Annotated in this window: 49 protein-coding genes (2 of these 49 running past the window's edge); 34 read left to right on the top strand and 15 right to left on the bottom strand. The window is 67.1% G+C overall.

The genetic code is table 11. The features are described from left to right. Positions 1-633, top strand: the 3' end of a protein-coding gene (locus ETR14_RS07030; RefSeq protein WP_129383996.1) for an autotransporter outer membrane beta-barrel domain-containing protein. The gene continues 6,339 nt to the left of window position 1, outside the view; the window shows 633 of its 6,972 coding nt (coding positions 6,340-6,972); its start codon lies off the left edge, out of view; it ends in the stop codon at positions 631-633. Positions 634-1,156: 523 nt separating this feature from the next. Here ETR14_RS07030 and ETR14_RS07025 read toward each other — a convergent pair. Together ETR14_RS07025 and ETR14_RS07020 are read right to left on the bottom strand one after the other, a co-directional pair. After that, positions 1,157-1,969 (bottom strand): SDR family NAD(P)-dependent oxidoreductase, encoded by an 813-nt coding sequence (locus ETR14_RS07025; RefSeq protein ID WP_129383995.1) that lies wholly within the window; start codon positions 1,967-1,969, stop codon positions 1,157-1,159. Then, on the bottom strand, positions 1,941-2,777 hold the full coding sequence (locus ETR14_RS07020; protein WP_129383994.1) for an IclR family transcriptional regulator: 837 nt from the start codon (positions 2,775-2,777) through the stop codon (positions 1,941-1,943). Before ETR14_RS07020 ends, ETR14_RS07025 begins: the two co-directional genes overlap by 29 nt. Before the next feature lie 192 nt (positions 2,778-2,969). Between ETR14_RS07020 and rhmD the strand changes: the two genes are divergently transcribed. The 5 genes from rhmD (at position 2,970) to ETR14_RS06995 (ending at position 8,137) form a co-directional block, all read left to right on the top strand. Continuing rightward, positions 2,970-4,154 (top strand): L-rhamnonate dehydratase, encoded by a 1,185-nt coding sequence (gene rhmD / locus ETR14_RS07015; protein ID WP_129383993.1) that lies wholly within the window; start codon positions 2,970-2,972, stop codon positions 4,152-4,154. A gap of 9 nt (positions 4,155-4,163) precedes the next feature. Then, a complete protein-coding gene (locus tag ETR14_RS07010) occupies positions 4,164-5,033 on the top strand; it encodes a fumarylacetoacetate hydrolase family protein (RefSeq protein ID WP_129383992.1) in 870 nt (289 codons plus the stop codon). A 3-nt stretch (positions 5,034-5,036) separates the two neighbouring features. After that, complete coding sequence (locus ETR14_RS07005; protein ID WP_129383991.1) at positions 5,037-5,786, top strand: SDR family NAD(P)-dependent oxidoreductase; 750 nt, start codon at positions 5,037-5,039, stop codon at positions 5,784-5,786. 172 nt (positions 5,787-5,958) lie between these two features. Continuing rightward, a complete protein-coding gene (locus tag ETR14_RS07000; protein WP_129383990.1) occupies positions 5,959-6,855 on the top strand; it encodes an amidohydrolase in 897 nt (298 codons plus the stop codon). 34 nt (positions 6,856-6,889) lie between these two features. Beyond that, positions 6,890-8,137, top strand: coding sequence for an MFS transporter (locus ETR14_RS06995; RefSeq protein WP_129383989.1), 1,248 nt, complete (start codon positions 6,890-6,892; stop codon positions 8,135-8,137). A 195-nt stretch (positions 8,138-8,332) separates the two neighbouring features. On the opposite strand, the gene ETR14_RS06990 is transcribed toward ETR14_RS06995, so the two are convergent. The 5 genes from ETR14_RS06990 to ETR14_RS06970 form a co-directional block, all read right to left on the bottom strand. Continuing rightward, the gene (locus tag ETR14_RS06990; RefSeq protein ID WP_243455804.1) at positions 8,333-11,329 is read right to left on the bottom strand and encodes a beta-galactosidase; all 2,997 of its coding nucleotides are present in this window, start codon (positions 11,327-11,329) and stop codon (positions 8,333-8,335) included. Positions 11,330-11,707: 378 nt separating this feature from the next. After that, complete coding sequence (locus tag ETR14_RS06985) at positions 11,708-13,141, bottom strand: glycoside hydrolase family 28 protein (protein WP_129383987.1); 1,434 nt, start codon at positions 13,139-13,141, stop codon at positions 11,708-11,710. Beyond that, a complete protein-coding gene (locus ETR14_RS06980) occupies positions 13,138-13,932 on the bottom strand; it encodes a rhamnogalacturonan acetylesterase (protein ID WP_243455803.1) in 795 nt (264 codons plus the stop codon). The genes ETR14_RS06985 and ETR14_RS06980 overlap by 4 nt, the downstream gene beginning before the upstream one ends. Then, the gene (locus tag ETR14_RS06975; protein ID WP_129383985.1) at positions 13,929-15,239 is read right to left on the bottom strand and encodes an oligogalacturonate lyase family protein; all 1,311 of its coding nucleotides are present in this window, start codon (positions 15,237-15,239) and stop codon (positions 13,929-13,931) included. The genes ETR14_RS06980 and ETR14_RS06975 overlap by 4 nt, the downstream gene beginning before the upstream one ends. A gap of 12 nt (positions 15,240-15,251) precedes the next feature. Next, positions 15,252-18,224 carry a TonB-dependent receptor gene (locus ETR14_RS06970; protein WP_165356351.1) on the bottom strand — a complete coding sequence of 991 codons (2,973 nt, stop codon included), beginning with the start codon at positions 18,222-18,224 and terminating at the stop codon, positions 15,252-15,254. A gap of 196 nt (positions 18,225-18,420) precedes the next feature. On the opposite strand from ETR14_RS06970, the gene ETR14_RS06965 reads away from it, so the two are divergent. Then, on the top strand, positions 18,421-19,128 hold the full coding sequence (locus ETR14_RS06965) for a DUF6250 domain-containing protein (protein WP_129383983.1): 708 nt from the start codon (positions 18,421-18,423) through the stop codon (positions 19,126-19,128). A gap of 260 nt (positions 19,129-19,388) precedes the next feature. Here the strand turns inward: ETR14_RS06965 and ETR14_RS06960 are convergent, their stop codons facing one another. Beyond that, positions 19,389-19,637, bottom strand: coding sequence for a GIY-YIG nuclease family protein (locus ETR14_RS06960; RefSeq protein WP_243455802.1), 249 nt, complete (start codon positions 19,635-19,637; stop codon positions 19,389-19,391). Between the two features lie 300 nt (positions 19,638-19,937). Beyond that, complete coding sequence (locus tag ETR14_RS06955; RefSeq protein WP_165356350.1) at positions 19,938-23,135, bottom strand: TonB-dependent receptor; 3,198 nt, start codon at positions 23,133-23,135, stop codon at positions 19,938-19,940. Positions 23,136-23,387: 252 nt separating this feature from the next. Between ETR14_RS06955 and ETR14_RS06950 the strand changes: the two genes are divergently transcribed. Next, positions 23,388-25,334: a rhamnogalacturonan lyase gene (locus tag ETR14_RS06950; protein WP_129383981.1), complete on the top strand. Its 1,947-nt coding sequence runs from the start codon at positions 23,388-23,390 to the stop codon at positions 25,332-25,334. 13 nt (positions 25,335-25,347) lie between these two features. Here the strand turns inward: ETR14_RS06950 and ETR14_RS06945 are convergent, their stop codons facing one another. Further along, complete coding sequence (locus tag ETR14_RS06945) at positions 25,348-26,214, bottom strand: DMT family transporter (protein ID WP_129383980.1); 867 nt, start codon at positions 26,212-26,214, stop codon at positions 25,348-25,350. Between the two features lie 76 nt (positions 26,215-26,290). Here ETR14_RS06945 and ETR14_RS06940 point away from each other — a divergent pair, with 76 nt between their 5' ends. The 12 genes from ETR14_RS06940 to ETR14_RS06885 all read left to right on the top strand — a co-directional run bounded on the left by ETR14_RS06940 (position 26,291) and on the right by ETR14_RS06885 (position 37,892). Continuing rightward, positions 26,291-26,989 carry a FadR/GntR family transcriptional regulator gene (locus ETR14_RS06940; protein WP_129383979.1) on the top strand — a complete coding sequence of 233 codons (699 nt, stop codon included), beginning with the start codon at positions 26,291-26,293 and terminating at the stop codon, positions 26,987-26,989. Between the two features lie 13 nt (positions 26,990-27,002). After that, on the top strand, positions 27,003-28,157 hold the full coding sequence (lldD, locus tag ETR14_RS06935) for an FMN-dependent L-lactate dehydrogenase LldD (RefSeq protein WP_129383978.1): 1,155 nt from the start codon (positions 27,003-27,005) through the stop codon (positions 28,155-28,157). Continuing rightward, entirely contained in the window at positions 28,154-29,356 is a 1,203-nt protein-coding gene (locus tag ETR14_RS06930) for a rhamnogalacturonan acetylesterase (RefSeq protein WP_129383977.1), read from the top strand. Before lldD ends, ETR14_RS06930 begins: the two co-directional genes overlap by 4 nt. Before the next feature lies 1 nt (position 29,357). After that, positions 29,358-30,314 (top strand): alpha/beta hydrolase, encoded by a 957-nt coding sequence (locus tag ETR14_RS06925; RefSeq protein WP_165356349.1) that lies wholly within the window; start codon positions 29,358-29,360, stop codon positions 30,312-30,314. A 227-nt stretch (positions 30,315-30,541) separates the two neighbouring features. Further along, positions 30,542-30,856 (top strand): L-rhamnose mutarotase, encoded by a 315-nt coding sequence (locus tag ETR14_RS06920; RefSeq protein WP_129383975.1) that lies wholly within the window; start codon positions 30,542-30,544, stop codon positions 30,854-30,856. Between the two features lie 12 nt (positions 30,857-30,868). Further along, a complete protein-coding gene (locus tag ETR14_RS06915) occupies positions 30,869-31,981 on the top strand; it encodes a glycoside hydrolase family 105 protein (RefSeq protein ID WP_243455801.1) in 1,113 nt (370 codons plus the stop codon). A 63-nt stretch (positions 31,982-32,044) separates the two neighbouring features. Next, positions 32,045-33,565, top strand: coding sequence for an MFS transporter (locus ETR14_RS06910; RefSeq protein ID WP_129383974.1), 1,521 nt, complete (start codon positions 32,045-32,047; stop codon positions 33,563-33,565). A gap of 43 nt (positions 33,566-33,608) precedes the next feature. After that, a complete protein-coding gene (gene rpiA / locus ETR14_RS06905) occupies positions 33,609-34,313 on the top strand; it encodes a ribose-5-phosphate isomerase RpiA (RefSeq protein WP_129383973.1) in 705 nt (234 codons plus the stop codon). A gap of 76 nt (positions 34,314-34,389) precedes the next feature. Continuing rightward, positions 34,390-35,367 (top strand): phosphogluconate dehydrogenase (NAD(+)-dependent, decarboxylating), encoded by a 978-nt coding sequence (gnd, locus tag ETR14_RS06900; RefSeq protein WP_129383972.1) that lies wholly within the window; start codon positions 34,390-34,392, stop codon positions 35,365-35,367. Between the two features lie 22 nt (positions 35,368-35,389). Next, positions 35,390-36,211, top strand: a complete 822-nt coding sequence (locus ETR14_RS06895; protein WP_243455800.1) for a Cof-type HAD-IIB family hydrolase — start codon at positions 35,390-35,392, stop codon at positions 36,209-36,211. A 104-nt stretch (positions 36,212-36,315) separates the two neighbouring features. Continuing rightward, positions 36,316-37,413: a C2 family cysteine protease gene (locus ETR14_RS06890; protein ID WP_129383970.1), complete on the top strand. Its 1,098-nt coding sequence runs from the start codon at positions 36,316-36,318 to the stop codon at positions 37,411-37,413. Between the two features lie 32 nt (positions 37,414-37,445). Continuing rightward, entirely contained in the window at positions 37,446-37,892 is a 447-nt protein-coding gene (locus ETR14_RS06885; RefSeq protein WP_129383969.1) for a hypothetical protein, read from the top strand. A 255-nt stretch (positions 37,893-38,147) separates the two neighbouring features. On the opposite strand, the gene ETR14_RS06880 is transcribed toward ETR14_RS06885, so the two are convergent. Next, a complete protein-coding gene (locus tag ETR14_RS06880; RefSeq protein WP_129383968.1) occupies positions 38,148-38,420 on the bottom strand; it encodes a hypothetical protein in 273 nt (90 codons plus the stop codon). A 367-nt stretch (positions 38,421-38,787) separates the two neighbouring features. Here ETR14_RS06880 and ETR14_RS06875 point away from each other — a divergent pair, with 367 nt between their 5' ends. The 6 genes from ETR14_RS06875 to ETR14_RS06850 all read left to right on the top strand — a co-directional run bounded on the left by ETR14_RS06875 (position 38,788) and on the right by ETR14_RS06850 (position 43,819). Continuing rightward, the gene (locus ETR14_RS06875; protein ID WP_206185990.1) at positions 38,788-39,705 is read left to right on the top strand and encodes an SMP-30/gluconolactonase/LRE family protein; all 918 of its coding nucleotides are present in this window, start codon (positions 38,788-38,790) and stop codon (positions 39,703-39,705) included. A 223-nt stretch (positions 39,706-39,928) separates the two neighbouring features. Next, entirely contained in the window at positions 39,929-41,869 is a 1,941-nt protein-coding gene (locus ETR14_RS06870; protein WP_129383967.1) for a TonB-dependent receptor domain-containing protein, read from the top strand. An 81-nt stretch (positions 41,870-41,950) separates the two neighbouring features. Next, complete coding sequence (locus ETR14_RS06865) at positions 41,951-42,703, top strand: LytTR family DNA-binding domain-containing protein (RefSeq protein ID WP_129383966.1); 753 nt, start codon at positions 41,951-41,953, stop codon at positions 42,701-42,703. 133 nt (positions 42,704-42,836) lie between these two features. Then, positions 42,837-43,076, top strand: coding sequence for a hypothetical protein (locus ETR14_RS06860; protein WP_129383965.1), 240 nt, complete (start codon positions 42,837-42,839; stop codon positions 43,074-43,076). Positions 43,077-43,110: 34 nt separating this feature from the next. Then, positions 43,111-43,344 carry a hypothetical protein gene (locus tag ETR14_RS06855; RefSeq protein ID WP_129383964.1) on the top strand — a complete coding sequence of 78 codons (234 nt, stop codon included), beginning with the start codon at positions 43,111-43,113 and terminating at the stop codon, positions 43,342-43,344. A 130-nt stretch (positions 43,345-43,474) separates the two neighbouring features. Beyond that, a complete protein-coding gene (locus ETR14_RS06850) occupies positions 43,475-43,819 on the top strand; it encodes a RidA family protein (protein WP_129383963.1) in 345 nt (114 codons plus the stop codon). A gap of 67 nt (positions 43,820-43,886) precedes the next feature. On the opposite strand, the gene ETR14_RS06845 is transcribed toward ETR14_RS06850, so the two are convergent. The 3 genes from ETR14_RS06845 to ETR14_RS06835 form a co-directional block, all read right to left on the bottom strand. Beyond that, a complete protein-coding gene (locus tag ETR14_RS06845; protein WP_129383962.1) occupies positions 43,887-44,654 on the bottom strand; it encodes a hypothetical protein in 768 nt (255 codons plus the stop codon). Between the two features lie 95 nt (positions 44,655-44,749). Further along, positions 44,750-47,596, bottom strand: coding sequence for a twin-arginine translocation signal domain-containing protein (locus ETR14_RS06840; protein WP_129383961.1), 2,847 nt, complete (start codon positions 47,594-47,596; stop codon positions 44,750-44,752). Positions 47,597-48,248: 652 nt separating this feature from the next. Beyond that, positions 48,249-48,779 carry a cupin domain-containing protein gene (locus ETR14_RS06835; RefSeq protein ID WP_129383960.1) on the bottom strand — a complete coding sequence of 177 codons (531 nt, stop codon included), beginning with the start codon at positions 48,777-48,779 and terminating at the stop codon, positions 48,249-48,251. Positions 48,780-49,738: 959 nt separating this feature from the next. Here ETR14_RS06835 and ETR14_RS06830 point away from each other — a divergent pair. The 8 genes from ETR14_RS06830 (at position 49,739) to virB11 (ending at position 57,506) form a co-directional block, all read left to right on the top strand. After that, on the top strand, positions 49,739-50,029 hold the full coding sequence (locus tag ETR14_RS06830; protein ID WP_243455903.1) for a TrbC/VirB2 family protein: 291 nt from the start codon (positions 49,739-49,741) through the stop codon (positions 50,027-50,029). 94 nt (positions 50,030-50,123) lie between these two features. Then, complete coding sequence (locus tag ETR14_RS06825) at positions 50,124-50,408, top strand: type IV secretion system protein VirB3 (protein WP_129383959.1); 285 nt, start codon at positions 50,124-50,126, stop codon at positions 50,406-50,408. Then, entirely contained in the window at positions 50,387-52,759 is a 2,373-nt protein-coding gene (locus ETR14_RS06820) for a VirB4 family type IV secretion/conjugal transfer ATPase (protein ID WP_129383958.1), read from the top strand. Before ETR14_RS06825 ends, ETR14_RS06820 begins: the two co-directional genes overlap by 22 nt. Next, entirely contained in the window at positions 52,759-54,048 is a 1,290-nt protein-coding gene (locus ETR14_RS06815; RefSeq protein WP_129383957.1) for a type IV secretion system protein, read from the top strand. Before ETR14_RS06820 ends, ETR14_RS06815 begins: the two co-directional genes overlap by 1 nt. Continuing rightward, positions 54,045-54,896 (top strand): virB8 family protein, encoded by an 852-nt coding sequence (locus tag ETR14_RS06810; protein WP_129383956.1) that lies wholly within the window; start codon positions 54,045-54,047, stop codon positions 54,894-54,896. The genes ETR14_RS06815 and ETR14_RS06810 overlap by 4 nt, the downstream gene beginning before the upstream one ends. Continuing rightward, positions 54,893-55,396, top strand: coding sequence for a TrbG/VirB9 family P-type conjugative transfer protein (locus ETR14_RS06805; RefSeq protein ID WP_243455799.1), 504 nt, complete (start codon positions 54,893-54,895; stop codon positions 55,394-55,396). The genes ETR14_RS06810 and ETR14_RS06805 overlap by 4 nt, the downstream gene beginning before the upstream one ends. Beyond that, positions 55,396-56,502 carry a TrbI/VirB10 family protein gene (locus ETR14_RS29080; RefSeq protein ID WP_243455798.1) on the top strand — a complete coding sequence of 369 codons (1,107 nt, stop codon included), beginning with the start codon at positions 55,396-55,398 and terminating at the stop codon, positions 56,500-56,502. The genes ETR14_RS06805 and ETR14_RS29080 overlap by 1 nt, the downstream gene beginning before the upstream one ends. Next, positions 56,499-57,506: a P-type DNA transfer ATPase VirB11 gene (gene virB11 / locus ETR14_RS06795; RefSeq protein ID WP_129383955.1), complete on the top strand. Its 1,008-nt coding sequence runs from the start codon at positions 56,499-56,501 to the stop codon at positions 57,504-57,506. The genes ETR14_RS29080 and virB11 overlap by 4 nt, the downstream gene beginning before the upstream one ends. 45 nt (positions 57,507-57,551) lie before the next feature. On the opposite strand, the gene ETR14_RS28175 is transcribed toward virB11, so the two are convergent. After that, positions 57,552-57,671 carry the 3' portion of a hypothetical protein gene (locus ETR14_RS28175; RefSeq protein WP_165356348.1) on the bottom strand. 39 nt of this gene lie beyond the right edge of the window, so only the last 120 of its 159 coding nucleotides appear in the window; the start codon falls outside the window, past its right edge; it ends in the stop codon at positions 57,552-57,554.

Below are 57,671 nucleotides of genomic sequence, written 5' to 3'. Positions count from 1 at the left end.
AAGGCCAATGGCGAGACCTACATGGTCGGTGCCTATGGCAGCCAGGCATTTGGCGGCCTGCGGATCGGCGCGCAGGCGGTGTTCGGGTGGACCAAGTGGGATGCCGACCGTGATCTGGCCTTGTTCGGCCGCACCGCGTCGAGCAGCTTCGACAGCAAGGAGATCCGCCTGACCGGCCGGGTCGATTACGATCTCGCGGTGGGCACCAACCTGATCGCGACTCCGTTCGCCAAGCTCGAGCTGCGCAACTACGATTTCGACGGCTTCGAGGAGGATGGGGCCGAGGGCATCGGTCTTGCCGTTGCCAACAGGTCGAAGAGCGTGCTCAGCCCCGAGCTCGGTCTGCGTCTTGCCGGCGATTGGGATCTCTCCAAGGCGACTGTCCGCCCCTATGCGCAGGTGTCCTACACCTTCCAGGGTAATGTCGGCGGCTATCGCGACGTCGCGTTCCAGGGCTCGCCGAGCAATCGCTTCCGCCTGGAAGGCGTCGATCCCGAAGGCTTCTTCAACATCGGCGCGGGTCTCAACGCCGCCCTCGGTGGCTCTTCGGCAGCCTTCATCCAGGGCAGCTACGCCACCGGCAAAAGCCAGAGCGAGGCGGCGATCAAGGCGGGTCTGACGATCGGCTTCTAAGCCGCGGCCCAATCCTGCACTCTTAAGGGGAGAGCTTCGGCTCTCCCCTTTTTTGTGCGAGCGGCAGCGTCGGAATTCTCGGCTCGCATTGCGGCCCATTCCCTCGCCCAGCATCGTTGGGGCTGAGAAGATTGGGAGGTGCACCCTCGCCTCAGCGATCGGCGCGATCCCGCCTACCTCTGCCGCCACCCGTTCCGGCTGAGCCAGTCGAAGCCGTCTTCGTCCTTGCTCCCGGAAGCGGAGGGAAGGGCTTCGACAGGCTCAGCCCGAACGGAGTTGGGCGAAGAAAATGCGCCCGCCTCCAGGACCAGGTGGGGCGCACCTGGGTTGTTCCTGTTCTTGTGAAATGATGCCGTTCGCGCCGAGGAGATCCGGGAGCCGGTGGTTGCGCGGGATCACGCCGACAGATGGGCGAGGGGCCCAATGCTTACCCCCACAGCCCACTCGGGCCGAGCCCGCCGAGCCCTTCCTTTCTCGCACGCAAGGAGGAGCAACTCAGTCTGCGCGGCTGTCTTGCAACGCCTTATTGCAGGTTTACGAACGCTCCGCCGTCCACCAGCAAGGACGCGCCGGTCACGTATTTCGCGAGATCCGAGGCCAGGAACACGATCGGCCCCTCGAGATCGTCCGGCTGCCCCAACCGCCTCAGCGGCACCCGGCTCTCCATATATTTGCGCTTCTCCGCGTCGGCGAGATCGTCCTTGTTGATGTCGGTCAGGATCGTGCCCGGCAGCACCGAATTGCAGCGTATGCCGTGCCGGCCGAGCGCGATCGCGGTGGATTGCATCAGCGAATGGAGGCCCGCCTTGGTCGGCGTGTAATGGGTCTGGTACTCGCCGCCGACCAGCGCCGAGATCGAGCTCACCGCGATGATCGCGCCGCCATGGCCCTGCGCCACCATCTGGTTGGCAGCCGCCTGCACCATGAAATAGGCGCCGTGCAGGTTGACCCGCATCGTCCGCTCGAACGTCTCCACCGGCATGTCGAGAAAGGCGTGAAATGGGCAGATGCCGGCATTGTTGACGAACACGTCGACCTTGCCGAATGCGGCGACCGCGCGCGCGACGAAGTCCTTGGCGGTCTCCGGATCGGCGACGTCGCCCTGCACGGAAAGGCCGCGCTGCCCCAGCGCCTCGATCTCCTTCACCGCCGATTCGGCGCCCGCGGTGTCGCGCGAGAAGTTGATCGCGACATCGGCGCCGTGGCGGGCGGCGCCGATCGCGGCGGCGCGGCCGATCCCGGCCGAGGCGCCGGTGACGAGAACGGTCTTGCCTTCGAGCAGCTTGGTCAACGCATCGTCTCCTGAACTATGATCTGCGCCGCGGGCGCTTCGCATCGGGGTTCCAGCCGAGCTCGCGGCTGATCGAATCGGCCGTGGAGACGACGTCGCCGGTCAGCTGCTCCATGCGGCCGTCGTCCATATATTGGGCGGCGCTCGACACGCTGATGGCGCCCAAAATGCGGCCGCTGGCGTCGCGGATCGGTGCGGCGACGCAGCGTATCTGGTCCTCATTTTCTTCGAGATCGTAGGCGCGGCCGGCGTCGACATAGCCGGCCATCCGCTTCAGCCAGATGTCGTAGTCGGCGGTGACGTTGGAGCTCTTCTGGTCCTGCTCGAACAGGTCGCGCCAGCGCGCCGGCGGCTCGTCGAGCAGCAAGGCCTTGCCGAGGCCGGTGGAGGTGAGCGGGTGGCGATCGCCGACCCGGCTCGAGATGACGATCCGCCGGCGGCCGGGAATCTTGTCGAGATAGAGCGCACGGTCGCCGTCGAGGATGCCGAGATGAACGGTATCCTCCGAATCCTGCGCTAGCGCCTCCAGCTTGGGACGTGCGATCTGAACGAGGTCCGCCTGCTGCTGCGCCTGGAAACCGAGCTCGAGCAGTTTCGGGCCGAGCTGATAGCCGCGGCCGGGCGCCAGCGTCAGATATCGCCGCTCGATCAAGGCATTGGCGAGACGATGTGTTGTGCTGCGGGTGAGGCCGAGGCGGCTCGCCAGCTCGCCGAGCGAGGCCGGGCCTTCTGCGACGCCTTCAAGCACGTCGAGGCCGCGCAGCAGCGTCTGGCTGCCGGAGGGTGCGCGCGGCGCGTCAGCGGAATTTTCCTGGCCGGCATCGCTGCCGTCGATTGACGTGGTCTGTCTCATCACGTAACACTCTATCCCATATTGTGGAAAAACCAAGCCGAAAATGCGAGTCCGGAAAGCCTGTCCCGAACGAAGGAGCCTGACGCCGAACGGGGGCTGACGTCGCCTCCCATGCGGTCTTATCATCCATTCGCCTGACACGCTTCCCAATATGTGGGATTTTCATATGAGTTTGAGGGAGAGACCGCCAGCATGAACTTGCCGAAAATCGCGCATGTGCGGGCATATGTCGTTCGCGGCGGCGGCGCCGATTATCACGATCAGGGCGAAGGCCACTGGATCGACGACCATATCGCAACGCCGATGAGCCGCTATCCCGACTATCGCCAGAGCCGTCAGAGCTTTGGGATCAACGTGCTCGGCACTTTGGTCGTGGAGATCGAGGCGACCGACGGCACGATCGGCTTCGCGGTGACGACGGGCGGCGAACCGGCCTGCTACATTGTCGAGAAGCATCTCGCCCGCTTCCTCGAAGGTGCGAGCCCGACCGACTACGAGAAGATCTGGGACCAGATGTACTTCTCGACTCAATATTATGGCCGCAAGGGCCTGGTCGTGAACGCGCTTTCCGGCGTAGACCTTGCGCTGTGGGATCTGCTCGGGAAGCTGCGCGGCGAACCGGTCTACCACATGCTCGGCGGCGCGGTGCGCGACGAGCTGCAATTCTACGCCACCGGCGCCCGGCCCGATCTCGCCAAGCAGATGGGCTTCATCGGCGGCAAGATGCCGCTCCACCATGGCCCGGCCGAAGGCGAGGAGGGGCTGCACAGGAACATCGCCGAGCTGGCCGAGATGCGCAGCCGGGTCGGCCCCGATTTCTGGCTGATGCTTGATTGCTGGATGGCGCTCGATCTCAATTACGCGACCAGGCTCGCCCATCGCGCCCGCGAACATGGCCTGAAATGGATCGAGGAGGCTTTGAGCCCCGACGATTATTGGGGCTATGCCGAATTGAAGCGCAACGCGCCGCCGGGCATGCTCGTCACCACCGGCGAACATGAGGCGACTCGCTGGGGCTTCCGCATGCTGCTCGAGATGGATTGCTGCGACATCATCCAGCCCGATGTCGGCTGGTGCGGCGGCATCACCGAGATGATCAAGATTTCGGCGCTCGCCGATGCGCGCGGCAAGCTCGTCGTGCCGCACGGATCGTCGGTCTATTCCTACCATTTCGTGATCACCCGCCATAACAGCCCGTTCGCCGAGTTCCTGATGATGGCCCCCAAGGCGGACGCGGTGGTGCCGATGTTCCACCCGCAATTGCTCGGCGAGCCGATCCCGGAAAAGGGGCGGATGCGCGCCTCCGCGCTCGACAAACCGGGCTTCGGAGTCGAGCTCAACCGCGATATCGCCCTTCACCGACCCTACACCCACTGAGGACATTCCATGAAGCTGCTGCGCTACGGCCCGAAAGGGCAGGAGAAACCCGGCCTGCTCGATGCCGACGGCAACATCCGCGATCTTTCCGAGCACATTGCCGACATCACCCCGCGCGAGGTGACTGTCGATGCGATCGCGCGGCTGAAGTCGATCGATCCCGCCTCGCTGCCGCTGGTTGAGGGCGAACAGCGCTACGGCGTGCCGGTCAACGGCATCGGCAAGTTCATCGCCATCGGCCTCAATTATGCCGACCATGCCCGTGAGGCCGGCCTCGAGCCGCCGCCCGAGCCGATCTTCTTCACCAAGGCGATTTCGTGCCTCACCGGCCCCAATGACGAGGTGATGATTCCGCGCGGCTCGGAGAAGACCGACTGGGAGGTCGAGCTCGGCATCATCATCGGCAAGACCTGCCGCTACGTCGAGCAGGCCGACGCGCTCGATCACGTTGCCGGCTACGTGCTCGTCAACGACGTGTCCGAGCGCGCATTCCAGAAGGAACTCGGCTCGCAATGGGACAAGGGCAAGGGCTGCGACACGTTCGGCCCGACCGGCCCGTGGCTGGTTACGCCCGACGAGGTCGGCGACGTGCAGCAGCTCGACATGTTCCTCGACGTCAACGGCAAGCGCATGCAGACCGGCAACACGTCGACGATGATCTTCCCGGTCGCGGAATGCATTTCCTATGTCAGCCGCTTCATTACCCTGCACCCGGGGGACCTGCTGATCACCGGCACGCCGCCGGGCGTCGGCGAGGGCCAGAAGCCGGAGAAGATCTTCCTCAAGGCCGGCGACGAGATGCGCCTCGGCGTGTCGAAGCTCGGCGAGCAGCGGCAGCAGGTCGTCGCCTGGCGCAAGCTCGACGACGCGGCGGCCTGAGCGATGGCCGCCTATGAAGGCCGCTTCGCGGGCCGCAGCGCGATCGTCACCGGCGGCGCCTCCGGCCTCGGCCTCGAGACCGCGCGCCGGATCGTCGCCGAGGGCGGGCGGGTCGCGCTCTGGGATCTGAACGGCGACGCGCTCGCCGCCGCCAAAGCGGAGACCGGCGCGCACCATGTCGTCGCGCTCGATGTCTCCGACGCCGCCGCGGTCGCCGCGGCGGCGAAGGAGAGCAACGACGTCCTCGGCCGCATCGACATTCTCGTCGCCAGCGCGGGGATCACCGGCGCCACCGTGCCGGTGCACGAATTCCCGATCGACAGCTTCCAGCGCGTCGTCGAGATCAACCTGTACGGCATCTTCTACTGCTGCCGCGAGATCGTGCCCTACATGCTCGCCAACGAATACGGCCGCATCGTCAACATCGCCTCGGTCGCCGGCAAGGAAGGCAATCCGAACGCCTCGGCCTATTCGGCGTCGAAGGCGGGCGTGATCGGCTTCACCAAATCGCTCGGCAAGGAACTCGCCACGAAAGGCGTGATCGCCAATGCGCTCACCCCGGCGACCTTCGAAAGCCCGATCCTCGACCAACTGCCGCAGAGCCAGGTCGATTACATGCGCTCGAAGATCCCGATGGGCCGCCTCGGCGAAGTCCACGAAAGCGCCGCCATGGTCTGCTTCATGGCAAGCGAGGAGTGCAGCTTCACGACGGCGTCCGTGTTCGACACGTCGGGCGGGCGGACGACGTATTGAGGCTTCCATCCTCCCCGTGAGCGAAGCTCATGGGGAGGGGGACCATGCGAAGCATGGTGGAGGGGCCAACGGCGCCGGAATGCCCCTCCACCGCCTGCGGCGGTCCCCCTCCCCATCGCTTCGCGACAGGGAGGATGAGAGAAGAAGCATGTGAGCTAGGAGAGGAGGAAAGATGCGCGACATTCCGTTCGTCGATGCCCATGTCCATCTCTGGGATCTGGAGCGCATTTCCTATCCCTGGCTGACCCCGCCTTTCGCAGACGACGGTCCCAACGGCAGCGTCGCGCCGATCGCGAAGACCTATCTGCTCGACGATTATCTCGCCGATGCGGAGGGCTGGACGATCGCAGGCATGGTCCATGTCGATGCCGGCGCTGCAGCCAGCGGCGCTCTCGACGAGACCGAATGGCTGCAGAACATGGCCGACGAACGCGGGCTGCCGAGCGGCATCGTCGCCTTCGCCTCGCTCGACGATCCCGATGTCGAACGCCTGCTCGCCGCTCATGCCGAGCATCGCAACGTTCGCGGCATCCGCCACATCGTCAACTGGCATGCCGATCCCCGCCGAACCTATTGCGCCCGCGACGTCACCGCCGATCCGATCTGGCAGCGCGGCTTCGATCGGCTCGGCAAATACGGCCTGTCCTTCGATCTCCAATGCTATCCGGGACAGTTCGCCAATGTCGCCCAGGCGATCGTGCGCAATCCGGAGGTGCCGGTGATCCTCAACCATTGCGGCATGCCGGTGGACGGGCTCGATCAGTGGCGCGCGGAGATCGAGCGGCTCACCGCTCTGCCAAACGTCGCGGTGAAGATGTCGGGCTTCGGCTTCATCGAGCGCGCCTGGAAGCCGGAAGCCATGCTTCCGTTCGCGCGCGAGCTGATCGACCGGTTCGGTCCCGACCGGGTGCTGTTCGCCAGCGATTTCCCGACCGACAAATTGTTCTGCGATTTCGCGCAGATCCTGGAGACTTTCACCGAAATCGCGTCCGGCTTCGGCGACGACGAGCGGCGTGCGATGTTCGGGCGCAACGCCGATCGGATTTACCGCCTCGGTCTCGGCGTGTGACGAGCAGACAAGACGAAACACAAAGGGAGGGGCGATGAGCACGACCACGCGCGAGGATTGGCGCAACACGATTCTGGCGGGCCTTGCCAATTATATCGATGCCGGCTCGATCGTCGCCGGATCGGTCGCTTTGGCCTTCTGGAAGAACATCTACGGCCTGTCCGACACCTTCATCGGCCTGATCGGCGCGTTCAGCGCCAACGCCATCTCGGCCGGAGTCGGCGCGCTGATCGGCGGTATCCTGTGCGACCGCTTCGGCCGCAAGAAGATCTATCAATATGACATGCTGTTCTACGCGTTCGGCATGCTGTTCCTGGTCTTCGCCAACGCGCCGTGGATGATCGTGCTCGGCTTCGTGCTGGTCGGCCTCGCCGTCGGCGCCGACATTCCCGCCTCCTGGTCGCTGATCGCCGAGCAGGCGCCGGACGACAAGAGGGGCGCCCATTCGGGCGTGGCGCAGATGCTCTGGTATCTTGGGCCGGTCGCAGTGCTGACCGCCGCCTATTTCCTGGAGCCGTTCGGGATCGACGGAGTCCGCTTCCTGTTCGGGCATCTGTTCGTGCTCGCGATCGCGCTCACCTTCCTGCGCTCGAAGATGAAGGAATCGCGGCGCTGGGAGGAGGCCAAGGCGGCAGGCCTCGAGGCGCCGGCCGCGCGCCGCGCCGAGTGGCGGGCTCTGTTCCGGGCGCCCTATCTCGGCTCGATGCTGTTCCTCGCCGCCATGTACGGCTTCTGGAATCTGTGGGCGGGCTATAACGGCTTCTTCACGCCGTATCTCATCGAGCAGAACAATCTGCCGACCTGGACCGCGACGATGCTGCCGGCGAGCTACTTCCTGATCGGCATGATCTCGATCCTCGGCATCTTCATGACGCTGTCGGACAGGGTCAATCAGCGGCTGATGTTCGGCATCTCGGCTCTGCTCCACGTCGTCGGCATGGCGCTGCTGGCGATCTTCGGCTTCAAGCTCGAGGTGGTGATCGCCCATGTCGTGATCATGGGCATCGCCGGCGGCTTCGGCGCCCAGAGCTTCTTCCAATTGTGGTCGGCCGAGCTGTTCCCGACCGCGATCCGCTCCACCGCGCAGGGCCTCACCTTTGCCATCGTCCGCATCGGCCTCGGCATCTGGAGCCTGGCGGTGCCGACCCTCGCCGCCTACGATTTCACCACTCTCGCCTGGATCCTGACCGGCTTCCTGGTCGTCTCCGGCGCGATCGGCCTGATCTGGGCCCCGCGCAACGAAGGCAAATCGCTGGAGGAGATCCAGGCCGCGCGGGGCTGATCAGGACTAAATTAGATTCCTCCCCGCTGGCGGGGAGGGGGACCGCCCGAAGGGTGGTGGAGGGGGTTCGGAGACCCACTCGGCGCTGGCCGCTTACGCCTTCGCGGGCCTCAGAACCCCCTCCACCACCGCTTGTCGGCGGCGGTCCCCCTCCCCGCTGGCGGGGAGGATCTTTCGGCTCGACGCCCGCCGCCCTCACTTCGCCCCGGGCGAGTCCACCAGCGCCAGCGGCACGCCGCCGCGGACGGTGCCGAGATTGACCAATTGCACCTGCTCCAGGCCGTTGCCGGAGCCTCCGTCGCTGGTCACCGCCACCGCCAGCACGTTCTTGCCGTTGGGGTTAAGGATGCCGTTCGGGATCACGAAGGTGCGCTGGGGGCCGATATGGGCGATGAACTGGCCCATGTTCCAGCCGTTGACGAACAGCAGCGCGCGGTAGTTCACGGCCGATCGCGGCACTTCCGGATTGCCGATCGACAGCCCAAGCGAGGCGTCGTGACCCTTCGGCACGGCGAGGTCGAAGCTGGTGCGGTACCAAGTCGTGCCGGGCAGCACCTGCGTCGCCGGCAGCCGTGCCTTGTCCCATTTGGAATCGTCGAAGCCCGGCAGGTGCCAGCCGCTGCGCTCGCCGAACAGGCCGCCATTGTTCATCGGCCCGCGCACCTTGTCGGCGATCGCCTCGCCGCCCTTGCTGCCCTGGATCTTCCAGGCGATCGGCACCGCGAAGCTCGGCCCCGATTGCGCCGACAGCGATGCCGAGATCAGCCCGCGCGGCTCCTTGTGGGCATCGTCCGCTTCCAGATCCCAATTGTGGCCGTTGTTGCGCACCATCACCGACAGCACATGCGATCCAGCAACCAGCGCGTCGGGCGGAAGATCGAATTCGGCGACGCCGTGGGTCAGCGGCCGCGCCATGCCGGAGGGGAGTTCGTGCTGGCCGACGAAGCGTCCATCGAGCCAGAGCTGGAGCATCCCGCTGCCGCCGCCGCCATAATGGAGCGTGATCCTGCGCGCCGCCGGGCTGCCGTCGAAGCGGCCGCGATACCAGACATCGCCGCTGTGAAAGCCGTAAGCCGACATGTCCATCGCGGGCTGGCCGGTCGGCGGCTTGATCGTCGCGGCGGTGCCGCGGCCGTCGATCGCCTGCCAGGCGGTATCGTCGAAGTCGCGCTTTCGCTCCGGCGTTTCCTGGCCGATGCGCCATTCGAGCAAGGCCGGCAATTCGATCTTCTGCGGCTCGGGCGAAGGCTTTTTCGACACCCAGCTTCCGGATGCCTGATGGTCGCCCGACACTTCCCGTCCGTTCCAGCGCACGCTGCGGATGCGCGGGCCCCAAAGCTCGAGCGGGGTCTCCGCCGCGGTGTCGCCGGTCAGCGACAGCTGGCCGCCGGACAGAGTGGCGCTGCGGACCAGCGCCGGGCCGCGCGCAAGGATGGCGCCGCCGGCCGTCTCCTGCCGCCAGAACGATGCGGCGACGTCCTCCTCGCCGATCAGCAAGGTGAGCGGCGGCCGGCCGCCGCCGGTGATCCGTACGCGGATCAGGTCTTCGTGGCGGTAGTTGAGGCGAAGATCGCCGGTGGCCGGATCGAAGACGTGCTCCGCCGTGCCGTCCAGCAGTTCGACGGCAGGCTGGCTGGCGAAGCGCAGCATTGTCTCGCCGTCCTCGCCTTTGCGGCCGTAGAGCAGGGCGAGGTCGCCGCCGGCATCCTTGATCCCGGTCTGCAGCTCGGAGGTCGAATAGACCAGGCGATGATTGCCGAGATCGTGCGCCGCGACCAGCAACTTGGCGTCGAAGCCGCTCAGCCGGAGCGTGCCCGCCTGGGGGATGTGGTAGCGTCCGTCCGCGGTCTCGAGATCGAAGCTGAAGGCATCGTCGCTGCGGGCGTTGGACGGCTGATGCGCGGCGAACAGCAGGTGGGCGCCGGTCTCGGCATTCACATTGTGGTAGAGGCGGATCTTGTCGGAGCTGGTCTTGATCTCCGGCCCCTTGTCCATGCGGGCGAGGCTCGGAAAGCTCTCGATGAACTGGCCGAGCTGCTTGAGCTCCAGCGCCTTTGGGCGGAGGTTGCGCGCCTCGTCGATCGCGGCGCCGTAATCGTAGCTGGTGTAGACGACCGGCGCCGGCTGCCAGCCCCAGGACGTGCCGCCGAAGCCCATGTAGAAGCTCTGCGCGGTGATGCCGTTGGCGAGGTTGGTGCCGTAGAAGACGCGCTGATAGCCCTTGCCGCGCTGGATCGCGGTGCAGGGATAGGTGCCGTTGCTGCCCCAATAATCGAACCAGCCGCCGCCAAACTCGGCAGCGAAGCCCGGCGTGTTCGGCGAGGCGCTGGCGCCGCCCTTGGCGCCGCCGGGGCCGTACAGCCCCCAATCCGGTGCCGGGCTGCCTTTGGTCGGCTTGGCGGCGACGTCGCAGCTGCCGCCGGGATAACCGTCGAAGGCATAGAGATCGGTCGGACCCTTGATCGTGCCCGGAACCGGGCTCGACGCCGGTACCCAACGGCCGTTGCGGCCGATGTCGTTGTGGAAGATCGGCACAATGATCCCGTCGGCGCGGGCGCGATCGTAGAGATGCTGCATGTAATTTTGCTGCTCGGCATTGGTGAGCAGCAATTCATTCTCGATCTGGTGGAGGATCACCGTTCCCTTGCCGTCGCCATATTGGTGCTTGGCGATGATCTTGTTGATCCGGGTCAGCCATTCGTCCGCCGCCGCCATATATTCGGGGGCATCGGTGCGCGCCCTGGCATTCTGCCGCACCAGCCAGCCTGGAAAGCCGCCGCGGCTCAACTCCGCATTTACGTAGGGGCCGGCGCGGGTGATGACGTACAGGCCTTCCTCGGCAGCCATGTCCAGCAGCTTGTCGACGTCGCGAACGCCGCTGAAATCATACACGCCGGGTGCGGGCGAATGGTAGCCCCAGGCGAAGTACAGGGCGACTGTGTTGAAACCGCTCGCCTTCATCTTCTGCAGAATGTCGCGCCACAGGCTCGGGCTCGGCAGGCGGTAATAATGGAATTCGGACGACCAGATCACCGTCGGCTTGCCGTCGAGAATGATCGAGTGGCGATCGAAGGCGACCTTGCCGAAATCGCGGCGCGTGCCGGAGGCGGCGGGTTGCCCAGCAAGGGGCGCGGGCGTCTGCGCGAATGCCGGCGACGCCAGAAGCAGGGCCGCTCCGCAGACCGTAGCCATCAGCCAGTTTCGCACCATTCGTTTTTCTCCGGCAATCTCAAGCAACATCAGACGCAGCTTCCGCAGGTGGGGTATCCCCATCCGGGAACCGCACCGAGGCGCATGGCACGGGCAAGGGGAGCACGCCAAGATGTTTGGCGACCCGAAAGATCCTCCCCGCACGCGGGGAGGGGGACCGCCTCCAAGGCGGTGGAGGGGGTTCCGAGACCCACGTAGCGCCAGACAAACCAGGCTGAGCGGGTCTCCGAACCCCCTCCACCCCCGCCTGTCGGCGGCGGTCATGAGCAAGTGCAGGCTGCCCCGCAGCCTGCAGTGGTGCCGGGGGCACCACGGGCTTGCTCATCCCCGTTCCGGGGAGGATCTTGCCCTGGGCCCCTCTCACTCCCCCGCCACCTCCGCGTCCTCGGTGACGATCGCCGGCCGCGCATCCGGTGTCTCCGTTTCCAGCCGCACGTCCTTCAGCCGCACCCCGCGCGCGTGCCGTACCCACAGACCGAAGGCAGGCGTCACCCCGAACATGCTCGGCTCGGGATAGGCGTCGGCGAGCAGCGGCGGGCTGCGCGCCGCATCCTGCGCGGTGCCGCCGCCGCCATAAACGAGACGGACGTCGCGCAGAGTCACATCCTCGATGTCGTGGCCGGGCAAGCCCGCGATGGTAGCGGCGAAACGCGGATCGATGCCGGTGGCTGCGACGTCGCGGATGCGGATCCGACGCAATGCGCCGGTACCGGTGCCCTCCGGTCCGCGCCGGCGCGCCCCAAGGCGCAGGAACAGGGGCGCCGTGGTCACTTCCGCCATGGTGATACCGGAAATTTCGACATCCTCGATCGTCCCGCCGTCGACCGTTTCGAGCGCGAGCCCCCGGGAGCGTTCGAACCGGCAGTCGCGGATGACGATGTTGCGGAAGTCGCCGTTCGATTCGGTGCCGAGCTTGATCCGGCCGGTGACGCGGTCGCGATCCGGCGCGAGATCCTGGGTGCGGCCGAAGCGGCCGTCGAGCATGGTTCCGAGATCGAACCCGGTGACGGTGCAATGTTCGACGACGACATTTTCGGTCGCGCGCGCGGCCCCGAGCGCGAAGCTGCTCTTCAGCACGATCGCGTCGTCGTTCGGCGTATTGACCCGGCAGTTCGAAACATGGGCGTTGCGGACACAGTCGAGATCGATGCCGTCGCGATCGGTGTCGATCCGGAGATTGTCGATGGCGAGGCCGTCGACGCCGGTGGCGAGGATGGCGAAATGGCCGCCCTTCCAGATGGTGAAGTCGCGCAATGCGACGCCGCGGCAATTCTTGAGGGCGATCGCCTTGTTGCCAAGGCCGTTCATCCGCTCGGCCGCGGGCTCCAGTGCGCGGATTTCGGCTTCGCTCATCCCGGCCATCGACAACGGTCGCTCGCCGGTCTGCCGGCGCCAGCGCGCGCCGGGGCCGTCGCGGGTCAGGCCAGTGCCGTCGATCCGGCCGGGGCCGGCGATCGCGATCCCGTCGAGGTCCTCGCCCCAGATCAGGCTGTTGCGCCAGTGGCTGTGGCCGAAATCCTGGTAGAGCTGGGCCGCGCCCGGTTCGGGCAGGTCGTAGCGGCCGTCATGGTGCGCCGGATCGGCCGCCTCCATCACGGCGTCTCGATCGATCAGCAGGGTGATCCCGCTCGCCAGCCGGATCGAGAAGCAGAGATAGCGGCCCGCCGGGAACAGCACGGTTCCGCCGCCCGCCGCCGCGGCAGCCGCGATCGCGCGATTGACGGCGTCGCTGTCGATCGTGCGGCCGTCGCCCCGGGCACCGTAGCTGCGGACGTCGAGAATCCTCCCGTTCAACGGCACGCCGCCCGCCCGAGCGGCATCGTGCGTTTCAGATCCGGCCGCGCCGCGAGCACGTGCGCGGAGACGGGAATTTCGAGCGCCTTCAAGTCGCGGGCGACGATCTCGGCGATGCCGCGTGCGCCCAATTCGCTGAAATGGGTGTCGTCGTCGATGCCGCTGGGGAAAGCCGGCAGTCGCTCCTCCGCCTTGTGGTGGAGGAAATAGACACGCGATCCCGCTTCGCCCGCCGCCTGCACCCAGGCGGCCGAGTCACGCTCCAGGTCGATTAGCGGCACGCGGAGCTCGGCGGCGAGCGCCCGCATCGAATCCGACCAGGGGGTGAAATCGGCGACGACCCGGCCGTTCTTCCAGTTGCGGCGGGTAACGGGGGTGATCAGCACCGGCTGGGCGCCGGTCGAGCGCGCCACTGCGATCATTCGCGCAAGGTTGCTGCGATAGGCGCCGAGCGGATCGGCATAGCGCTCGATCTTGACCGTGTTGGCGTCGTTATGGCCGAACTGGATCAGCAATGTGTCGCCGGCTCCAATCTCGGCCTTGATCCGGTCGAGCCTTTTCTCGCCGATGAAGGTGCGGGTGCTGCGCCCTCCGACCGCATGGTTTCGAACGGTCACGCTGCCGTCGAGCGCGCAGCCGAGGAACTGACCCCAACCCGACTGGGGATAGCGGTCTGCGGCGTAGTCGGCTGCAGTGGAATCGCCGGCGATGTGGATCGTCACCGCGGCCGCAGGCCAGGCGCAGCCGAGCAACGCCAGGCCGATCAGGCTCCGCAGCCGCTGCGCGCTCACTTCCCGGCCGCCTTGGCGAGCTCCACCGCATAGATGTGGTTCTCGCCCTCCATGTTCGATCGGAACACTACCCATCTGCCGTCGGGCGTGAAGGTCATGTTCGGCTCCAGCCGATAATCGTGCTTACGCATGTCGACCAGTCTTTCGGGCTGCAGCCGCCCGGGCGAAATCAGGTTTTCGGCGCCCGGGGCATGGATGCCGGCGACGTCGGGAATGTCCTGCGGGTGGAAGAGGTAGAGATATTTTCCGTCGGGGGCGTGCGCAACCATCTCGCTGTCGCCGCCGTCGCCCGAGAAGAGCGTTCGGTCGGGCGACTGGTTGAAATGCACCGACCATTGGTTGCGCTCGAGATGGTACCACTTACGCTTGCCGGTGCCGAGTTCGTACCCGGCCAACCAGAATTTCTCGCCGCGCGGGGTCTGCAGATCGTACCAGATCGTCTTGCCGTCGGGCGCGAAGAATTCGTGCCCCGCAATTTCCATGTTCATGGTCCGGATATGGATCTTGGTCTTCTCGCTGCCGTCGGTGCGGATCGTCCAAATCCGATCGACTTTATGCCAGGGTCCCTCGTGGCAATACATGATCAGGGTCGGGTCGGTCGGCGAGAATTGGATGTGGTTCAGCCAGTCGGTCGAGGCGGTGACCACGCGCCGGGCGCCGGTGCGGATGTCGATGGTGAAGATCTCCATCGGAATCCTGGCTTCCAGCCGCTCGTTGAGGCGCACCTCCTTCGCTTCGGCATAGGTCAGCGGCTTTCCGTCAGGTCCATTGGCCGCATAATCGGTCTGACCGAAGCGCATCCGGTTCTGATCGCGGTCGCGCCGCTCGGCGCCGGTCGGCTGCAGCGGCGGGTCGCGTTCCGCCCATTGCCCGAGCAACAGGGTCTCGTCGGCATTGATCGATCCGATCGTGCCGCTCTTCAGCGCTGCGATCCTGCGCGTCTTGCCGCTGTCGATGTCCGCCGCCCAGATCGTCGACCCGATACCGTCGGCCGCAGGCACGGAATAATAAGCCGACCGTGTCCTGCGCCCGGTGAACAGCAATTGCAGCCGCTCGCCCGTGACCAGCGGGCTCACCGTCCAGCTCTTCACATCCACCTTGGCGATGCCGCCGGGCACCGAAATCACCATCGTCCTGCCGTCCGGCGTGTAGCTGTTCTGGTGAAAATAGAGGCTGGCCGATCCGGCCTCGCCGGAGATGCGGACGATGCGGTGGCCGGTGAGCGGGTCCACCCGCTCGCGCGGACCCACCGCGGCGTCGGCGGGTGCCGTGAACAGCAAGGCGGCGATCAGCAAGGCTGGTGTCATGGCAAACTCCGTTCAGTAGCGGACGCGCAGGCCGACGAAGAACTGCCGGCCGGTCTTGCTGTAGACCTGCTGATCGCGAATGGTCTGGCCGTTCCAGAAATCGGTCGGCTGGTCGGTCAGGTTCAGCATGTCGATGTTGAGCCCGACATTGGGCGTGATGTCGTACGAGATCGACGCGTCGACGTTGAAGGTCGAATAAGATCCGGTGGCGTCGGCAAGGCCGGCGCGAAGCGGCACCTGGCGCAGATACTGGCTGCGATACGCCCCCGAGACGCGGGCCGAGAAGCCACCCGCTTCATAATAGAGCGTCGCGTTCAGGGAGTTGGGCGACACGTTGATCAGCTCGTCCCGCAGCACCGGACCGGCACGGTTGGCGGTCAGGAAGTAGCTGATCCTGGAATCGATATGGGTGTAATTGATGAGTGCGCCGAAATTCTTGAGGAAGCCGGGCAGGAAGGTGAAGGGCTGCTGATAGTTGATCTCGAGGCCGCGGATCGTGCCGCCTTCGGTCGACTGGAAGTTGGTGATGTTGATCGGCGTGTTGGGATCGGTACCGGTCGGGAAAGCCGAGGCGGGGATGCCGCTCTCGCCCACCGTGGTCTGAGTCAGCAATTGCTGGGCGAAGCTCTTCAATTTCTTCTGGAAGACGGCGGCCGAGAGCACCGCGCCTTTCTGGAAATACCATTCGATGCCGGCGTCGAGATTGGTCGACCGGAACGGCGTCAAATTGGGGTTGCCGACCGTCGAGGTGAACAGATTGCCGGTCGTGCTGACCGCGCCGCCCGGTGTGAGGTTGCCGAGCGCCGGCCGCGACAATGCCTTGGCCGCGGCCAGACGGACGATGAGATCGGGGCCGATCTCGAGTGCGAGATTGGCCGCGGGGAGGAAATCGTCATAGGTTCGGCGGGCCTCGACGATCGGCAGCGTCGCCGAGATGAAGCCGGTCGAAAATTGCTTGGTATGGGCATAGCGGGCGCCGACATTGCCGCGCAGGACCCATTCGCCGCCGAGCGGGAAGTTGAAATCGATCTGAGCGTAGGGGCTTTGATCGGTCTCGCGGACGAAGCGATTATTGCCGAGCGCGGCGGCGGTGCCGATGCGGAAGTCGCCGAGCGCGTTCACGCAGTTGCAGTTGAAGTCATAGACCTGCTCGAACGCATCGATGTCGGCGACGATGAAGCTGGTCGTCGAGCCCGCCGGCAGATCGAGGCCGCGTCCGAAATCGTCGATCGGATTGCTGAGATCGGCGATCGTCACCCCTGCCGGCAGCGGCGCGTTGATGATCGTCGAGGTGAGGCGGGATTCGCTCTCGGTGCGGAAGGTGAAGCGCTTGTAGGCATAGCCGATCTTGCCGGTAAGACGTTCGTTGAATTCCCACTGGAAGTCGATCTTGCCATTGCGGAACTTGTTGTCGACCCGCTGGCGCTGCACCCGGATGTCGGAATAGCCGTTGATGAAGCCCCAGTTGGACGGATCCGAGGCATCAAAGCCGAAATCCAGGATCGGGTTGCGTTTGTCGTCGCGGGGATCGAACACGAAGCCGTCGCTGTCGAGCCGGTCGAGCGAAATCAGCGTGAATTCGGGCACCTTGAACAGGGAGCGCGACTGTCCCAGCAGGACGTTGACCTGGCCGCGCTCGCCGATGTCCTGCTTCAGATGCGCGGAGACCTGGTAGAAATGGGTCTCCGAGCGTTCGTAGCCGTTGGTCATCCGGAAATCGGTATCGTCGAACACGCCGTAGCGCAGCAGGCCGGTCTCATCGACCTCGGCGTCGCGGATCTTCATGTTGGGGCGACCCGTCGCCTGCGCGGCGGTGAGGCTGCCGGCGGCGGCGCCGTTGCCGCGGTTGAAGCTGATCGGGTTGGTCGCATAATCGTTCTTGCGCTGGTCGTAGCGCGAATAGGCGCCGTCGATGGTGAGCAGCGTGGCGGGCGCCGGCTGCCATTGCACCGAACCGGTGAGGCCAAGCCTCTTCTGGCGGTTCACGAAGCGGCCGTAGCCCGGCAGCCGCGGCACGAACACGCCGGCCCGCGCGACCTTCGCATAGGCTTCGGGCGTCGAGCCGTGCACCGCACCGGGGGCAGGGGTGCAATTGGGCGTGAAGGGCGCGGTGGTGACGAGCGTGTTGATCGGGGTGACCGCCGTGCCCGGTACCACCGGACAGAAACCTTGCTGCGACTCCCAGAAGTCGGCGAGCGAAGTGTTCGAATAGGCTTCTTCCTCGACCGTGCGTTCGGAATAGGCGCCGGATAGCAGCACGCCGATCGTGTCGTCGGCGAAGGTGTCGCTGATCAGGGCGGCGACGCGCGGCTGCACGTGCTTGCCCATTTCATAATAAGCGCCCTGTAGCGAGGCGGCGGCCCGGAAGCCCTTCTTGTCGAACGGACGCGCGGTCTGCAGGTCGACGGTGGCACCCAGCGAGCCCTCGTCGGTCTCGGCAGACTGCGATTTGCGGACCACGATCGAGTTGAACAATTCCGAGGCGAACAGGCTGAAGTCGAAGCCGCGGCCGCGGTTGATCGTCGATCCGAGCGTCGAACCGGTGGTGGCCGAGATCGCCTCGAGGCCGTTGAGGCGCACGCGCGAGAAATCGCCGCCGAGCCCGCGAACGGTGATGTTGCGGCCCTCGCCGGCGTCGCGCTCGATTGCGATGCCCGGCACCCGCTGCAGCGATTCCGCGACGTTCGCATCGGGGAAGTCGGCAATGTCCTGCGCGTTGATGACGTCGACTATGTCGTTTGAATTGCGCTTGGTGGTGAGTGCGCTCTGCAGCGCGCCGCGAAGGCCGGTGACGACGATCGCCTCCTCCGGCGCCGCTTGTGCCACTCCCGCCGGGGAGGCGGTCGCCGCTGCGTCGGTGCCGGCCGGCGATTGCTCCGCCGGAGCGGTTTGCGCCTGTGCGATCGACGGCAAGGCGGCGACGGCGAGGGCGATGCAGGATGTGGTCGTTCGGGAGCGGGCGCTCCGAGGCAGGGAACCGTTCACGTCAGTCTCCTCTCCACGCGTTTCGCGGTCCGGATCCGGGCTCCGGCTGCCCTTGCTGGTCTTTCCGAGGCGGGACTCGGCGCCAGTTGCAGACAAGGTTACCGCATCTTCGCGCCGCGTCAGCCAAAATATGAAACAACCATCCACATTATGGGAAAGTGTTGCATTCGGGCGACGGTCGTGACAGCAGGGGAGGATGGATCGGCAATGGACCCGGCGAGCACTGATTGGCGGCGCGACGGCGCTTCTCGCCGGCTGCGCCGGGCGCATCGGCAGCCGAGGCGCGCCACTTCATCATGACGATTTCCGCCATGGCCTCGGCCGGTGGCAGGTGGAAGCCGAGCAGGGCGGCCGCTTTCAGGCGGACGGCGGCGTGCTCGACATCGACAGCCCGGCCGGCGTCACCCTGTGGTTTCGGCCGTCGCTCGCCGGGCCGGTCGCGATCGACTATCAGGTCGCCGCCGTGCAGTCCGGCGGGCCGAATGACGCGGTCAGCGACGTCAACTGCTTCTGGATGGCGAGCGATACCCGCGCGCCCGGCGGCGACGTGCTTGCGATCCGGCGCAGCGGCGCCTTCGCCGACTATGACGAGCTGCGCACTTATTATGCCGGCATCGGCGGCAACCGGAACACCACCTCCCGCTTCCGCCGCTATATCGGCCGCCGCGACGACCGCCCGCTGCTGCCGCAGCACGACCTCGCGGCGCCCGCCGACCTGCTCGAAGCCAATCGCTGGTACCGCATCCGCCTGATCGCCGACGGCCGCAGGATTGCGCTGCTGCGGGACGGCCGGCCGATGTTCGAGCTCGACGATCCGGAGCCTTACACCAAGGGTCATTTCGGCCTCCGCACGACCAAGAGCCACTTGCGCGTGCGGGACTTTCGAGTGTGGCGGCTGCCGTGAGGGCGAAGGGAAGAAAGCAGGGGGGCTTCGACAGGCTCAGCCCGAACGGTGGTTCAACTACCCTCTTAGCCTCTCCTGTTCCGTTCGGGCTGAGCCTGTCGAAGCCCACCCTCGCTTCCCTCCTTCACTCTCATCGAAAGAAGGCCCGTACATGACGCACCGGGCCAAGGCTCGCAGCAGGCCGGATGGGGCCAAGGAACGAAAGCAGGAAAGGGCTTCGACAGGCTCAGCCCGAACGGGTGCTTTTGGGAACGGGCACCTTATTCTCTCTGCCCTATCTCCCCCGTTCGGGCTGAGCTTGTCGAAGCCCTTCCTTCCGCTTGCCGATTACGTGCTAGCGCGGAAATCGAAAGCCAGTCTCCCCGGATCAAGGCCATTTTCTTTGCCCGGCTCCAGCCCTTGATCTGTCGCTCTGCAGACAGCGCCTCGTAACGGCTCGGAAATTCTTCGGACCACACCAAAGTCACCGGCAAACGTTTGGCTGTATAGCCACCAAGAGCGCCGGCCATGTGCTCCGCGATGCGCTTGTCGAGGTCGTCGGTATGGCCGACGTAGAAGGTTCGGTCTGCAAGTGCCCGTGGATAAGAAAAAGAGGGCTTCGACAGGCTCAGCCCGAACGGAATAGGAGAGGGAGGGGGCTACGGGGCACCAGTCACCAAGCCCCGTTCGAGCTGAGCTCGTCGAAGTCCTTCCTTTCTTCCTCTCTCCCGTCCCCGCGCTCCAGTCACCCCAAAAAAAGGCCCGGTGCAATGACGCACCGGGCCGAGGTTCGCGGGAGGCCGGGAGGTCCGGCCTGCCGGGGAGGCTCGTCAGAATTTGAACGAGGCGCCGGCGTAGAAGCGGCGGCCCGAATATTCGTAATTGGTCATGCGGATGTCGCCGGACGTCTGCCGCTCCGTCTCCTTGGTGAGGTTCTTGCCCTCGACGAAGAGGGAGGCGCCGTAGAAGCCCGGGAAGCGCAAGGTCAGCTTGGCATCGAGATAGCCGGTGCCGTCGTTGAACACGGCGTTGCCCGAACGCTCGGACGATGCGCGCAGATAGTTCGAGCGCCCATTATAGGCGAGGCGGAAGTTCAGCCAATCCTTGTCGTAATAGGCGACCAGATTGTAGCTGTGCTTGGACAGGAACGGATAAGGCAGTTCCTCGCCGGTCAGCTGGTTGAACAGGCCGACGTCCTTCGCGTCCGAATAGGTGTAGTTCGCCTGGATGCCGAAGCCGTCGAACGGCGCCGGCAGGAACGTGAACGCGGTCTGGGCGGTGAGCTCGAGCCCCTTGATCTTGGCGCCCCGGCCGTTTTCCGGGCGGCGCAGGTCGAACAGCTCGCCGGTGCCGAACAGGTCCATGTCGAAGGTCGAGACGTTCTCGATCACGAACGTCTGGATGTTCTTGTAGAAGGCGGCGGCGCTGATCAGCGTGTCGCGGTTGGGGTACCAGGACAGGCTGAGGTCGAACTGGTTGGCACGATAGGGCTCGAGATCCGGATTGCCGGCCGTGCAGTTGTTTTGGGTCTCGGCCACCACATCGCCGATGTTGCAGGTGATGTTCGGCGCCAGATTGGCGAGCCTCGGCCGCGCCAGCACCTTGGAGGCGCCGGCGAACAGGATCAGCTGGTTGGGAATGATCCCGATCGAGAGATTGGCGCTCGGCAGCCAGTCCTCATAGCTGTTGCTGATCGTGATGAAGTCGGCGCTGGCCGCGACCGTCTGGCCGGGCAGGATGGTGCGGACGAAGCCGGTAGATGTGTCCTCGGTGCGGACATAGCGGACGCCGAGATTGCCGTTCACCGCCATCCCGGCGACTTCGAAATCGAAATTGCCCTTGAGGTAGGCTGCGTAGATCTTCTCGTCGACGTCCTGGGTCGGGATCTGCCCGACCCCGTTCACTTCGCGCAGGCGATCGTGATTGGCGTAGGTCTGGTCGAAATAGTCCCCGATCCCATTGAAGTTCGGACGCAGCCAGGTGTCCGGCAGCCCGGTACGATCGCCGACCGGGAAGAAGGTGTAGGGGAGGAAGTCGGTCGAGCCCTGCAGAAATCGCGAGAGGGTGGCGGGGGAAATCTGCTGCGTGCCGACCTGACTGCCGTTCGGAGTCGGCACCAGCGCGGTATCGGTCGTGCCGAGCTGCGCCCGTGCGGTGATGTACGGGGTCGGTACGATCACGCCCTGCGCGTTCGGGATCTCGCTGCCGGTGGAATTGATGCCGCCGCCGTAGCGCAGGATGCTCGACGTGCGATATTGCGCGCCGATCTCGATCAGCTTCAGGAACGAGGAATCGACGTCGAAATCGCCATCGATCTTGAACTGGTTCTCCTTGGTGTCGATCTCGTCCGGACGGTATTGGAACTCCGCAACGATCGGCCGCACGGTGCCGGTCACACCGGTCGGATTGAGAAAGGTGTCGATGTCGGACGGATCCGCATCGGCGGGGAAGCCGAAGCGCGGATTGCCGCTTTCGGGATCGAGGTCGACTCGTATGCTCGGAATCGTCCCGTTGAGGACGATCGAGTTGGTGTCGTTCCAGGTCGTGCCCTTCGACAGCACGCCGAAGCCCGAGAGGCGGAAGCTCTCACCGTCATAGTTGAAGCCGACCTGCTTGTAGTCGGTGTTGATCTTCTGGATGAAGTCGCGAAATTGCACGCTGAAGATCGAGCCGGCGCCGCTGCCGGTGCCGGCCGCGTTGAAGCTTCCGGTCGCGGCCGTGTTGAAGCCGATCAGGTTGCCGGCGTCGTCGATCGTGCAGGTGGCGCAATTGTTGGACGTGTCGATGCGGCCGAAAGCCTGGACGTCGACGGCGAAATTGTTGTCGATCGTGCGCACCTTACGGCTGTTGCGCTGATATTCGGCATAGACGTCGAGCCGGTCGGTGACCTGATATTGGATGGTCGCGACGCCGGAGATGCGCTGGTCGTTGCGTTCCCAGCTGCTGTAGCGGGGAATGCCCGGCACGAATTCGGCGAACTGAACCAGGCAATCGGCGCGGGTGGCGCCGGCGCCTGCACTGACCGGGACGGCGTTGCAGCCTTGCGGTGTCGTGATGTTCGTGAAGTTCGCGTTCTCGGTGATCTTCTTGTTGTCGTTGTTGAGATCGGTCTGGGTGGCATCGGCCGAAAAGCGGCGCCATTCGGTGTTGCGCTGGAAGTCGGACCGGGTGTCGACCTTGTCGTAGGTCAGGTTGACCAGGAAGCCGAGCCGCCCGTCGAGGAATTTGCCGCCCGCGGTGATGTTGCCGCGGGGCCGCCACTTGTCCAGCGTCTCCAGATTCTGCATCGAGGCGGTGACCGCGAGCAGCGGATCGCGCAGCTCCAGCGGCCGCCGGGTCTGAATGCTGACGGTGCCGCCGACGCCGCCTTCGGTCATGTCGGCGGTAAAGCCCTTGAACACGTCGATCGACTTGACCAGCTCGGATGCGAGCTCGCGGAAGTCGCCGCCGCGCGCGCCGGCCGAGCCGAGCACGGAGGCGCCGTTGATCTCGACGCGGTTGAGATCGGGCTCGACGCCGCGAATGCTGACCTGCGAACCTTCGCCTTCGACCCGCGACAGCTGCACGCCGGTCACGCGTTGCAGCGCTTCGCCGATATTCTTGTCGGGAAAGGAGGCGATGTCCTCCGCCACGATCGAATCGACCTGGGTGCCGGCATTCTTCTTCCGGGCGATCGCCCCCTGAAGGCTGGCGCGGGTGCCGGTGACGACGATGGTCTCGTCGGCGGCGGCACCGGCCCCCGGATCGGCCTGCGCTTCGGTAACGTTGGTCGCCTCGGCCGCCGGATCGGCGATCTGCTCGTCGGCTTGATCAGGCCGCGGCTGATCCGAGGTGGTAGATCCCTGTTCCACCGGTGCGGTATTCGGCTGCTGAACGATCGCCGGCTGACCGCCCTGCGGCGGAGTCACCGGCTGCGCGGCGCCCGCGCCCTGCGCGAGCAGGGGCGCGGCGAACGAGAAAGCGGCGACCCCGATCGCGGCCCGGCTGGTGGTCAGAAGCGCGCGGCGCCCGGTGCGGAAGTCAGTCACTCTCAGCCTCTCCTTGGTCGGCCCTTCGGTCCGGTTGGACGTGGTCTTCGTCGGCTGATTCCGCCGCCACTTGTCCGACCATTACCGCGATCAGCCACCGCTGAAAAGGAAAATGTGGAACATGTTTCCACTATATGGGATTACAGGTTGCAATCCTTGGTGAATTGTATGACCATTGTCACCGCAAAAGCGGCGTTTCCCGGCCGAGTCAATGTGCCCGGGTCGCAACAAAATGGGCGAGGAGAGAGCAAGATGGCCATGCCGAAGGTCGGTGCCGCAGCAGCCGGATTCGCGCTCGTCGCGGCCGGCGCCGCCCAAGGGGCGCCGCACGGGTCCCCGATCATTGCCGGTCGTCAGGCCGAGTCGCTCGATCGCGGCGTCGTCGCCGTTCCCGCGATCGGCGGCGCGGGCATCCTGGTCAGCTGGCGCCTGCTCGCAAGCGATGCCCCCGGCACCGGATTCGCCGTGTATCGCGACGGGCATCGGGTCGGAGATGCGCCGCCCCAGACCGGCACCAACTTCGTCGATGCTGCGGGCCGTGCGGGCGCACGCTACACCGTGCGCCCAGTGGTCGGGGGCAAGGAGCGGGCGCCGAGCGCGGCCGCGGCAGCACTGGCCAGCGGCTATCTGTCGATCCCGCTTCAGCGCCCGGCGCAGCGCACCGCACCCGACGGCACGGCCTACAGCTACGACGCCAACGACACCAGCGTCGGCGATCTCGACGGCGACGGCCGCTACGAGATCGTCGTCAAATGGTATCCCTCGATCGCCAGGGACAATGCCTTTGTCGGCTATTCCGGCGAGACCTTGTTCGATGCCTATACGCTCGACGGCAAAAGATTGTGGCGGATCGACATGGGCCCGAACATCCGCTCGGGCGCGCATTACACCCAGTTCCTGGTCTACGATTTCGACGGCGACGGCCGCGCGGAAGTGGTCGCCAAGACCGCCGACGGCACCATTGACGGCGCCGGCAAGCCGATCGGCGATCCAAAGGCGGATTGGCGGGAGACGGGCGGCGACGTCGACAGCACCGATCGCACCGGCTCGACCGAATTGCCCGGCGGTCGCCGTGTCGCCCAGCTCACCGGCCGGATCCTCAAGGGCCCGGAATATCTTACCGTCTTCGATGGCCGCAGCGGCCGTGCGCTTGCGACCGCGCCCTATGCGCCGCCCCGCCATCCGGACACGCCCGCTCCCAGCGGCGACCAGCTCAAATCTCTGTGGGGCGACAGCTACGGCAACCGCTCGGAACGCTATCTCGCCGGCGTCGCCTATCTGGACGGCAAGCGGCCGAGCATCGTCATGGGCCGCGGCTATTATGCGCGCTCGACCGTCGCCGCCTGGGATTATCGCGGCGGCAGGCTGGTGCGGCGCTGGCTGTTCGACACGTCGGCGCCCGGCAACGACCGCTTCGCCGGTCAGGGCAACCACCAGTTGAGCGTGGCCGACGTCGATTCCGACGGCCGCGACGAGATCGTCTACGGTTCGATGGCGATCGACGATGACGGCAAGGGCCTGTGGAGTTCGGGCCTGCGCCACGGCGACACCATGCACCTGTCCGATCTCGATCCGGCCCGTCCCGGCCTCGAGAAATGGGGCGTTCACGAGGAGGTGTCGCGCAACGGCGGCATCGGCGCGGCGATGCTCGACGCGCGCACCGGCGCCGTTTTGTGGTCGACCAAGGCGGACAAGGATACCGGCCGCGGCCTCGCTGCCGACATCGATCCGCGTCATCCCGGCGCCGAAGCCTGGGCCGCGAACAGCCCCGACCTTTATGACGTCACGGGCAACGTGATTGGCCGCCATCCGCGCCAGACCAATTTCGCGATCTGGTGGGATGGCGATCTCTCGCGCGAACTGCTCGACGGCACCGCCATCTTCAAATGGGATTTCGCAAGGGGCGAGAGCGTGCCTTTGCTGGAGCCGGCCGGAGTCGCGTCGAACAACGGCACCAAGGCCAATCCGGCGCTCAGCGCCGACATCCTCGGCGACTGGCGAGAGGAGTTGGTCGTCCGGACCGAGGACAGCAGCGCGTTGCGGATCTACGTCACGCCCTATCCCACATCGATTCGGCTGCCCGCCTTGATGCAGGATCCGGTCTACCGCCTGGGCGTCGCCTGGCAGAACGTCGCCTACAACCAGCCGCCGCACACCGGCTATTTCCTCGGCACCGGCATGGCGCCGCGGGGCCGGTGAGGCATCGGGCGGGTCAGCCCTGCGCGCGCTCCGGCCACTGCACCGCGACCACCAGCACGCCCGCCATTGCCAGCATCGCGCCGGCGACCATGCGCGCGTCGAACGCATCGCCGGTGATCAGCACGCCGAGGCCGATCGTCGCCAGCGGGGTCATCAGGGTCAGCGGGGCGATCAGATTGGCTTCGTAGCGCGCGATCAGGCCGTAGAAAGCGGTGTGGGCGAGAACGGATCCGACCAAGGCGGAATAGAGAATGGCGGCGATCAACGGCCAGCCCGCGGCAAGCGCCGCGCCCGCCTGGCCGCTCTCGAACAGCAGGGACGACGCGAGCAAGGGGAAGAAGGAGGCGAACGATACCCAGGCCTGGAATTGCAGCGGGCGGACGTCCGCCATCTGCTTCATCATCACCGCGCCCAACGACCCGCACGCCGCGCCGGCCGCGACCAGCAGCAGCCCCGGCGAGAGATCGAAGCCGCCCGGCCGCCAGATCACGAGCAGCGCGCCCGCCATGGTGAGCAGGATACCGAGGCCGCGCCGCGGACCAACCCGCTCGCCGAGCATCGCCACCGATAGCAAGGTGGTGAGCGGCACGTTGATCTGCATCACGATCGCCGCTGCAGACGGGCTCGCCGTCCTGAGGCCCATGGCCAGAAAGGCGAAGCCGCCGCCGCCCATCAGCAAGCCGATCGCCGCGATCCGCCAGAGCGGCCGCGGTGCCGGCTGCAGCCAGCGCCAGGTGACCAGGCCGACAATGGCGAACCGCGCCGCGACGAAGGCGAGCGGTGGGCAGCCGAGCTGCGTCACCGCGATCTTGCCGACGACGTTGTTCAATCCCCAGGCGAGGCAGACGAGCACGAAGATCAGGAAGTCGCGCGGGGACAAGGGGGCTCCTGGCAATCGCCGCACCAAACCAGAATCGGGCTTGTCAGCACGGCCAATTTTGTATGACAAGTCTCGCATGGAGAATCCAGCGCCTCGCGCCGATCTGCTCAGCGCCCAGCTCGCCCAAAGCCTCGGCCGTGCGATCGTCGCAGGCCGCCTTGCGGTCGGCAGCAGCCTGCCGACCGAGGCCGATCTCTGCCGGCAGCACGGCGCCAGCCGTACCGCGGTGCGCGAAGCGCTGAAGGTGCTCGGCGGCAAGGGTCTCGTGTCCGCGCGGCCGCGGCTCGGCGCGTCGGTGCGCGACAAGCAGCATTGGTCGATGCTCGACGCCGACGTGCTGCGCTGGATGCGCGACGCGCCCGTAGACCGCGCCCTGCTGCTCGATCTTGCCCAGCTGCGCCTTGCGATCGAGCCGGAAGCGGCGTCGGCGGCGGCGCACCGCCGCGATCCGCAGGCGCTCGGCAACATCGCCGCAGCGATCGAAGCGATGGAGGGGGATCCGGCCGAGGCGCTTCAGGCCGACATCGCTTTCCATGCCGAATTGCTGCGCGCCAGCGGCAACCGCTTCTTCGCCTCGCAGGCGTCGATGGTCGAAAGCGCTCTGTCGATGTCGATCCCGGTGACCAACGCCGCCAAGCGGGTCGCCAAGGCCGATGTCGAGGCCCACCGCATCGTCTATCTGGCGATACGCGACGGCGATGCGGCGGCGGCAAGCACCCACGTCCGCGCCCATATTCTCGAGTCGGTGCGGCTGCTCAAGGATGGACAAGCATGACGGAGACGACGGCATGAAGGCCGCTTCGGTCATCGACTATCGCAAACTGGCGCGGGCGCGGCTGCCCAGATTCTTGTTCGAATATATCGACGGCGGCTCCTATGCCGAAGTAACCCTCAAGCGGAACATCGCCGATCTGGAAGCGGTGGCGCTGCGCCAGCGGGTGCTTCGCGACGTGTCGACCATCGATCTTGCGACCCGCCTGTTCGGCCAGGATCTGGCGATGCCGGTGGCGCTGGCGCCGATCGGCCTCGCCGGCATGAACGCCCGGCGCGGCGAGCGCCAGGCCGTGCGCGCGGCCGAGAAAGCCGGCATCCCGTTCACTCTGTCGACCGTGTCCGCCTGCGCGCTCGCCGAAGTCGCGGAGGCCGCGGCGAAACCCTTCTGGTTCCAGCTCTACATGATCCGCGACCGCGGCTTCATGAAGGATCTGCTCGCCGAGGCGGCGTCGCTCGGCTGCCCGACCCTGATGTTCACCGTCGACATGCCGGTGCCGGGATCGCGCTACCGCGACTATCGCTCGGGCCTCGCCGGCGCGCCGGGGCTCAAGGGCTCGGTTCGCCGCACCCTGCAGGCGATGATGCGCCCGCGCTGGGCCTGGGACGTCGGCGTCAACGGACGCCCGCACGCGCTCGGCAACGTCGCTCCGGTGCTCGGCCCGAACACCGGGCTCGAGGATTTCTTTGCCTGGATGCGCAACAATTTCGAACCTAATGTAGGCTGGCACGACATCGAGTGGATCCGCGCGCACTGGAACGGGTCGATCGTGATCAAGGGCATCCTCGACGCCGACGATGCCCGACTCGCCGCCGAGTCCGGCGCCGACGGCATCGTCGTCTCCAACCACGGCGGGCGCCAGCTCGACGGCACCCTGTCCTCCGCCCGCGCGCTGCCGCCGATCGCGGACAAGGTCGGCGGGCGGATGACCATCCTCGCCGACGGCGGCATCCGCTCGGGCCTCGATGTCGTCCGCATGCTCGCGCTCGGTGCCGACGGGGTGCTGCTCGGCCGCGCGTGGGCCTATGCGCTCGCCGCCGGCGGCGAGGCGGCGATCACCCACATGCTCGATCTCGTCCGGGCCGAGATGAACGTGGCGATGGCGCTGACCGGCACCACCCGGATCGCCGACATCGACCGCTCGATCGTCCACGATCTCTCGCCTTCATGATCGCTCTGGCCCTGACCCTGGCCGCGCCGCTCCCGCCCCGGATCTTCTGCGTCGAGGCGGCGCGGGCAGGCTGCGCCGCGGCACCGCGCACTCTGCGCTTTGAGGAAGCGCGCGGCTTCGGCTGGGAGGATCCGGCGCGCTTCTCGGTCAAGGTGCCCGAGGGCAATTACCGGGTCACCCTGGCCCTGGGCGGCGCGAAGGCGGCGGCGACCACCGTCAAGGCCGAGGCGCGCCGGCTGATGCTCGAGGATGTGCGCACCGAAGCCGGTGCCCACACGACGCGCAGCTTCGTCGTCAACGTCCGCACGCCGGCGCTTGGTCCGCCGCCGGAGAACGCGCCCGGCGGCAGTGCCGTACGCCTCAAGCCGCGCGAGATCGGCAGCGCCACCTGGGACGACCGCCTGACCCTCGAATTCCTAGGTACGGCGCCGCAGGTCCAGTCGATCGCGGTCGAACCGGCAGACGTGCCGACCCTCTATCTCGCCGGCGATTCGACCGTCACCGATCAGACCGCCGAACCGGCGGCGAGCTGGGGCCAGATGCTGACCCGCTTCCTGGGTCCCGACATCGCCGTCGCCAACCATGCCGAGAGCGGCGAGACGCTGAAGTCGTTCCTGACCGAGCTCCGCCTCGACAAGATGCTGTCGGCGATGAAGGCCGGGGACTTCGTTGTCTTCCAGTTCGGCCACAACGACCAGAAAAGGCAATGGCCGCAGACCTATGTCGAGGCCGCGACCACCTACCGGGCCTATCTGCAAGCGTTCATCGCCGAAGCGCGCCGGCGCGGCGCCACCCCGATCCTCGCAACCTCGCCGGAGCGGCGAACCTTCGATGCGGCGGGCCGGATCGTGCCGAGCCACGGCGACTATCCCGCGGCGGTCAGGCAGGTCGCGCGCGAGACCGGGGTGGGCCTGATCGATCTCACCGCCGCCACGACCAGCTTCTACGAGGCGCTGGGGCCGAGCCGCGCACCGCTCGCGTTCAACGACGGCGGCAAGGACAAGACCCACCACAACAATTACGGCGCCTATGCCATCGCGCGCATGGTCGCGGCCGGCCTCGCCGCCGCCGATCCGCGCCTGGCCGCACACGTGCTGCGCGAAGCCCGCGCCTATGATCCGGCCCGGCCGGCGCCGCCCGAGCGCTTCGCACTGCCGGCGAGCGGCCTCCGCTCCGATCTTCGACCCGACGGGAACTGACATGGATCGACGCAGCCTTCTCGTCGGCGGGATCGCCGCCGGCCTCGCCGTTCCCGGTCTCGGCCCGACGGGCGCCCCCAGGCGATCGCACCGGACGATCCGGCTGTGGCCGGGCCGCCCGCCCGGCGCTGCCGACGTCACCGTCACCCAGCGGGCGGTGCGGCGCTCGGCGACCTCGCCGCCCGACGACCTCGCTTTCTACGGTGTCACCGAACCGACTCTGGCCGTGCTCCGGCCCGAACGGCCCAATGGCATCGCCTTGCTGATGGTGCCCGGCGGCGGCTACGAACGGGTTGCGACCGCCCCGGACGGCGGCGCGCTCGCCCACCTCTTCGCCGATCGCGGCTTCACCGTCGGCACTCTGCTCTACCGTCTGCCGTATGACGGCTGGGCGGCGGGTCCGGACGCGCCGCTGCAGGACGCGCAACGTGCCTTTCGCCTGTTGGCGCGCGACGCCGGCGCCGCGACCAGGGTCGGCGTGATCGGCTTCTCGGCCGGCGGCCATGTCGCCGGCAGCCTCGCCGGCCGCTTCGCCGATGCGACCTACGACAGGGTCGACGAAGCGGAGTCGTTGCCGGCGCGCCCCGATTTCGCCGGCCTGTTCTTCCCGGTGATCACGATGGCCGATCCCTACGCCCACGCCCAGTCGCGGCGGAACCTGATCGGCAAGGCGCCCGATGCTGACCGGATCCGGCGCTGGTCGCTCGAGCAGAACGTGCCCGCCGACATGCCGCCGACCTTCCTCGCCGCCGCCGCGGACGACAGAACGGTGCCCGTCGAAAACAGCATGATGATGTTCGCGGCCCTGCGCCGCCGGAAGGTGCCGAGCGCGATCCACATCTTCGACATCGGCGGCCACGGCTTCGGCACGCCCGGCGACGCGACCGGCCCAGGGCATTTCTGGCCGGATCTGTTCGAGGATTGGCTGGGGCGGCACGTGGCCGGGATGCCTCGGTGAGTAAACCTTATGACACACTCCAACACACAACGCACCGTTCGGGCTGAGCCTGTCGAAGCCCTTCACTTCCTCAGGGAAGAAGAGAAGAGGAGGGCTTCGACAAGCTCAGCCCGAACGGTCTGAAGTTGTGAAATGATTCCCACATTACGGGATTGAGTCTCAAAATATGACTATTCACGGCCTTGTAGCTCAGGCATAAGGCGCACCGAGGACGAAAGGAGAGGGACGTGGAAACCCACGCTTTCCGAATGCAGCTGAAACCGGGGCAAGCGGACGAGTATCGCCGCCGCCACGACGCGCTGTGGCCCGAGCTCGCCGCCTTGCTGACGGACGCCGGCATCCGCGATTATTCGATCTTCCTCGATCCCGAGACGGGCGCCCTGTTCGCCACCCTGAAGCTCGCCGTAGATCATGACCGCGACAGCCTGCCGGCCCATCCGGTGATGCGCCGCTGGTGGGATCACATGGCCGACATCATGGAAGTCGAGCCGGGCAACAAGCCCCGCGAATGGCCGCTCGTGCCGATGTTTCATCTTCCCTGAGGAGCCCGCAAAGTGGCCGCCACCAACCACCAGATTCCCCGCGACACCGTCACCGACGCGATCGGCCGGCTGATGGACAATCTCGTCAACATCAAGGACGAGACCGGCGAGTTCCTGCTCCACCTGGAGGACGGCCGCATCATCGACACCAAGGGCTGGGCCGGCTGGGAATGGACCCACGGCGTCGGCCTGTTCGGCATGTGGCGCTATTACGAGCAGACCGGCGACAAGGCGGCGCTGCAGATCATCAAGCGCTGGTTCGAGGATCGCTTCGCCGAAGGCACGCCGACCAAGAACATCAACACGGTGGCGCCGTTCATCACGCTCGCCTACCTCTACGAGCACGAGCCCGATCCCCGCTACATTCCCTATCTGGACACCTGGGCGGAATGGCTGATGGCGCCCGACGGCCTGCCCAAGACGGAAGAGGGCGGCTTCCAGCACATCGTCTACAATGACGAAAATCCCGGCGAGATGTGGGACGACACGCTGATGATGTCGGTGCTGCCGCTCGCCAAGATCGGCCTGCTGCTGAACCGCCCGCATTATGTCGAGGAGGCGAAGCGCCAGTTCCTCGTCCACATCAAATATCTGTTCGATCGCAAGACCGGCCTCTGGTTCCACGGCTGGGATTTCAACGGCCGGCACAATTTCGCCGAAGCCCTTTGGGCGCGCGGCAATTGCTGGGTGACGATCGCGATACCCGAAATCATCGAGATCCTCGATCTGCCGCCGGGCGACGCCTTCCGCACCTTTCTCATCGACACGCTCGCGGCGCAGGTGAAGACCCTCGCCGAGACCCAGGACGAAAGCGGCCTGTGGCACACTCTGATCGTCGATCCGACCTCCTATCTCGAGGCATCGGCGACCGCCGGCTTCGCCTACGGCATCCTCAAATCGGTGCGGAAAGGCTATCTGGACCGCCGCTATGAAGCGGTCGGCCTCAAGGCGGTGGAAGGCGTGCTCGCCAACATCAGCGCCGACGGCGAGCTACAGCAGGTGTCGTTCGGAACCGCGATGGGCGACAGCCTGCAATTCTACAAGGACATCAAGCTGACTTCGATGCCCTACGGCCAGTCGCTCGCCGTGCTCGCCCTAGCCGAATTCCTGCGCACCTACATCTGATCCGCCGCCGCCGAGCGCCCGCGAGAGGCGCAGGCGGCAGACCCGTCCCCGAGAGGAACCGCCATGCCCATCACCGGCGCCTTCGCCCCGACCGGCAGCCGTCCCGTCCGCTGGTACAATTACGGCGCCTACGGCTCGATGGACATATTAGGCGCGGGCTCGATGGCGGTGATCAGCGGCTGGGTGCTGATCTTCTACACCACCTTCTGCGGGCTGGAGGCCTGGGAAGCGGGGCTGATCTTCACCGTTGCCCGCGTGCTCGACGCGATTGCCTCGCCGGTGATCGGCCACATCTCCGACAATATGGGCTATACCGCGCTCGGCCGCCGGTTCGGGCGGCGGCGCTTCTTCCTGCTCGCGGCCATTCCGCTGCTGCCCTCCTTCGCCCTGATGTGGGTCTCGGGCCAGAGCTTCTGGTATTATCTCGTCACCTATGTCGCGTTCGAACTCGTCTACGCGATGGTGATCATCCCCTACGAGACGCTCGCCGCCGAGATGGGCAAGGATTACAAGACGAAGGCGAAGTTCGCCGGAATCCGCATCCTCTTCGCCCAGGCCTCGGCGATCGTCGCCGGCTTCGGCCCCAAGATGCTGATCCAGTGGCTCGGCGAGGACCGCCCCTACACCTTTCTCTACATGGGCATCCTGTTCTCGATCCTGTTCATGATCACCGCCGGGCTGCTCTTCCTGTTCAGCTGGGAGCGGCCGCCGTCCGAAGTCGCCGCGCTGCGCAGCGGCGAGGCGAAGCCGAGCGTCGGCGCGGCGATCAAGGCGCTCTACCGAAACCTGTTCTCGACGCTTCGGATCCGTGCCTTCCGGCTCCATCTCGGCATGTATCTCGGCGGCTATATCAGCCAGGACGTGTTCAACGCCGCCTTCACCTTCTTCGTCGTGTTCGCGCTCGCCGGTTCGATCAGCGTCGCCTCCACTTTGCTCGGCACGATGTACATCGTCCAGTTCGTCGCCGTCATGATCGCGATCAACCTGGCGCTGCGGATCGGCCCCGCTTTCGCCTATCGGCTGGCGGCGGCGAGCTTCGCGATCGGGGTCATCACCCTGCTCGCCATGTGGAGCGCCGGCATCCGCTCGGGCGATGCCTTGTTGTGGGTGCCGATCGCGTTCGCGGGCCTCGGCCGCGGCGCGCTCAACTTCATCCCCTGGGCGACCTACAATTACATGGCCGACGTCGACGAGATCGTCACCGGCCGCCGCCGTGAGGGCGCCTTTGCCGGGGTGATGACCTTCATACGCAAGCTCACCCAATCGGCCGCGGTCCAGGGCGTCACCGCGATCATGAGCCTCGGCGGTTTCGTCTCGGGTGCCAAGGCGCAGAGCCCGCAGGCGATCACCACCCTTGCCGTCATCCTGGGCGTCGGCACGGTCGGCATGCTGATCTTCGGCGTGATCGTCTCCTATCGCTTCAAGCTCGATCCCGCGACCCACGCCTTGCTGATGGACGAGATCGACCGGTTCAAGACCGATCCGGACGCACCGACCTCGCCCGAGACCAAGGCGGTGGTCGAGGATCTGTCGGGCTGGCCGCACGCGCAGCTCTGGGGCAGGAATCCGGTCGCGCGGATGTGAACGCCATCTTGGCGCGGCGCCGGCTTCGCGGCATGGCGCGGGGATGATCGACACCGATGCGCAGAAGCGCGCCGCAGCGGACGCGGCGGTCGCCGAGATCCGGGCGGGCATGCTGGTCGGCCTCGGCACCGGCAGCACTGCCGCCTTCGCCATCGCCGCGCTGGCGCGCCGGGTCGAGGCAGGTCTCGACGTCCGCACCGTCGCCACGTCGCACGCGACCGCAGCGGCCGCCGAAGCCGCCGGGCTCGCCGTGCTCGACATGGCCGATGTCGCGCGCGTCGATCTGGCGATCGACGGAGTCGACGAAATCGATGCGGCCTTCCGCGCGATCAAGGGCGGCGGCGGCGCGCTGCTGCGCGAGAAGATCGTCGCCGCCGCCGCCGACCGGATGATCGCGATCGCCGACGCGGGCAAGAAAGTGGACCGGCTCGGCCGACATCCGCTGCCGCTGGAAGTGCTGCCGTTCGCGCGCAGCGCCGTCGCCGAGGCGGTGGCGGCGCTCGGCGCCATCCCGGTCCTCCGCGTCCGCGGCGGCGCACCGATCCTCACCGATCAGAACAACGTGCTGATCGATTGCCATTTTCCCACACTGGGCGACCCCGAAGAGCTGGCGCGCGCGCTCGCCGAGGTGCCGGGCATTCTCGGCCACGGACTGTTCCTCAGCGAGATCGACGCACTCTATCTCGCCGGTCCCGAAGGCGTCCGATTATACGAACGTAGCGGTTCGCAGCCGCGCCGCCTGCGCTAACCAGCTTCTTTCCAATTGCCGCCCCGGCGGCCACGTCCTAACGCCGCCACATTCCTTCGAGAGGAGCTCTTGCGCAATGCGATTGGCGATGATCGGCCTCGGCCGCATGGGGGCGAACATCGCCCGCCGACTGATGAAGCACAGCCACGAAATCGTGGCCTATGACCACTCGGCCGAGGCAGTGCAGGCGCTCGCCGCCGAGGGCGCCGCGGCGGCGGCTTCGCTCGAGGATGTGGCGGGCAAGCTGTCGGGGCCACGCATCTTCTGGGTGATGCTGCCGGCCGGCGATCCGACCGAGCAAACGATCGAAACGCTGATCGGCCTGGCTTCTCCGGGCGACATCGTCATCGACGGCGGCAACAGCTTCTTCAAGGACGACATCCGCCGCGCCAAGGCCTGCGCGGAGAAGGGCCTCCATTATGTCGATGTCGGCACGTCGGGCGGAGTCTGGGGGCTGGAGCGCGGCTATTGCATGATGATCGGCGGCGACGAAGAGACGGTGGCCTTGCTCGATCCGATCTTCGATGCGCTTGCTCCGGGCTACGGCAACGTGCCCCGCACGCGCGGCCGCGACGGCCAGGATGATCGCGCCGAGCGCGGCTACATCCATGCCGGCCCCGCCGGCGCCGGCCACTTCGTCAAGATGGTCCACAACGGCATCGAATATGGCCTGATGCAGGCTTATGCGGAGGGCTTTGACGTGCTCAAGACCCGCGCGTCGGAGAAGCTTCCCGAGGAGGAGCGGTTCGACATCAATCTGCCGGACGTCGCCGAAGTCTGGCGGCGCGGCAGCGTGATCTCCTCCTGGCTTCTCGATCTCTGCGCCGACGCGCTCGCGCAGGACGGAGCGCTTGCCCAGTTCAGCGGTCGCGTCGCCGACAGTGGCGAGGGCCATTGGACGGTCAATGCCGCAATGGAGCAGGCGGTGCCGGTCAACGTCCTCTCCGCCGCCCTGTTCGCCCGCTACCGCAGCCGCTCCGACACCACCTTCGGCGACAAGATGCTGTCGGCGATGCGCTTCGGCTTCGGCGGTCATGTCGAGATGCCGCAATGATCGCGCCGGCGGGGCTCAGCGCGTGACCAAGATCCGCCTGGTCGTGTCCGACGTCGACGGCACCCTGGTCCGCTCCGACAAGAGCCTGTCCGACGCGGTCGTCGCCGCCGCCGAGCGGCTCCGCGCCGCCGGAGTCCATTTCAGCCTGATCAGCGCCCGCCCGCCCAGCGGGATCTGCTGGATCGCCGAGCGCCTTGGCTTGCGCGGCCAGATCGGCGCGTTCAACGGCGGCACCATCCTCGAGCCGGACGGAACGATCCTTAGCGCCGTGACCCTCGATCCCTCGGTCGCGGCACACACGCTGGACGCGCTCGATGCGGCCGGGGTCGACATCTGGCTGTTCGCCGACGGTAACTGGTATGCATTGACCGAAGACAATCCGCGGGTTCCTCGCGAGAAATTGTCGTCCAACGTCGATCCGGTGATCGTCTCCGATCTCCGGCCCCTGACTGGCCGGGCCGACAAGATCGTCGGCGTCTCGGAAGACGAGAGCTTGATGGCCAGGCTCGAACGCGATCTCGCCGCCGCGCTCGGGCTCCGAGCGCACGTCGCCCGCTCCCAGCCCTACTTCCTCGACGTTACCGCGCCCGCCGCCAACAAGGGCGACGGCGTCGCCGCGCTCGCCGCCGCCGCCGGCGTTGCGCTGGAAGAGGTCGCGGTGCTCGGCGATCAGCGCAACGACCTTCCCATGTTCGCCCGCGCCGGCCTTTCCATCGCCATGGGCCAGGCCCCCGACGAAGTCCGCGCCGCCGCCGATCAGGTCACATTGCCCAACGACGAAGACGGCGTCGCTTACGCGATCGACACCCTTTTGCTCGGCGGAGACGGGGCCGCACGGCGCTGATCGGCGCACGCATCAAGGGTATGCGCCCGATCTAAGCGATTCGTTGATGGTCGCGCACGCGGCCGCACGGCAGAGTCCGACTCGCTTCACGAGGGAGTTTGCCCATGCTGGTCGCCGCCGCCGAATCCGCCCGATCGAGTTTCTCAGCCCTCGCGCGTCCGCTCGACGCCGCGTCGGGTCTGCTCTCGAACCGCAATGCCGGCGGGGCGCAGAGCCCGATCGCCGCTCTGGTCGATCAGGTCCGCGCCGAGGCCAATCCGGTGCAGCAGGGCGCACTGATCCGCGCGCTCGATGCGCTCTCCGGCGGCAGGGCGGAGACCGATGCGCTGCTTCGCAATGGTGCACCGGGCCAGACGGCGCCGGCCGCCAAGGGCAAAAGCGCGGCCAAGCCCAAATATGACGGGTCGAGCCTCTACGGTGCGTCGGGCAAGCCGCAATTGCGCGACATCCGCCAGAGCAATTTCGGCGATTGCTATTATGTCGCGACGCTCGGTGCCGTCGCCGACAAGGCTCCGGCCACGATCCAGAAGGCGATCCGCTACGACGCCAAGTCGCAGACCTTCAAGGTCACTCTGCACGATACGAACGGCAAGCCGCAGACCTTCACGGTGAGCCAGAAGGAGATCGACTCCAACATCGCGATGGGCGGCGGCAGCCGCCGCGACGACGGCGCGGCCAAGGCGCCGATCTGGCCGGACGTGATGGAAGTCGCCTACGCCAAGATGCTCGATACGAACCACAAGGACGGCCTCGCCCAGGGCTACAAGGATCTCGGCGACGGCGGCTGGCCGAAGGACGGCATGGAAGCGATCACCGGTCGCGAGGGCCGCGAGGTCAAATTCGATCAGAGCTGGTTCGAAAGCCGCGGCCACGCGCTGGACGAGGTCGGCAAGCAGGCCGCCGACGCGCTCAAGAACGACAAGCCGGTGACCGCCTGGTCGGTGCCGGAAAGCGACAGCCGCAGCCTGTGGGGCAAGATGACCGGGGCGGCGATCGAACAGGATGGCCTGGTCGACAACCACGTCTACACCGTCACCAACGTCTACAAGGACGGATCGGGCAATTGGCAGGTGCAGATGCGCAATCCCTGGTCGCACAACCAGGTCGGCGAGGGCAAGGACAGCAACAGCGCCTTCATCACCCTGCCGCTCGACACCCTGGTGCGCACCGGCGGGCTCAACTCGTTCCGGATCGGCCAGTAGCGGCGCGGCGAAACCCGCGCTAGGCTCAAGTCATGACACGGGCCGCCATCACCATTATCATGCTGGCGCTCGCCACGCCGGCGGCGTGCAGTGCGCAGGCGCCGCAGGACGGAACCAGGATGATGATCGCAGCCCCTCCGGGCACCGCCAAGGATCTGGGAAGCGCCGCTGGAGATCCCGCGGCGACGGCGCTGGCGGCTCTGGTCGCCCGCCAGATCGGCGGCGATTACCGCATCCAGTCGGCGCGCTTCTTCCGCATGCAGGCGGTGATCGGCTGGAATTCGGTGTCGAAGTTCGTCGCCGGCCAGCGTTCGAGCACCGGCATGCCGCCGTCGCCGCGCTTTCACGACGGCGGGCTGGATCTCATCGATCTCTATCCGGCCGAAGGCGGCAAGCCCGCTTTCGCCGTGGCGATGGCGCAGGAGCCACTCGCCGACGGCGGCAAGCTGGTCGGCTATTTCGAGCTCGGCCCGCCCTGACGGCGCAGGGCCGAGCCGGCACGCCCGCATGGAAATCCCAGCTTCCGCTGGGATGACGGTAGAAGGGGGCAGGTCACGTCCTCGCGGGCACGTTCTTCCCAACTGTCTCCAGCGTCATTTTCTCCCCGGCACCCCGCCGTCATCCCACCACCCCTCCGTCATCCCAGCGAAAGCTGGGATCTCCCGGAGGCTACACGCCGGCGCGAGTGAAAAGCGCCGCGCCATTTCCGCATGGAGACTCCAGCTCGCGCGCGCTTATTTCTTTTCTTCGGTCTTCTCGGTCTTGGTGCGGTTGACGTCGATGTCGACGTCGATGTCGCCGACCTCGTCCTTGATCGCCCGTCCGGTGCTCTTGGCGACGTTGCCGATGCCGGCGGCGACGTCCTTGGCGGTGTCGGCGGCGTCCGACGCGGCATCCTCCACCCGCTGCTCGTTATACTGGATCCGCACCTGATCGTTGGCGTCGTCATTCTGGACGTTGCAGGCGGCGGCAAGGCCGAGCAGCGGCAGCGCAAACATGAATCGCACGATTTTCCTCCGTTGGTTTCTGCCTCAACGAGCGGAGATCGTTTCGGCTCCATCACGGGGCGTCGTCCTGCATAGACGGGCCGTGCCTCTCCCGCGCAGGGATTGGATGTAGCGTCTCGCGGCCAGACCCAATCCTCCCTGTCGCCATAGGCGATGGGGAGGGGGACCACTCGAAGAGTGGTGGAGGGGCTATCGGCGCCGGAGGCCCCTCCACCAGCTTTCAGCTGGTCCCCCTCCCCATCCGCTGCGCGGACAGGGAGGAGAAGGCCAATTGCAATCGCCCTATCACCCACCAGGCCTTGACGCCCGCGCCTGCACGACTAGCCAAGGCACCGCCTGAGAGCGACCGGCCTGCAAGAGGAAGTAAATGATGCGTTTTGCGACTCTGGCCGCGGCCCTCGCCCTGCTAGCTACCAATGCCGCGGCCGCCCCCGACGCAGCGCGCTTCACGGCTCGCGATTATGTCGGCGACAAAGTCTTCACAGGCGGCATCGAAGGCCCGGCGGTCGGCCCCGATGGCGCGCTCTACGTCGTCAATTACGCGCGTGAGGGGACGATCGGCCGCGTCCGCCCGCAGTCCGGCGGCACCGGGCAGGCGACCCTGTTCGCGACTCTTCCCGAAGGCAGCGTTGGCAACGGCATCCGCTTCCTCGCCGGCGGCCGCATGCTCGTCGCCGACTACAAGCGCCACCGCCTGCTTTCGGTCTCGCCCAGGGGCGCGATCGGCACCTATGCCGATCTTCCCTCGGCGCACCAGCCCAACGATCTCGCCGTCGCGCCCGACGGGATCGTCTACGCCAGCGATCCCGATTGGGCGCACGACGCAGGTCGTCTCTGGATCATCGGCACGAACGGCAAGGCGTCGATCCTGGAAGAGGGCATGGGCACGACCAACGGCATCGAGGTCAGCCCCGACGGCCGCCGCCTTTATGTCGGCGAAAGCGTGCAGCGGCGAATCTGGGTCTACGACCGGCAGGCGGACGGGAGCGTGACGGGCAAGCGCCTCTTCGCCACCTTCGCCGATCACGGCCTCGACGGCATGCGCTGCGACCAGGCCGGCAATCTCTACGTCACCCGCCACGGCGGCGGTGCGGTCGCGATCTTCGCGCCCGATGGAACGCTGACGCGCACGGTGGCGCTGAAAGGCAAGCTGCCCAGCAACATCGCGTTCGGCGGCAAGGACGGCCGCACCGCCTTTGTCACCCTGCAGGATCGCGGCGCGATCGAGACCTTCCGCACCGAAATGCCGGGCCGCGAGTTCCGGGGCGCGCAGCGACGCCGGTAAGCGCTTGAGCGTGCACCGGGGCAACGCTGCCGCCGGCTGATCCGAGGTTCGAGGCACGCGCGGGCGTCGCGGTCGCCGCATTGCGCAGCAGCCGATCGGCGCCGGGACAGTGTCGCATTCGTCCCATCGTCACAAAATTCCTCCCACCGCACCCCTGCGATTGCCGCCCACAAGGCGCTGCGCGAGCGCTGCCCGGCACCAATTCCGGGGAGATGCTTCAGCGATGTCAGCTTCCATTCGTGCCTGCCTCGGCGGGCTTGCCGTCACCCTCCTTGCCGGCGCCGCTTCGGCACACAGCGAGGAACCCGCGCGCGATGCGCAGGGAAGTGCGACCCGCGCGGCGGAGGACGCGTTCGGCGCCACCGCGGGGATCAACCAGGTTGGCCTGTACAGCCCCTACCAGACCCGCGGTTTCGATCTCACTGCCACCGGCGGCGCATTCCGCATCGACGGCTTCTACTTCCATCCTGCGGCGCTGCCGTCGGATTCGCTCGTATCGGGGTCCGCGATCCATGTCGGCATTGCAGCAACGGCGCTGGATCTCTCCTCTCCGACCGGCGTGGTCGGATACCGGCTTCGGGAGCCGGGTGCGCGCGACGGCCTGTCGCTCACCGCCGGAACGCGCGGTTTCGGATCGCCAAGCCTCGAGGCGCAGGCCGATCTGGTGAGCGGAAACGGAACGTGGGATCTCACGGCCTACGGCTTCGTCAGTCCGGAGGAGAAATGGTCGAACGGGCAGGACGGATCCCGATACGATGTCGGCGCCGTCGCCCGCTGGACGCCCGGCCCGGCGACCCGCCTGCGCCTGTTCGCCGGCCTCAGCCGGGATTCCTACGACGGTGACCTTGCGGTCCTGCCGCGGGATGCGGCCAATCCCCCGCCGCTGCGGGTGCGCCGTCACTATGGGCCCGATTGGGCGCGCACCCGCGCCACCGGCGGCAATTTCGGGGCCTTGTTCGAGCATCGCTGGGGCGACTGGTCGCTCGGCGCCTCCGCTATCCGCTCGACCCGGGAGGCCGCGCCCGCCGACACCATCGTGCTGGAGGTGGATGGTGCGGGGCTCGCCAGGAGCACTGTCTATCACACGCGGTCGGTCGACATTCGCTCCGACTCCGCCGAGGCAAAGCTTTCCCGGTCGCTGACGTTCGCCGGCGCACGCCACCGGATCGGCGTCGCGCTGCGCCAGCGCAAAACGATCAGCGACCGCGCCGACGCCGTCGCGATCCCCGCCGGCACGTTCCCGATCGCGGCGGGGCCGGTGGACGTGCCCAGGCCCGATCTGCCGGAGGATGTGCCGTCGACCCGCGACACGGTCGATCAACGCATCCTCAGCGCCACCTATGCGCTTTCGGCCGGCGACGCGTTCGAATTACGCCTGGGCGTCCATCGCAACCGCTACGAAAAGACCGTTCGTCACGCTTTAGGGGCGCCGTCGACACAGCACGTCACGAGTTGGCTCTACAGCGCCTCGGCGCTGTGGAATCCGGCGTCGAGACTGCACCTGTTCGCGAGCTACGTTTCGGGCCTGGAGGAATCGGGCCTCGCCCCCGACGCCGCCCTCAACCGGGGCGCGGTGCTGCCGCCGGTCGAAGCGCGGCAATATGAAGTCGGCGCCCGTTTCGATCTGACGCCGCGCCTCAAGCTGATCGTCGCCGGTTTCGACATCCGCAAGCCGATCTACGGCTTGCGCGCCGACATGATCTACGCGCCGGTCGGCACCGTCCGGCACCGCGGCATCGAAGCCTCGCTCACGGGCCAGCTCACCCCCACCACCACGTTGGTCCTCGGGGCCAATTTCGTTCGCCCCAGAGTCTCGGGCGAATTGGTGGAGGCGGGGTTGGTAAACCCCGTGGCGCCCGGAGTCTCCCGCTTCAACGGCACGATTGCCGTCGAGCAGAGAGTCGCCGATCGCTGGAGCCTGGACGGATATCTGCTCTACGAGGGATCGCGCCGCCGCGACAATCTCGGCGCGACGGAGGTGGCGGGCGTGCCCTTCGCGATCGCCGGCACACGCTACGACTGGTCGGTGGGGAAGACGCCGCTGTCGCTGCGGGTGCAACTGGTCAACGCGCTCGGCCGCAAGGGCTATTATGCGACGCCTTACGGGCCGCTGGTGCCGATTACCGGGCAGCATTGGCGCATTCTGCTCACCACCCGGCTCTGAAATGCGGCATAACCGATTCTGCCGAACCTTTCGTCCACGATCCGCCCCCGTATCCACCATCTCAGAAGGAACGTCTGAACGATGATCGATCTGGTCGCCCGCTTCGCACGAACCTCCCAGTCCAGCGAGCCCCGCCGCACGGGAGCGGCGCTGGCCCGGCACCTTGCCCCGTTCGCGCTGATCCCTGCGGGCGCGGCCTATTGCCTGCTCTACGAAGCCGTCTTCACCGACGTGCAGCCCGATTTTGCCGGGAGCATGATCTGGGCGATCGCGACCTTGAGCCCCTGGGTCGCAGGAGCGATGCTGTTCGAGCGGCTCGCCCGATCGGCGAAGAGCCGGACGCAGCTGCTGATCCTCGGCATCGGCCTCGCCTGCGCCGCTTATGCGGCGAGCTGCATCGCGGCCTTGTGGCTCGGCTCCGGCGCGGAACGGGCCTATTTCAGCCGGCTGCCGCTGCTCGGCGTGGCGCTGCTCGCCGCGTCGCTCTACCCACTCAAGGCCTCGACGCAGCCTGCGCAGGACCTGGTCCCCTCGGGCGACACACCGCCGGTCGCACCGGCGGACATCCTCTTCGCCTGCGCCGCCGGAAACTATGTCGAGCTTCATACCGAAAGCCGCACGATCGTCTGGCGGCAGACGATGCGCAATGCCGAACGGGTGCTGCGCGATGCCGGCTTCGTTCGGGTCCATCGCTCCTATCTGGTGCCCTGGCGGACCATCGACATGCTGGTGCGGGACGGGCGCAGCGTCGTCGAAGTCGCGCTCCGCAACGGGCGCCGGCTCCCGGTCTCCAGCCGCTACGCGAACAACCTCGCCAGCCAGACGCTGCAATAGCCGATGCGCGGCAGAGTGTGCCCACTGGCGTAACGACCTCCGACACCCCATATGGTCTTTATCGCGCCGACCGCCGACGAGCATGGCCGCGACTGAGAGAGGCTTCGTGCTCCCGCTCCGACGCGGAGTTCCCATGCCCATTCTGCTTCAGCCTGCCACCCCGCGCCGCGCGCCCGCGATGTTTGCCCGATCCGCCGCGTCCGCCGACGGGCGCAAGGCCGCGCATGCCCAGTTTCACGCGCCGCGCGGTTCGACCACGGCGCCGCCCGAGGCTGCGCTGGACCGCGGCGCGCCCACGGCGGCCGAGCGCGACCTCAGCGAAAATCCGGATCGCGGCTTCGCCGAAGGCGACGGTTCGGGCCGAGATGATTGAAGCTGCCGATTTTCATCAACCAACCGGAGGATCCATGAACAAGCCGTTCCGCAAGAAATTCACCGCCGTGAAACTGTCGCCGGAGGAAGCCTCCCGGCAAGGCTCCGCCGCCAGGCTCGCCTGGGAGCATCTGCCGGCACCGGGGGCTGCGATCGCCTTTCTCAACAGCCACCATGACGGCCTCGACGGCCGCCCGATCGATGTCGCCGTACGCAGCGCCGAAGGATTGAAGGCCGTCCGGGAGGCCATCCTCGCGCACGCCGCCTAAGTCCCGCCGGATCGGGGCCGGCAAACCATGTGCGCCGCGGGTGCGGTTCCATCGCGAACGCCGCAATCGGGCTTCAAGACCGTGGCGGGCGCCGCTACGGGGCCCGAGGACATTCCGCATGGAGAACGACATGACGATCACCCGCCTTCACTCCGGCCCGCGCATGAGCCAGGCCGTCATCCACAACGACATCGTCTATCTGGCGGGCCAGGTCGGCAATCCCGGTGAGGGCGTCACGGCGCAGACCCGGAGCGTGCTCGCCTCGATCGACGCCTTGCTCGCCGAAGCCGGCACCGACAAGACGCGCATCCTCACTGCCACAATCTGGCTGGCCGACATGGCCGATTTCGCCGAGATGAACTCGGTCTGGGACGGCTGGGTCGCCGCCGGCCACGCACCCGCCCGCGCCACCGGCGAAGCCAGGCTCGCCACGCCCGACTACAAGGTCGAAATCATCGTCACCGCTGCGATTTGACGTCCTCGCGTCGGGTTTGGAATCGGCGCGTCCCCTCAGCGGCATCGATCGCCAGGTCGATGCCGCGTCAGCCTTTGTCGGCGATGTACGTGACATTGCGGATCAGCGCGAACTCGAACAGCCGGATCGAGAATGTCACGCGGTAGGCGGCGTAGGAGAGAAAACAGAGACAGGCCGCCACCGCAGCTCCGAAGAAGAGCAGCCACGGCTCGGCGGCAAGCAGGCCGGCAAAAGCGTCGGGCAGAGCTCTGTCGGGTCCTGAAGTGACCAGTTTTGCCCAACTCACCGGAGCGCCGAAAGCGGAAAAGGCGAGAATGGCGAACACCAGGGTCAGCGAACGAAACTGCTTCTGGAAGCCCTCCACCCGATCCAGTTCCGAAATCGCCTCGGGGCAATTGAGCCGCAGATATGTCCACCAAAAGGCGCGAGCGCTCCACGGTGTCTCCCCTGCGTCCGCTAGACCCTGGTGCTCGCCGATCACGCGATCCCGCAATTGAGAGGCCAGGCCTGCAAGTCTCTTCATCCTCCTGATCGTGCCGCCAAGGCGTCTCCTGCCGGGCAGGAAGCGCAGGTCGCCAAGGTCGGTCTCGACTTGGCGATCGACGAACCTGTCCATCTGGCCTGCAAGTGCGGCCAACAAGCTTCCGGCGGCAAGGGAGAGGACCAGGAAGGAGAGCAGGAGCAGGGTCGCATCGATTTCCGCATTCGGGGCATATGTGATCGCTCTTGCGATGTGCCTGATCGCGTCGATCGGCAGGAGCAGCAGCAACACCGCTCCCGGCACGAGGAGGGCGAGCACGTCGCGGACGCCGATGAAGAGATCGGAGGGTTTCATCCGCGAAGCATCCTGCCCAAGTGCGTTCGACCCATCATGACGGTGATCGTCGACGAATCAAGCTGTGGTCGCGGGCCGTTCCGCCGGAAGGGTCTTCAGCGCTTCCGGTTTGTTGCCCGGTCGGACCACGCCGCCTCGACCACATCCCCGACCAGAGCCAGGTTCTGGATCGCCGCCAGCCCCCATTGCGCGGTGGCATTCGTCGACACGCCCGGCGCTTCGTCGACCGGCTTCAGCACCGCCGGCCCGTCCACCCGCCGCGCCCGTGCGGCGACACCGAGCCCCAGGCCCGCGTCGCCCGAGAAGAATTCGTCCCAGGCCCGGCGTGCGAGCACGGGATCGCCCAGATGCCTGGCGGCGAAGGCGGTGAGGCGGCTATGGCCTTCCTTGAGATTGCGGCCGCCGCGATCCTTGGCGCCGGTCAACGCGGCGAAACGCTCGGGCGGCGCATTGTAGGCGACGCAATAGTCCAGCCAGGCTTTCTCGTAGGCGGGAACGTCGAGCAGGTCGAACAATTCGGCATTTATCTCCACCGCGCCGAACACGCTGTTCAGATGGCTGACGCTGACCGCGTCGCCGGGCCCGATGAAGCGACCGCTGGCGAGATCGAAACGGGCGCCGCCGGCGAACCATTGTTTCGGTAGCGCCGCGAGCGAGGTCATGCCGGCGACGATGCGGTCGCGCCATGTCTTGGCGCCGGTCCGCTCCCATTCGGTCAGCCAGGCGCCGACCAGGGTGGACCAGCTGGTTCCGAACTGCAGGAAGATCTGGCCGGCGGGCAGGGGCGCGTCGGCGGTGACCGCACCGGTGCCGCCGGGCGGGGCGGAGCCCGGCCGCCGCGCATTGACCTTGCGGCCGATGTCGACGTGGACGAGGGTGCGGTCGCCGTCGAGCAGCTCGCGCATCAAATCGCCGGTGCGCTCGTCGGCGGTGAGATAATAATAGATGCGGCGATAGGCGGCGTTGGAGACTCGCGGCTGCTTGGAGCTGTCGCCCCAATGCTGGACGGCGTGACGGGTGCCGAGCCCGCGGAAGCGGCCGAGATGGTAGACGTCGACCTCGCCGGTATGCCGGGTCATCGCCTCGGCCATCCGGAAGACCCTGGCGTCGCCCGAGCGCAGGAAACTGTACCAGAGCCAGAGGTCGGGCGAGAGTTCGCTATTGTCCCAGGCATAGCCGCCGATGTCGTAGCGCCACACGTGGCGATCGGCATCGTAGGTGTGCATCACGTCGCCATAGTTCCAGAAACCGTACCAGCGTCGCTGCTCCACCTGCTCGCGATAGAAGCGCAGCAGGAAATCGTTCTGCTCCTCGATCGCGGACTTCGCCGGGGTGGTGCGATCGGGCAGGCTCCAGTCGCCGAACACGCCGGCGGCGTGGAGCCGCGCCGGCGTCGGCACCAGCCGGGGTGGCCTGGCGACGAAGTGCGCCATTGCCGCGAACCGTTCCCGCGTCGGCGTCTCGGCCAGGGCCCAGAGCGTGAATTCGGTGGTGCGGGCGATGCCGTGCGGCGTCCCCCAGCCGCGCTCGTAATCCTCGTAAGTGATGTCGAGGCCTTCATTCTCGGCGACATGGTCGGTCATGCCCATGCCGTCATGATAGAAGCGCAGGTCCATCACCGCGTCCGGCGCATGGTACCAAAGGGTGAAGGCGGCGGTTTCGGTCGCTGCGTCGCGGATGTCGAGCCGTACGGGAGGGCGCTGCCAGAAATCGCCCATCCCGAACGCTGCTCCGCCGGCCGGGCCGCCGACGAAGCCGAGGCCGTTGGCTCGGCCGCCGGTATCGGCGTCGATCCAGCCATGGCCCTCCTTGGTGCGCTTGGCGATGGTGAAGCCGTCGGCATTGGCCTGGGCGAGGGTGAAGTCGCTCCAGTGCGGCACGTAGGGCAGGCCCTCGCGCACCGGTGCCGCCATCTCGGCGACCGGCGGCACCTTCCGGCCCGCGACCTGTGCCTCGGTGAAATCCTTGCCCGGATTGCGGCGCAGCCCGGTCAGCGGCTGCACCGCCTCGGCCCAGATTCCGTCGCCGCTGCCGGCGAAGCGGATGTGGCGGTCATAGGGAAGGTCGGCCATCGGCACGTCGCCGGTGAGGCCGAGGCCACAGAGGAAATCCTTCTGCTCGTCGCCGTCGAAGATGAAGGAGTGGACGATCCGCACGCTTTCCGACCCGGCATGGAAATAGAGCCGGAGCGAGAAGGGGAGCCACGCCCGCCTCTCCGCCGCGGCGCCGCTGGCGGTGGGTGTGCCGCCGGTGCTGTCTACGCGGTTCGCGCCGCGGTGCCGGCCCTCCACCCTGATCACCGCGCGCACCGGCCCGTCCTGCTCGATCGCAGCCGTCTCGATCGCGCTCTCGAACCGGCTGCGGGTGACGCTTTCCGCCGCCTCGCTCTCCGGCCGGTCCTGTGCGGTCGCGACCAGCCGAACGTTGCGCAAGGTCTCGCGCGTGCCATGAAGCGCCGATCGAATGATCTGGGCGCCGCGCGTCCCGATCCGCCACGTCACCGCGCCGTTGCGCACCACGATCGCATCGCCCTGCACGGCGGCGGAAACAGGCGCCGCAGACGCCGCCGGCCGCCCCGGCCCGACGATCAGTGGCGCGTTGCCGCCGGCGCCGGCGGGAATGGCATGCGCGGTCCACTTGATCGATCCGTCCGGCCAGGTGGCCGTCGTCCAGCTCTGCATCGGCAACGCGCCGCCGCCAGCGTCGCGCAGGCCGAACCGCGCCCGCGCCTTCTTGGTCCCCCGCGGCCACGGCACGCCCCAAGTCAGGCCTTCGTGCAGGGTCGGCGCGGCCCCATCCAGCCAGACGATCTCGGCATCGATGGGGGGTGACGCAGCCCCGGGCCGCGCCTTGTGCGGTGCCGCCCAGAGCGCGGGCGCAGCAGCAAGCGTTCCACCTGCCAGAGCAGACTGCACGAGAAACCCCCGCCTGCTGATCGCCATCGCATCCTCGCCCGTGGTTGCCTCGATATCGTTGGCGTCATGGCATGTGAGATGCCGTCCCACAATATGAATTGAGACAGGCTTTGTAGCTGGAGGCTCATCCGTCCATGCGCGAAAACTGGACTTCCGATCCAAAGGCACCGCGCGGAGGCATCATGTCATCTTCGACTGATGCAGGTTCCGCAAGGGCTCGCCGATCGACAAATCGAACGGCCAGGCCGGCGCCTTCCCCGGCAACAGTCTCACCACGGCCGTCGCCGGCATAAACACCGCCTATTGAGACCGCGCGATCCCTGCCGACCAAGGTCGGCAGGGATTATGCGTGGCGCGTGGCTTCGACCACGGCCGTCGGCACGACCTGCTGGGCAAGATCGGTGGACCGGTTCAATCGTCGCGATCTTATCACCACAGACGATCTGCGGGCCGATCGGTTCGCTTCGCGAATCGAGGGTGATCTTCTCGATCGTCGCGCCTCTTCTGGTTGCCAGGCGGAGGCATCCGCGAGGGCAGTGAAGTACACCTGAGCGCGAGTCTTGGGAACATGGCGTGTTTGCGCACGCGGATGAACAAGAGCGACGATGCCGAGGGCTGGCGAGCCACGTCGACGACGATGCGACCCACCTGGTTGGGAAGCACGCCCTGGCACCGTCATTCAAGCTTCGGCAGCAGAGCCCGAAGTGGGATTGATCGCCAATCTTGGCGAGAAGACCGAATAGACATCGTCATAGGGTGGCGGGCCGACGATGCTCGTGCCCAAACGCTCGTTTTCCTCGATCAGGGCGGAGAAGTCTCCGTCACGCACGGTCTCGATCAGCCGGAATGCCTTCTCCTGATCCCCGGGTGTGAAGACCACGAGCATCCGGACAGGCGCATCCGAAAGATTGGCCCACGCGTGCGGCGTGCCCTTCTTCACCGTAGCCGCCTCTCCGGCAGACAATTCCACCTTCTGCTCCCCGTTGGTGAGGTGAACACGCCCTTCGACGACGAGGAAATGTTCTTCCTCGTTGCCGTGGATGTGCAGAGGCACGGCGTTGCGAGGATCGGCAACGATCTCGATGATCGTGTAGCGCCCCGCCGTTTCCACGGCAGAGGTGCGGATGGCAAATCGCTCGCCCGGTGTGATCTCAACCCAGCCTTTTTCGTCTTCAAGAACTGCCGAAATCTGATTTGGTGAATGTTCCATGGGTCACTTCCATAACGTCACCCTTGTCTGCGGATGACCAGCCATGTCCTTTTGACAGGCATCGCGCTACATTCGCATGACCGAAATAGGACTTAGTGTTGCAGCTGTCGTGAATCCCCTCAGTTTGTTAGCAAGTATAAGCATGAACGTCTTGTCGCGTGGCTCGCGGCCACCTTGAGCCGGGTGGGTTAGGAGTAAGTGGCTTCAGGCAGCCTGATGGATTTCAGTGGCGAGGGTGACGACTTACGCGGCAATCCTATGATTCGAATTACGGTGACACTCGAACTACGGTGACACTCGAACTGCGGTGACACTCGAACTGCGGTGACACTCGAACTACGGTGACGCTCCACTAGTCGACCCCCCCCCCCCGGCTGTGGGGGGTGTCACCGTAATCGCCAACTATTTCGCCCTCGTCAAACTCGCCTCAGCCAAAAATTGGAATGCGCTTTATGAGTCGGTGACCGAATCCCTTCGAGGCCCTCGGTTCTTTCCTCGTTCCGGTAACAGGCAAGCGTCGACAATGACGAGTTGATCCGCTGATAAGCGCGCGGCGGCGGATCATCGCGGCGCCCCTTTCACGCGCGCTGCCGCCTTGAACGCCGCGTTGGCATGCTCGCAGGAGGGAGCGCTCCGGATCGGCCCCGCCGTCGCTCCGGGCCGGATTACGCCACGGCTGCTCGCCACGGGGCGGTTGGCCGCAAAACCGGGCCCGCGATGATGCGCGGCTCTCCGGGGTCAGGGTTGCCGCCGGAACGCGTTGCGCCGACACGCGAAAGCGCTTTGTCGGGCTTCGACTTTCGATTAGGAACGAAGCGGGGTGGCGAGGTCCGCAAGATGGGCCGAATCGGCGGTGTCGCATGCGACCGCCGGCGATACGGCGAACGGTCTCGTGCCGTGGTGAGTGACGAGGGGGATGCGTGGTGACGATTTCTCATGTGCGGCGGATTGCGTCGGCTCTGGCGGGCCTGTTCGCTCTGTCTGCAGCGCCGGCCTTTGCACAGGATTCGCTGTCGGATCCGGCCGGCTCGGGCGTGATCGTATCGGCGGTGCAGTGGCTGCAGGGCACGCTGCTTGGCACCATCGCCACCGTGGTCGCGGTGATCGCGGTCGCCTCGGTCGGCTTCCTGATGCTCACCGGCCGGATCAACTGGCGCTACGGCGCCACCGTGATCGTCGGCTGCTTCATCCTGTTCGGTGCGGCCAGCATCGTCGCCGGCATCCAGTCGACGGCGACGCTCGGCAACTGAAGGCCGTGACGGCCTTCGCTCGTTCGGCCGCGAGGGCGCGTCTCGGGATACCCCGAAGGCGCGCGTCCGCGCACCTCGCGCGGGGTACGCGCTGATGGACCGGCTCGATCAGGACCAGCTCTTCGTTGCGCTGACGCGGCCGCAGATGTTCGCGGGGGTCACCTACAGCTTCTTCGTCGTCAACGCGGTGCTGGCGACCGAATTGTTCCTGATCTTCCGCTCGATCTGGGTGCTGCTTGCGGCCCTCATCATCCACGGCGTCGGCGCGATCCTGTGCGTGCGTGAGCCGCGCTTCTTCGATCTGTGGCTGGCCAAGGTCCGCCACTGTCCGCGCGTGCGCAACCATCGGCTCTGGCAATGCAACTCCTACCGCCCCTGACCCGCGATCCAAAGGTGATCGCGCGCGAGCAGCCGGTCGGCCGTCATCTGCCTTATGCGCGGCACGTCGACGATCACACGATCGAGACCCGTGACGGCCTGTTGCTGCAGGTCATCCATCTGCGCGGCCTGCTGTTCGAGACTGCGGATACGGACGAGATCAACTATCGCAAGCGGCTGCGCGACGCGATGCTGCAGGCAATCGGATCGTCGCGCTTCGCCCTCTACCATCATATCGTGCGCCGCCGGGTCGAGGCGGACCTTCCCGCCGAGCATGAGGACCGCTTCTCGCGCGAGCTCGACGAAGCCTGGGCGGCGCGGCTCGCCGCCAAGCAGCTCTACGTCAACGATCTCTATCTTACTTTGGTAAGGCGGCCGCTGCAGGGCCGCGTCGGCATCCTCGATCGCATTCGCGGCGCGCTCGGCCGTGCCGCCGAGGCCCCGGGCGCGTCGACCGGCTACGAGCTGCGCCAGCTCGGCGCCGCCCGCGATGCCCTCATCGCCGCGCTCGGCAATTACCAGCCGCGCCTGCTCGGCGTGCGCGACACCGAGCACGGCATCTGCTCCGAGCCGCTCGAATTCCTCTCCACCCTGCTCAACGCCGAGAGCCGGCCGGTGCTGCTGCCCAACCAGGATCTCGGCGATTATCTGCCCTATCGAAGGATCAGCTTCGGCCAGGAAAGCGTCGAGCTCGGCCGCACCGGCACCGCGCCGCGCGCCTTTCAGGGCATCGTTTCGATCAAGGATTACCCGGGCCAAACCCAGGCTGGGATGCTCGACGATCTGCTGCGGCTGCCGTTCGAGCTGACCATCTCGCAGAGCTTCGGCTTCGTCGATCGCCAGGCCGCACTCTCGGGCATGAACCTGGCGCTGCGGCGGATGCGCTCGGCCGAGGACGAGGCGGTCAGCCTCCGCGCCGATCTGTCGCGCGCCAAGGACGACGTCGCCGCCGGCCGCGCCGCCTTCGGCGAGCATCACCTGACCATCGCCGTCCATGCTGACACGCCGGACGGGGTGGACGACGGCGTCGCCGAGATCCTCGCCGCGCTCGGCGATCTCGGCATCATCGCGGTGCGCGAGGAAATTGCGCTTGAGCCTGCGTTCTGGGCGCAATTCCCGGGCAATTTCAAATATATCGCGCGCAAGGGCCTGGTCTCAACCGCCAATTTCGCTGGCCTCGCCAGCGGCCACAATTTCCCGATCGGCCGTCCCTCCGACAATCATTGGGGCGACGCGGTGACCCTGCTGGAGACGACCGCCGCCGGGCCCTATTTCTTCAACTTCCACCAGGGCGATCTCGGCAATTTCACCGTCATCGGCCCGTCCGGGTCGGGCAAGACGGTGGTGCTCAATTTCCTGCTCGCGCAGGCGCGCAAATTCCGGCCGCGGATCATCTTCTTCGACAAGGATCGCGGCGCCGAATTGTTCATCCGCGCGATCGGCGGCCGCTACGATCTCTTGCGCCCGGGCACCCCCTCCGGCCTCAACCCGCTGCAGATCGAGGACAGCCACGCCAACCGCCAATTCCTGATCGGCTGGCTGGCGGTGCTCGCGGGCGGTGCCGACGTCGACGAAATGGCGCAGATCAAGGATGCGGTGGACGCCAATTTCGCCCAGCCTGCGGCCCACCGGCGCCTCCGCAACATCGCCGAATTGTTCCGCGGCGGCCATCGCGCCCATTCCGCCGATCTGTGGGCAAGGCTGCGGCCGTGGTGGGGCGAGGGCGAGCGCGCCTGGCTGTTCGACAATGCGCAGGATCTGACCGATCTCACCGCCGCTTCGGTCGGCTTCGACATGACCCAGATCCTCGACGATCCCGCGGTCCGAACCCCGGCGATGATGTATCTCTTCCACCGGGTCGAGGAGCGGTTGGACGGATCGCCGGCGATCATCGTCGTCGACGAAGGCTGGAAGGCGCTCGACGACGAGGTCTTCGTCCGCCGCATCAAGGATTGGGAAAAGACGATCCGCAAGCGCAACGGAATCGTCGGCTTCGCCACCCAGAGCGCCCAGGACGCACTCGAGAGCCGCATCGCCAGCGCGATCATCGAGCAGGCCGCGACCCAGATCTTCATGGCCAATCCCAAGGCGCGCGAGTCCGATTATGTCGAGGGTTTCGGCCTCACCCCGCACGAATATGAGATCGTGCGGACGATGCCTGACAATGCCCATTGCTTCCTGGTCAAGCACGGCACCGACAGCGTCGTCGTCCGCCTCAATCTTTCGGGCGAGCGCGATCTGCTGACTATATTGTCCGGCCGGGAGCGCACGGTGCGCCTGCTCGATGACATCCGCGCCGAGGCCGGGGACGATCCCGAGGCCTGGATTCCGCGGCTGCTGGAGCGCGTTTGATGGCGTGTCCCGCCTTCGCGCCCAACGGCCAGTTCCTCAGCAACCTGCTGAACACGATCGATTGCTATGCCCAATCGATCGGCGAGGGCGGCTATCAGGCGCTCGCCGCGCCGGGATCGGGGGTCGCGCTGGCGCTGACCGGCGCACTCACCCTGTTCGTCGCGATCATCGGCTATCGGCTGCTGCTCGGCGAGGCGCCGACCGCGCGCGATGGCGTGCTCGCGGCGGCCAAGGTCGGCATCGTGCTCGCTCTGGCGACGAGCTGGCCGGCCTTCCGGATCCTCGCCTATGACGTCGCCCTTCGCGGCCCGGCCCAGCTTGCGGCGGAGGTCGGCGCGCCGGCCGGGCTCCCCGGCGTCGAAGGCGGCCTGATCGCGCGGCTGCAGGGCGTCGACGATCTCATCAACGAGCTGACCGTGCTCGGCACCGGCCGGCCGCCGCAGGCCGACATCATCGTCCAGCCGACCGGCACGCTCACGCCCGCCCAGCAACAGCAGGAGCTGCAGCGGCTGCAATCGCTGCAGGACCGGCCCCGCTGGAATCCGGTCCAGGACGCCAAGATGGTGGCGCAAGGACGCACCCTCTTCCTCACCGGTGCGATCGCCGCCTTCGCCTCGGTGCGGCTGATCGCCGGCCTGCTGCTCGCGCTCGGGCCGCTCTTCGCTCTGTTCCTGCTGTTCGATCATACCCGCGGCCTGTTCGAGGGCTGGGTGCGCGGGCTCGCCGGCGCCGCGCTCGGCGCGCTCGGCACCGCTTTGGTGCTCGCGGTCGAGCTCGTTTTGATGGAATCGTGGCTGGTCAACATCGTGTCGCTGCGCCGGGCCAACATCCCGACGCCGAGCGTACCGGTCGAATTGCTGGTGATGACCCTGGTCTTCGGGCTCGTCCTGATCGGCATCCTCGCCGCCGCTGCCAAGGTCGCGCGCGGCTTCCAGATGCCGCAGGCGTGGCGGGTCGCGCCCGGCCGCTGGGTCGAGAGCGTCGTTGCGGCGCAAGCGGCCGGCCGCGCGGGCGCGATCGTGCAGACTGCAGGCGCGCGCGAGCCGGCCGACGAGCGATCGCGGGCGATGGCCGTCGCCGATGCGGTGCAGGCGGCGCAGCGCCGCGAGATGGGCAGGGCGGCGCCGCAGGCGGCGCAGCTCGGCGCGCCAGCGATCGCCGCGGCGATGCGCCGGGAGACCAATGCCGCCGCTGCGGCCGGGGCGGCCGCGCCGGCCGATCGCGGGCTCAGGCGGCGAACCCGCGGCCGGGTTTCGGCAGGCGCGGGAAGGCGGGACAGGATCGGATGAACAAGATTTCGCGCGAAAATCTCGATGCCTATTACAAGGATGCCGAGGGCTGGTCGCAGGACCGGATCGAAGCCCTGCGCAAGTCGCGCAAGGCGGCCTGGATCGTCGGCGGGGTCGCCGCGTCCATCGCCTTGCTGGAAGCGCTCGCGCTGATCGCGCTGACGCCATTGAAGACGGTGGTGCCCTATACCCTGCTGGTCGATCGCCAGACCGGCTACGTGCAGGCGCTCGATCCGATCAATCCGGCCAAGATCACCGGCGACACCGCGCTCACCCAGAGCTTCCTCGTCCAATATGTCACCGCGCGGGAGAGCTTCGACGCGGACATGGTCCAGGCCGCCTACCGCAAGACCGCTCTGTGGTCGGCGGAGAGAGCGCGGGCCGAATATGTCGCATTGATGCAGGGTACCAATCCGAACAGCCCGCTCCAGGTCTATCCGCGCGGCACCGTGATCGAGACCCGGGTGAAGAGCGTTTCCGCGTTGGCCAAGAACGTCGCCATGGTCCGCTTCGACACGATCCGGCGCGATGCCGGCGGCCAGGCGGTCCCGGTCGGCGCCTGGGCGGCGATCCTGCGCTACCGCTTCGTGCCCGATTCCATGTCGGCCGAGGACCGCTTCGTCAATCCGCTCGGCTTCCAGGTGGTCCGCTACCGCCGCGACGCCGAGGCGCTGCCGCCGCCGGAGGTCGTCGTACAGCCCGGGCAGCCCGCGCCGACGTCCGGTGCGTCGCCCGGCACCGCGCCCGTCGCCGCCGCGCCGCAGCCGGCGCGGACGGCACCGGCCACGGCCGCACCGGTCCGCGCCGCGCCGCCGCCGGTGCGGGCGGAGCCGGAGGTCGAGTTGTGATCCGGCGCGGTCTTCTGTCCCTTCTCCTGCTCGCCGCCGCCGCTCCGCTGACGGCGCAGGTCCGTCCCGTGCCCGGCGACGGCGATCCGCGGCTGCAGGTGGTCGATTACAAGGAGGGCCAGATCGTCCTGCTGGAGGCGATTCCCGGCTACCAGATGATGGTCGAGCTCGGGTCCGACGAAGAGATCGAGAATGTCGCCCTGGGCGATGGCGGCGCTTGGCAGGTCACCGCCAATCACCGCGGCGACCGCTTGTTCGTCAAAGCGGTGCAGGCGGGGGTGTCGACCAATCTGACGGTGGTCACCACCGCGCGCGTCTATGCGATGGAGCTTGCGCCGCTCGCCGACCCTTCACTGCCGATGGCCTATATCGTCAGCTTCCGCTTCGCCGAAGCCGCGCCCGCGGCCAGCGCCGCGAACGGTGCTCCGGCGGTGGGTCAGGCGGCGCAAGCGGCGGCGGATACAGCTGCCCTTCCTGCGTCGTCGGCGGAGGCGCGCTGATGGCCGGCCCCGACGATCTCGATCCGCGTACCGAGCCGCCCGTGCCTGAGGATATCCGCCCGGTGGTCGCGCTGCCGCGGAGCGGCGCGCCGACCTGGGTGTTCGCCGTCCTTGCCGCCATGGCCGCCCTCATCCTCTTCCTGGTGCTGGACTCGCGCCGGCGGGCTCTCCCGGCGGAGCAGGCCGCCGCCCAGGAGACCGGACGGATCGCAGCGCCGCCGCCGCTCTACGTGCCGGTCCAGCCCCCGCCGGTGCCGCCGCCGGTGGTGGTCGAGGCACCGCCACGAGCCCCCGCACCGGCGCCGCGGTCGCTGCCGTCGCGTCCCGCCCAGCCTCAGATCGTCTACGTGCCGCAACCTGCGCCGCTCCAGCCGGTACCGCCGCCGCAGGCGCCGCAGCGGGTCGACGGCGGCGCGGCCTTGGTGATCGACACCACCGCCGGCGGCGCTCCGGCAAATGCGGCAGCCGCCGCGGCCGACGCCGCCGCCGGTGGCGCGGCCGGCGCCGACGCGGCCGGCGGGGTGACGCTCGGCGCGCGCGTGCGCGCCGGCATGTTCGCCAACCCGGCGACCACGGTGCCGCAGGGCACCTTGATTCCGGCGGTGCTCGAGACCGCGTTCAATTCGAACCGCCCGGGCTTCGCCCGCGCGATCGTCTCGCGCGACGTTCGCGGCTTCGACGGCACACGGGTGCTGATCCCCCGCGGCAGCCGGCTGATCGGCCAGTATCGGGCGGACGCCCAGCCGGGCCAGAAGCGCGCGGTCGTGAGCTGGGTGCGGCTGGTACGCCCGGATGGGGTGACCATCGCGATCGGCTCGCCGGCCAGCGACACGCTCGGCCGGGGCGGCGTCAAGGCCAAGGTCAACAACCATTTCTTCCAGCGCTTCGCCGGCGCCTTGCTGCAATCCGCGGTCGACGTCGGCGTCGCTCTGGCCTCGCGAGGCAGCAGTTCCTCGGTGATCGTGGCGGCGCCAGGCAGCAGCGCGCAGCTCGGCAATCTGGTGCCGCCGGACCAGATCCGGCCGACCCTCACGGTTCCGGCGGCCACCAGCATTAGCGTGTTCGTTGCGCGCGATCTCGATTTCACCGGGATCGGCCGGCGGTGAGGCCGGCCTCGGCGGACGAGGCGCAGGGCGTGTATCTGCGCTCCTATCTGGCGCCGCTCGCCGCGATCCTCGGCCGCAACGACGTCACCGACATCTACGTCAATCGTCCCGGCGAAGTCTGGGTCGAAACCACCGGCGGCGGCATCGAGCGGTTCGACGCGCCCGAGCTTGACGACACCATGTTGTGGCGGCTGGCGCGGCAGGTCGCCGCGCTTTCGCACCAGGGCATCAGCCGCGAGCATCCTCTGCTGTCGGCGATCCTGCCCGACGGCGCCCGCATCCAGATCGTCGCGCCGCCGGCGACCCGCGGGCCGATGGCGCTCGCCATCCGCAAGCATCTCGAGACCGATCTCAGCCTTGCCGACTACGTCGCGGCGGGCGCGCTCAGCGAGGTCAGCGTCCAGACCGGCCTCCACGCCGGTGCCGGCGACGATGCGCTGCGCGCGCAGCTTGGCCGCGGCGACATCGCCGGAATGCTCGCCGCCGCCGTCCGCGCCCGCAAGAACATCCTCATCTCGGGCGGCACCTCGACCGGCAAGACCACCTTCCTCAACGCGCTGATCCGCGAGATCCCGGCCGAGGAAAGGCTGATCTTCATCGAGGACACGCCCGAATTGCAGCTGCGCCACGCCAATGCGATCGGGCTGGTCGCCTCGCGCAGCCGTCTGGGCGAGGGGGAGGTCTCGACCAACGATCTGGTCGCGGCGTCGCTGCGCATGCGACCCGACCGGATCATTCTCGGCGAATTGCGGGGGGAGGAGGCCTATGCCTTCCTGCGGGCGGTCAATACCGGCCACCCCGGTTCGATGACCACCGTTCACGCCGACAGCGCCGAGCGCGCCGTCGAGCAGATCACCCTGCTCGTCCTTCAGGCCGGCTCGCGACTCGGCCGTGAGGACGTGCATTTCTATGTCGAGCGAACGATCGACGTATTCGTCCAGCTGAGCCGCTCGGGCGGCCGCCGGCACGTCGCGCAGGTGGTGCTCAACGATCGTCAGGATTGATCGCGACGACGCGCCGGGCGCCTGGCGCGACCGACCGGCTCGGGCTCAGGCGGCGGCGGCCAGTGGAGTCCGCAGCTCCGCTTCCTCCAGCCGCTCAACGATCGCGGCCACGATCACGGCCGGAATAGCGCGGCCGCGCGCGACCATGGCGATGACGTCCTCGAG

It is taken from the genome of Sphingosinicella sp. BN140058, assembly GCF_004135585.1.
Lineage (GTDB): Bacteria > Pseudomonadota > Alphaproteobacteria > Sphingomonadales > Sphingomonadaceae > Allosphingosinicella.
This window is presented reverse-complemented; position numbering and strand designations above follow the sequence as displayed.

Excerpts from the sequence above, each read along its gene's own strand:
- ETR14_RS07000 (WP_129383990.1), top strand. The coding sequence starts at position 5,959 with ATGCGCGACATTCCGTTCGTCGATGCCCATGTCCATCTCTGGGATCTG.
- ETR14_RS06960 (WP_243455802.1), bottom strand. The coding sequence starts at position 19,637 with ATGGCCGGCGCTCTTGGTGGCTATACAGCCAAACGTTTGCCGGTGACT.
- ETR14_RS06865 (WP_129383966.1), top strand. The coding sequence starts at position 41,951 with ATGATCGATCTGGTCGCCCGCTTCGCACGAACCTCCCAGTCCAGCGAG.
- ETR14_RS06875 (WP_206185990.1), top strand. The coding sequence starts at position 38,788 with ATGATGCGTTTTGCGACTCTGGCCGCGGCCCTCGCCCTGCTAGCTACC.
- ETR14_RS06930 (WP_129383977.1), top strand. The coding sequence starts at position 28,154 with ATGATCGCTCTGGCCCTGACCCTGGCCGCGCCGCTCCCGCCCCGGATC.
- ETR14_RS06940 (WP_129383979.1), top strand. The coding sequence starts at position 26,291 with ATGGAGAATCCAGCGCCTCGCGCCGATCTGCTCAGCGCCCAGCTCGCC.
- ETR14_RS29080 (WP_243455798.1), top strand. The coding sequence starts at position 55,396 with ATGGCCGGCCCCGACGATCTCGATCCGCGTACCGAGCCGCCCGTGCCT.
- ETR14_RS07010 (WP_129383992.1), top strand. The coding sequence starts at position 4,164 with ATGAAGCTGCTGCGCTACGGCCCGAAAGGGCAGGAGAAACCCGGCCTG.
- ETR14_RS06840 (WP_129383961.1), bottom strand. The coding sequence starts at position 47,596 with ATGGCGATCAGCAGGCGGGGGTTTCTCGTGCAGTCTGCTCTGGCAGGT.
- ETR14_RS06890 (WP_129383970.1), top strand. The coding sequence starts at position 36,316 with ATGCTGGTCGCCGCCGCCGAATCCGCCCGATCGAGTTTCTCAGCCCTC.
- ETR14_RS06825 (WP_129383959.1), top strand. The coding sequence starts at position 50,124 with ATGGACCGGCTCGATCAGGACCAGCTCTTCGTTGCGCTGACGCGGCCG.
- ETR14_RS06870 (WP_129383967.1), top strand. The coding sequence starts at position 39,929 with ATGTCAGCTTCCATTCGTGCCTGCCTCGGCGGGCTTGCCGTCACCCTC.
- ETR14_RS07025 (WP_129383995.1), bottom strand. The coding sequence starts at position 1,969 with ATGCGAAGCGCCCGCGGCGCAGATCATAGTTCAGGAGACGATGCGTTG.
- rpiA (WP_129383973.1), top strand. The coding sequence starts at position 33,609 with ATGATCGACACCGATGCGCAGAAGCGCGCCGCAGCGGACGCGGCGGTC.
- ETR14_RS06845 (WP_129383962.1), bottom strand. The coding sequence starts at position 44,654 with ATGAAACCCTCCGATCTCTTCATCGGCGTCCGCGACGTGCTCGCCCTC.
- ETR14_RS06835 (WP_129383960.1), bottom strand. The coding sequence starts at position 48,779 with ATGGAACATTCACCAAATCAGATTTCGGCAGTTCTTGAAGACGAAAAA.
- lldD (WP_129383978.1), top strand. The coding sequence starts at position 27,003 with ATGAAGGCCGCTTCGGTCATCGACTATCGCAAACTGGCGCGGGCGCGG.
- ETR14_RS06810 (WP_129383956.1), top strand. The coding sequence starts at position 54,045 with ATGAACAAGATTTCGCGCGAAAATCTCGATGCCTATTACAAGGATGCC.
- ETR14_RS06965 (WP_129383983.1), top strand. The coding sequence starts at position 18,421 with ATGGATCGGCAATGGACCCGGCGAGCACTGATTGGCGGCGCGACGGCG.
- ETR14_RS06820 (WP_129383958.1), top strand. The coding sequence starts at position 50,387 with ATGCAACTCCTACCGCCCCTGACCCGCGATCCAAAGGTGATCGCGCGC.
- ETR14_RS06860 (WP_129383965.1), top strand. The coding sequence starts at position 42,837 with ATGCCCATTCTGCTTCAGCCTGCCACCCCGCGCCGCGCGCCCGCGATG.
- ETR14_RS06950 (WP_129383981.1), top strand. The coding sequence starts at position 23,388 with ATGGCCATGCCGAAGGTCGGTGCCGCAGCAGCCGGATTCGCGCTCGTC.
- ETR14_RS07020 (WP_129383994.1), bottom strand. The coding sequence starts at position 2,777 with ATGAGACAGACCACGTCAATCGACGGCAGCGATGCCGGCCAGGAAAAT.
- ETR14_RS06885 (WP_129383969.1), top strand. The coding sequence starts at position 37,446 with ATGACACGGGCCGCCATCACCATTATCATGCTGGCGCTCGCCACGCCG.
- ETR14_RS06910 (WP_129383974.1), top strand. The coding sequence starts at position 32,045 with ATGCCCATCACCGGCGCCTTCGCCCCGACCGGCAGCCGTCCCGTCCGC.
- ETR14_RS06855 (WP_129383964.1), top strand. The coding sequence starts at position 43,111 with ATGAACAAGCCGTTCCGCAAGAAATTCACCGCCGTGAAACTGTCGCCG.
- rhmD (WP_129383993.1), top strand. The coding sequence starts at position 2,970 with ATGAACTTGCCGAAAATCGCGCATGTGCGGGCATATGTCGTTCGCGGC.
- ETR14_RS06925 (WP_165356349.1), top strand. The coding sequence starts at position 29,358 with ATGGATCGACGCAGCCTTCTCGTCGGCGGGATCGCCGCCGGCCTCGCC.
- ETR14_RS06990 (WP_243455804.1), bottom strand. The coding sequence starts at position 11,329 with ATGGCTACGGTCTGCGGAGCGGCCCTGCTTCTGGCGTCGCCGGCATTC.
- ETR14_RS06975 (WP_129383985.1), bottom strand. The coding sequence starts at position 15,239 with ATGACACCAGCCTTGCTGATCGCCGCCTTGCTGTTCACGGCACCCGCC.
- ETR14_RS06815 (WP_129383957.1), top strand. The coding sequence starts at position 52,759 with ATGGCGTGTCCCGCCTTCGCGCCCAACGGCCAGTTCCTCAGCAACCTG.
- ETR14_RS06850 (WP_129383963.1), top strand. The coding sequence starts at position 43,475 with ATGACGATCACCCGCCTTCACTCCGGCCCGCGCATGAGCCAGGCCGTC.
- ETR14_RS06995 (WP_129383989.1), top strand. The coding sequence starts at position 6,890 with ATGAGCACGACCACGCGCGAGGATTGGCGCAACACGATTCTGGCGGGC.
- ETR14_RS07005 (WP_129383991.1), top strand. The coding sequence starts at position 5,037 with ATGGCCGCCTATGAAGGCCGCTTCGCGGGCCGCAGCGCGATCGTCACC.
- gnd (WP_129383972.1), top strand. The coding sequence starts at position 34,390 with ATGCGATTGGCGATGATCGGCCTCGGCCGCATGGGGGCGAACATCGCC.